This is a genomic window from Aeromonas sp. 603757 (assembly GCF_049171255.1).
In the GTDB taxonomy this organism is placed as follows: Bacteria; Pseudomonadota; Gammaproteobacteria; order Enterobacterales; family Aeromonadaceae; genus Aeromonas; species Aeromonas veronii_A.
The window spans coordinates 1-56049 of record NZ_JAAKOE010000022.1; the positions used below are offsets into that span (position 1 = coordinate 1).

At 59.4% G+C, this 56049-nt stretch carries 54 protein-coding genes and 1 riboswitch (1 of these 55 only partly in view); of the genes, 27 read left to right on the forward strand and 27 right to left on the reverse strand.

Annotated features, from left to right (window positions below; translation table 11 throughout):
• Positions 1–360: 360 nt before the first annotated feature.
• The 4 genes from G5332_RS17615 (at position 361) to G5332_RS17630 (ending at position 5457) form a co-directional block, all read left to right on the forward strand.
• The gene (locus tag G5332_RS17615) at positions 361–813 is read left to right on the forward strand and encodes a pullulanase (RefSeq protein ID WP_139405601.1); all 453 of its coding nucleotides are present in this window, start codon (positions 361–363) and stop codon (positions 811–813) included.
• A 211-nt stretch (positions 814–1024) separates the two neighbouring features.
• Complete coding sequence (locus G5332_RS17620; RefSeq protein WP_421259529.1) at positions 1025–3172, forward strand: adenosylcobalamin-dependent ribonucleoside-diphosphate reductase; 2148 nt, start codon at positions 1025–1027, stop codon at positions 3170–3172.
• Positions 3173–3182: 10 nt separating this feature from the next.
• Entirely contained in the window at positions 3183–3866 is a 684-nt protein-coding gene (locus tag G5332_RS17625) for an NrdJb (RefSeq protein WP_421173228.1), read from the forward strand.
• A gap of 220 nt (positions 3867–4086) precedes the next feature.
• Positions 4087–5457 (forward strand): PhoH family protein, encoded by a 1371-nt coding sequence (locus G5332_RS17630; protein ID WP_421173229.1) that lies wholly within the window; start codon positions 4087–4089, stop codon positions 5455–5457.
• An 82-nt stretch (positions 5458–5539) separates the two neighbouring features.
• On the opposite strand, the gene thiQ is transcribed toward G5332_RS17630, so the two are convergent.
• From thiQ to thiB, 3 genes are read right to left on the reverse strand one after another with little or no spacing between them, the layout of a single operon-like run.
• Positions 5540–6235: a thiamine ABC transporter ATP-binding protein gene (gene thiQ, locus G5332_RS17635; protein WP_421311458.1), complete on the reverse strand. Its 696-nt coding sequence runs from the start codon at positions 6233–6235 to the stop codon at positions 5540–5542.
• A complete protein-coding gene (gene thiP, locus G5332_RS17640) occupies positions 6222–7841 on the reverse strand; it encodes a thiamine/thiamine pyrophosphate ABC transporter permease (RefSeq protein ID WP_421311460.1) in 1620 nt (539 codons plus the stop codon). Before thiP ends, thiQ begins: the two co-directional genes overlap by 14 nt.
• Positions 7838–8818, reverse strand: a complete 981-nt coding sequence (gene thiB, locus G5332_RS17645) for a thiamine ABC transporter substrate binding subunit (protein WP_421311462.1) — start codon at positions 8816–8818, stop codon at positions 7838–7840. The genes thiP and thiB overlap by 4 nt, the downstream gene beginning before the upstream one ends.
• A gap of 60 nt (positions 8819–8878) precedes the next feature.
• Positions 8879–8969, reverse strand: a riboswitch (TPP riboswitch).
• A gap of 89 nt (positions 8970–9058) precedes the next feature.
• Here thiB and G5332_RS17650 point away from each other — a divergent pair.
• Positions 9059–9349 (forward strand): PilZ domain-containing protein, encoded by a 291-nt coding sequence (locus G5332_RS17650; RefSeq protein WP_421311464.1) that lies wholly within the window; start codon positions 9059–9061, stop codon positions 9347–9349.
• A gap of 30 nt (positions 9350–9379) precedes the next feature.
• Here G5332_RS17650 and G5332_RS17655 read toward each other — a convergent pair whose 3' ends face one another.
• From G5332_RS17655 to leuA, 5 genes are all read right to left on the reverse strand, one after another.
• Entirely contained in the window at positions 9380–10309 is a 930-nt protein-coding gene (locus tag G5332_RS17655) for a transglutaminase domain-containing protein (RefSeq protein WP_421311466.1), read from the reverse strand.
• A gap of 117 nt (positions 10310–10426) precedes the next feature.
• Entirely contained in the window at positions 10427–11026 is a 600-nt protein-coding gene (leuD, locus tag G5332_RS17660; RefSeq protein ID WP_421311468.1) for a 3-isopropylmalate dehydratase small subunit, read from the reverse strand.
• Positions 11027–11038: 12 nt separating this feature from the next.
• A complete protein-coding gene (gene leuC / locus G5332_RS17665; RefSeq protein ID WP_227341948.1) occupies positions 11039–12436 on the reverse strand; it encodes a 3-isopropylmalate dehydratase large subunit in 1398 nt (465 codons plus the stop codon).
• A 33-nt stretch (positions 12437–12469) separates the two neighbouring features.
• Complete coding sequence (gene leuB, locus G5332_RS17670; RefSeq protein WP_421311469.1) at positions 12470–13555, reverse strand: 3-isopropylmalate dehydrogenase; 1086 nt, start codon at positions 13553–13555, stop codon at positions 12470–12472.
• Between the two features lie 192 nt (positions 13556–13747).
• Entirely contained in the window at positions 13748–15310 is a 1563-nt protein-coding gene (gene leuA, locus G5332_RS17675; protein WP_058057212.1) for a 2-isopropylmalate synthase, read from the reverse strand.
• Between the two features lie 408 nt (positions 15311–15718).
• On the opposite strand from leuA, the gene G5332_RS17680 reads away from it, so the two are divergent.
• The 8 genes from G5332_RS17680 (at position 15719) to G5332_RS17715 (ending at position 22786) form a co-directional block, all read left to right on the forward strand.
• Positions 15719–16339, forward strand: coding sequence for a TetR/AcrR family transcriptional regulator (locus G5332_RS17680; protein ID WP_005349170.1), 621 nt, complete (start codon positions 15719–15721; stop codon positions 16337–16339).
• A 126-nt stretch (positions 16340–16465) separates the two neighbouring features.
• Positions 16466–16969, forward strand: coding sequence for a phosphatase PAP2 family protein (locus G5332_RS17685; RefSeq protein ID WP_005358196.1), 504 nt, complete (start codon positions 16466–16468; stop codon positions 16967–16969).
• Complete coding sequence (locus G5332_RS17690) at positions 16966–18075, forward strand: MJ1255/VC2487 family glycosyltransferase (RefSeq protein ID WP_111900672.1); 1110 nt, start codon at positions 16966–16968, stop codon at positions 18073–18075. The genes G5332_RS17685 and G5332_RS17690 overlap by 4 nt, the downstream gene beginning before the upstream one ends.
• A gap of 37 nt (positions 18076–18112) precedes the next feature.
• On the forward strand, positions 18113–18265 hold the full coding sequence (locus tag G5332_RS17695; protein WP_005339147.1) for a hypothetical protein: 153 nt from the start codon (positions 18113–18115) through the stop codon (positions 18263–18265).
• Positions 18266–18655: 390 nt separating this feature from the next.
• Entirely contained in the window at positions 18656–20374 is a 1719-nt protein-coding gene (locus tag G5332_RS17700) for an acetolactate synthase 3 large subunit (RefSeq protein ID WP_005339146.1), read from the forward strand.
• A gap of 91 nt (positions 20375–20465) precedes the next feature.
• Positions 20466–20960 (forward strand): acetolactate synthase small subunit, encoded by a 495-nt coding sequence (ilvN, locus tag G5332_RS17705; protein ID WP_005311605.1) that lies wholly within the window; start codon positions 20466–20468, stop codon positions 20958–20960.
• 104 nt (positions 20961–21064) lie between these two features.
• Complete coding sequence (locus tag G5332_RS17710; RefSeq protein ID WP_047436232.1) at positions 21065–21691, forward strand: LysE family translocator; 627 nt, start codon at positions 21065–21067, stop codon at positions 21689–21691.
• Between the two features lie 135 nt (positions 21692–21826).
• Positions 21827–22786 (forward strand): LysR substrate-binding domain-containing protein, encoded by a 960-nt coding sequence (locus G5332_RS17715; protein ID WP_421311470.1) that lies wholly within the window; start codon positions 21827–21829, stop codon positions 22784–22786.
• An 89-nt stretch (positions 22787–22875) separates the two neighbouring features.
• Here the strand turns inward: G5332_RS17715 and G5332_RS17720 are convergent, their stop codons facing one another.
• From G5332_RS17720 to dusB, 6 genes are all read right to left on the reverse strand, one after another.
• Positions 22876–24057: a M20 metallopeptidase family protein gene (locus tag G5332_RS17720; protein WP_421222441.1), complete on the reverse strand. Its 1182-nt coding sequence runs from the start codon at positions 24055–24057 to the stop codon at positions 22876–22878.
• Positions 24057–24506: a hypothetical protein gene (locus G5332_RS17725; protein WP_033114935.1), complete on the reverse strand. Its 450-nt coding sequence runs from the start codon at positions 24504–24506 to the stop codon at positions 24057–24059. The genes G5332_RS17720 and G5332_RS17725 overlap by 1 nt, the downstream gene beginning before the upstream one ends.
• Positions 24503–25321, reverse strand: a complete 819-nt coding sequence (locus tag G5332_RS17730) for a DUF3100 domain-containing protein (protein ID WP_421311472.1) — start codon at positions 25319–25321, stop codon at positions 24503–24505. Before G5332_RS17730 ends, G5332_RS17725 begins: the two co-directional genes overlap by 4 nt.
• A gap of 258 nt (positions 25322–25579) precedes the next feature.
• Positions 25580–26461 (reverse strand): DMT family transporter, encoded by an 882-nt coding sequence (locus tag G5332_RS17735; protein WP_421311474.1) that lies wholly within the window; start codon positions 26459–26461, stop codon positions 25580–25582.
• A 112-nt stretch (positions 26462–26573) separates the two neighbouring features.
• The gene (gene fis / locus G5332_RS17740) at positions 26574–26870 is read right to left on the reverse strand and encodes a DNA-binding transcriptional regulator Fis (protein WP_005309538.1); all 297 of its coding nucleotides are present in this window, start codon (positions 26868–26870) and stop codon (positions 26574–26576) included.
• Positions 26871–26896: 26 nt separating this feature from the next.
• Positions 26897–27862, reverse strand: coding sequence for a tRNA dihydrouridine synthase DusB (gene dusB, locus G5332_RS17745; RefSeq protein ID WP_019445016.1), 966 nt, complete (start codon positions 27860–27862; stop codon positions 26897–26899).
• A 292-nt stretch (positions 27863–28154) separates the two neighbouring features.
• Here dusB and G5332_RS17750 point away from each other — a divergent pair, with 292 nt between their 5' ends.
• The 4 genes from G5332_RS17750 to G5332_RS17765 all read left to right on the forward strand — a co-directional run bounded on the left by G5332_RS17750 (position 28155) and on the right by G5332_RS17765 (position 32980).
• The gene (locus G5332_RS17750; RefSeq protein ID WP_216952905.1) at positions 28155–29552 is read left to right on the forward strand and encodes a TolC family protein; all 1398 of its coding nucleotides are present in this window, start codon (positions 28155–28157) and stop codon (positions 29550–29552) included.
• A gap of 73 nt (positions 29553–29625) precedes the next feature.
• Positions 29626–30630 carry an HlyD family secretion protein gene (locus G5332_RS17755; RefSeq protein ID WP_421311476.1) on the forward strand — a complete coding sequence of 335 codons (1005 nt, stop codon included), beginning with the start codon at positions 29626–29628 and terminating at the stop codon, positions 30628–30630.
• Positions 30630–31784, forward strand: coding sequence for an ABC transporter permease (locus tag G5332_RS17760; protein ID WP_421311478.1), 1155 nt, complete (start codon positions 30630–30632; stop codon positions 31782–31784). Before G5332_RS17755 ends, G5332_RS17760 begins: the two co-directional genes overlap by 1 nt.
• Entirely contained in the window at positions 31784–32980 is a 1197-nt protein-coding gene (locus G5332_RS17765; RefSeq protein ID WP_421311480.1) for an ABC transporter permease, read from the forward strand. The genes G5332_RS17760 and G5332_RS17765 overlap by 1 nt, the downstream gene beginning before the upstream one ends.
• A gap of 110 nt (positions 32981–33090) precedes the next feature.
• On the opposite strand, the gene G5332_RS17770 is transcribed toward G5332_RS17765, so the two are convergent.
• The 3 genes from G5332_RS17770 to G5332_RS17780 all read right to left on the reverse strand — a co-directional run bounded on the left by G5332_RS17770 (position 33091) and on the right by G5332_RS17780 (position 35484).
• Positions 33091–33726, reverse strand: coding sequence for an SDR family oxidoreductase (locus tag G5332_RS17770; RefSeq protein ID WP_421249901.1), 636 nt, complete (start codon positions 33724–33726; stop codon positions 33091–33093).
• A 133-nt stretch (positions 33727–33859) separates the two neighbouring features.
• Positions 33860–34714 carry a DnaA ATPase domain-containing protein gene (locus G5332_RS17775; protein WP_069555874.1) on the reverse strand — a complete coding sequence of 285 codons (855 nt, stop codon included), beginning with the start codon at positions 34712–34714 and terminating at the stop codon, positions 33860–33862.
• 71 nt (positions 34715–34785) lie between these two features.
• Positions 34786–35484 carry a DnaT-like ssDNA-binding domain-containing protein gene (locus tag G5332_RS17780; RefSeq protein WP_005349201.1) on the reverse strand — a complete coding sequence of 233 codons (699 nt, stop codon included), beginning with the start codon at positions 35482–35484 and terminating at the stop codon, positions 34786–34788.
• Between the two features lie 289 nt (positions 35485–35773).
• Between G5332_RS17780 and G5332_RS17785 the strand changes: the two genes are divergently transcribed.
• Positions 35774–36745 (forward strand): response regulator, encoded by a 972-nt coding sequence (locus G5332_RS17785; RefSeq protein WP_421206036.1) that lies wholly within the window; start codon positions 35774–35776, stop codon positions 36743–36745.
• A gap of 74 nt (positions 36746–36819) precedes the next feature.
• Here the strand turns inward: G5332_RS17785 and G5332_RS17790 are convergent, their stop codons facing one another.
• From G5332_RS17790 to G5332_RS17810, 5 genes are all read right to left on the reverse strand, one after another.
• Positions 36820–38217, reverse strand: a complete 1398-nt coding sequence (locus G5332_RS17790; RefSeq protein ID WP_227341975.1) for a peptide MFS transporter — start codon at positions 38215–38217, stop codon at positions 36820–36822.
• Between the two features lie 213 nt (positions 38218–38430).
• The gene (gene galU / locus G5332_RS17795) at positions 38431–39342 is read right to left on the reverse strand and encodes a UTP--glucose-1-phosphate uridylyltransferase GalU (protein WP_227341976.1); all 912 of its coding nucleotides are present in this window, start codon (positions 39340–39342) and stop codon (positions 38431–38433) included.
• Between the two features lie 96 nt (positions 39343–39438).
• Positions 39439–39759, reverse strand: a complete 321-nt coding sequence (locus tag G5332_RS17800; protein ID WP_216952910.1) for a ComEA family DNA-binding protein — start codon at positions 39757–39759, stop codon at positions 39439–39441.
• A gap of 377 nt (positions 39760–40136) precedes the next feature.
• A complete protein-coding gene (gene pta / locus G5332_RS17805) occupies positions 40137–42317 on the reverse strand; it encodes a phosphate acetyltransferase (RefSeq protein WP_005339119.1) in 2181 nt (726 codons plus the stop codon).
• Between the two features lie 55 nt (positions 42318–42372).
• Positions 42373–43575, reverse strand: a complete 1203-nt coding sequence (locus G5332_RS17810) for an acetate kinase (protein ID WP_005349210.1) — start codon at positions 43573–43575, stop codon at positions 42373–42375.
• 304 nt (positions 43576–43879) lie between these two features.
• On the opposite strand from G5332_RS17810, the gene yfbV reads away from it, so the two are divergent.
• Positions 43880–44320: a terminus macrodomain insulation protein YfbV gene (gene yfbV / locus G5332_RS17815; RefSeq protein WP_005339116.1), complete on the forward strand. Its 441-nt coding sequence runs from the start codon at positions 43880–43882 to the stop codon at positions 44318–44320.
• A 59-nt stretch (positions 44321–44379) separates the two neighbouring features.
• Here the strand turns inward: yfbV and G5332_RS17820 are convergent, their stop codons facing one another.
• The 3 genes from G5332_RS17820 to G5332_RS17830 form a co-directional block, all read right to left on the reverse strand.
• On the reverse strand, positions 44380–44880 hold the full coding sequence (locus G5332_RS17820) for a YfbU family protein (RefSeq protein WP_005341125.1): 501 nt from the start codon (positions 44878–44880) through the stop codon (positions 44380–44382).
• A gap of 163 nt (positions 44881–45043) precedes the next feature.
• Positions 45044–45508, reverse strand: coding sequence for a thioredoxin-dependent thiol peroxidase (bcp, locus tag G5332_RS17825; RefSeq protein WP_005358255.1), 465 nt, complete (start codon positions 45506–45508; stop codon positions 45044–45046).
• Positions 45509–45532: 24 nt separating this feature from the next.
• Positions 45533–46066: a glycine cleavage system protein R gene (locus G5332_RS17830; RefSeq protein WP_421311483.1), complete on the reverse strand. Its 534-nt coding sequence runs from the start codon at positions 46064–46066 to the stop codon at positions 45533–45535.
• A gap of 205 nt (positions 46067–46271) precedes the next feature.
• Between G5332_RS17830 and dapA the strand changes: the two genes are divergently transcribed.
• The 3 genes from dapA to G5332_RS17845 all read left to right on the forward strand — a co-directional run bounded on the left by dapA (position 46272) and on the right by G5332_RS17845 (position 49550).
• A complete protein-coding gene (gene dapA, locus G5332_RS17835) occupies positions 46272–47159 on the forward strand; it encodes a 4-hydroxy-tetrahydrodipicolinate synthase (RefSeq protein WP_227341977.1) in 888 nt (295 codons plus the stop codon).
• Positions 47152–48279 carry an outer membrane protein assembly factor BamC gene (gene bamC / locus G5332_RS17840; RefSeq protein WP_421172868.1) on the forward strand — a complete coding sequence of 376 codons (1128 nt, stop codon included), beginning with the start codon at positions 47152–47154 and terminating at the stop codon, positions 48277–48279. Before dapA ends, bamC begins: the two co-directional genes overlap by 8 nt.
• A gap of 167 nt (positions 48280–48446) precedes the next feature.
• Entirely contained in the window at positions 48447–49550 is a 1104-nt protein-coding gene (locus tag G5332_RS17845; protein WP_040065098.1) for a phosphoribosylaminoimidazolesuccinocarboxamide synthase, read from the forward strand.
• A gap of 128 nt (positions 49551–49678) precedes the next feature.
• Here G5332_RS17845 and G5332_RS17850 read toward each other — a convergent pair whose 3' ends face one another.
• Entirely contained in the window at positions 49679–50281 is a 603-nt protein-coding gene (locus tag G5332_RS17850; protein WP_100646724.1) for a short chain dehydrogenase, read from the reverse strand.
• A gap of 97 nt (positions 50282–50378) precedes the next feature.
• On the opposite strand from G5332_RS17850, the gene G5332_RS17855 reads away from it, so the two are divergent.
• The 4 genes from G5332_RS17855 (at position 50379) to G5332_RS17870 (ending at position 53302) form a co-directional block, all read left to right on the forward strand.
• The gene (locus tag G5332_RS17855; RefSeq protein ID WP_421172884.1) at positions 50379–51278 is read left to right on the forward strand and encodes a LysR family transcriptional regulator; all 900 of its coding nucleotides are present in this window, start codon (positions 50379–50381) and stop codon (positions 51276–51278) included.
• A gap of 71 nt (positions 51279–51349) precedes the next feature.
• The gene (locus tag G5332_RS17860) at positions 51350–51991 is read left to right on the forward strand and encodes a DUF2057 domain-containing protein (RefSeq protein WP_421172867.1); all 642 of its coding nucleotides are present in this window, start codon (positions 51350–51352) and stop codon (positions 51989–51991) included.
• Positions 51992–52064: 73 nt separating this feature from the next.
• Positions 52065–52511, forward strand: coding sequence for an HIT domain-containing protein (locus tag G5332_RS17865; RefSeq protein ID WP_227341979.1), 447 nt, complete (start codon positions 52065–52067; stop codon positions 52509–52511).
• A gap of 89 nt (positions 52512–52600) precedes the next feature.
• Entirely contained in the window at positions 52601–53302 is a 702-nt protein-coding gene (locus G5332_RS17870; protein WP_227341980.1) for a DUF3334 family protein, read from the forward strand.
• 67 nt (positions 53303–53369) lie between these two features.
• Here G5332_RS17870 and G5332_RS17875 read toward each other — a convergent pair whose 3' ends face one another.
• Positions 53370–54365, reverse strand: a complete 996-nt coding sequence (locus tag G5332_RS17875) for a DUF2860 family protein (protein ID WP_216952915.1) — start codon at positions 54363–54365, stop codon at positions 53370–53372.
• A gap of 204 nt (positions 54366–54569) precedes the next feature.
• Here G5332_RS17875 and arcB point away from each other — a divergent pair, with 204 nt between their 5' ends.
• A protein-coding gene (gene arcB, locus G5332_RS17880) for an aerobic respiration two-component sensor histidine kinase ArcB (protein WP_216952916.1) crosses the window boundary here: on the forward strand, positions 54570–56049 show its 5' portion. The gene runs 833 nt beyond the window's last position; the window shows 1480 of its 2313 coding nt (coding positions 1–1480); its start codon is at positions 54570–54572; its stop codon lies off the right edge, out of view.

Genomic DNA, 56049 nt, shown 5'->3' on the forward strand with positions numbered 1-56049 from the left:
GCCGAACTCAGAAGTGAAACGCGGTAGCGCCGATGGTAGTGTGGCATTCGCCATGCGAGAGTAGGACACTGCCAGGCGCCCAATACAAGAAACCCCGCTCATCGAGCGGGGTTTTTATTGCCTGCAATTCAGCACGTCACCGGATTATTAGACTTTCCCCTTCTTGTCATTCATTGATTACCCTTCTAAAGCCCCAAAAAGACCTCTTTTTCTGTTCGATATTTGCTCACCAGTTCAAGGTGTTGGATACAAAAAGTACAGAATGTGATGCCTCTACCTTTCTTGTGATACCTACTCTGGTTTAATTCTTCAGTCCACATGGATGGACCAAGGAATCACAATAATTTAAGGAATAGACCCATGTTCAAAAGAACAGTAACGATGATGCTGGCGGCGGGAACCCTGGTATTAGGCGGTTGCGCATCCAATGGTGGTGCAGAGCAGGCTGGGGCAGACAACGGCGATTTCGGTGGCAAGTCCATCTACCTGCGCGGGGAGATGAACGACTGGATGGCCACTGATGAAAGCAAGGTAGTCAAGGTGGCCGACAAGCTCTATATGGCCAAAGGCACCCTCAAGAAAGAGTGGGCCCCCTACAAGTTCAAGTTTGCTGATTCAGGCTGGAGCTGCGGTACCAACTTTGGCTATAAGAGCCCGAGTGATGGTGTTGCCGTGTTGGGTGGTGAGGCGGTGCCGGTCAACCCATGCTCCAAGTATGAGGACATGAAGTTCTCACCAGATGCTGATGGCGTCTACGAGTTCTATCTGAATATGGCGGGTGAAACACCGTCCGTTTACGTCAAGAAGCCCTGATCTATCTCTGAGTGTTAAATATCTCAGCAAATTAATCAGTTAAGTGCCCTGGCCCAGAAATCTGCTGGCCGGGGCATTTTTTTAGGTTAGAATCTGCGCCCTCATGGCATCAGGTGTACTATATGTTGTGCCATTAATTTTAGATGGCACCATTAGTTGTGTTTTCTGCTGTTGTCATGATGTTGATGCATTCACATAAGGTTGATTGAAAATGGCTAAATCGAACCCGGTGCTGGAGAGTGAGCTTGGCTCCCGCCTTATCCCCATGCAGGAAACGTCCCTCGAGATCTGGGATAGCAAGTATCGCCTCAAGAGCAAGGATGGCACTCCCATCGACAGCTCTATCGATGAGACTTACCAGCGGGTAGCCCGTGCGTTGGCAGAGCAGGAGCTGGAACCGGAGGTCTGGTATGAGCCGTTCCTGTGGGGGCTGCGCAATGGGGCCATTCCGGCGGGCCGCATCACCTCCAACGCCGGGGCTTTTGAGCACAAGCCTGCCACTTCAACCATCAACTGCACTGTTTCCGGCACCATCGAAGATTCGATGGACGATATCCTCGGCAAGGTGCACGAGGCTGGCCTGACCCTGAAAGCCGGTTGTGGTATCGGCTATGACTTCTCGACTCTGCGCCCGCGCGGTGCTTTTGTCTCCGGTGCCGGTGCCTACACTTCCGGCCCGCTCTCCTTCATGGATATCTATGACAAGATGTGTTTCACCGTCTCGTCAGCCGGTGGCCGTCGTGGCGCCCAGATGGGCACTATGGATATCCGCCATCCCGATGTGATCGAGTTTATTCAGGCCAAGCGTGAAGATGGGCGCCTGCGTCAGTTCAACCTCTCCCTGCTCATCACCGAAGATTTCGTCAAGGCGGTGAAAGAGGATGCCCCCTGGTCGCTGATCTTCCCCTACACCGCCAAAGAGGTGGAGCAGGATGGCATTGCGCTGGACGATCCCGCTCAGGTGCTATGGGCCGACTGGCCCAACAAGGAAGGGGTTGTATTCAACGAGCTGGGGCAGGTCGCCTGTAAGGTCTACAAGATCATGCCAGCCCGCAAGCTGTGGAATGTCATCATGACCTCCACCTATGACTATGCAGAGCCCGGCTTCATCCTGATCGACAAGGTCAACCAGATGAACAACAACTGGTTCTGTGAAGAGATCCGCGCGACCAACCCCTGTGGTGAGCAGCCGTTGCCGCCCTACGGTGCCTGTCTGCTGGGCTCGGTCAATCTGACCAAGTTTGTGCACGACCCTTTTACTGAAAACGCGGCATTCGATTGGCAGGCGTTTCGCAAGGTGGTGGCCATCTTTACTCGCATGCTCGACAACGTGGTGGAGATCAACCAACTGCCACTGGCCAAACAGCGCGAGGAGATCACAGCCAAGCGCCGTCACGGCATGGGTTTCCTGGGTCTTGGTTCAACCCTCACCATGCTGCAGATCAAATATGGCTCTGCGGCATCCGTGGCCTTTACCGAGCAGGTATCCCAGGAGCTGGCGATGACCGGCTGGCAGGAGTCCCTGCGTCTGGCCAAGGAGAAGGGCCCGGCCCCCATCATGGAGCAGGAGTTCGAAGTAACCGGCAAGATGCTGCGTCTGCGCCCCGAGATGGCTGCTGATGGCATCAAGGTGGGTGACAAGGTGAAGGGCAAGGTGCTGCATGCGCGTTATAGCCGCTATATGCAGCAGGTTGCCGAGGTAGATCCTGCGCTGGTCGCCGAGCTGGCGGAGGTGGGTGGGCGTTTCACCCACCACAGCAGTATTGCACCCACCGGCACTATCTCGCTGTCTCTGGCCAACAACGCCAGCAACGGCATCGAGCCGAGCTTTGCCCACCACTACAGCCGCAACGTCATCAAGCCGGGCAAGAAGAGCAAGGAGAGCGTGGATGTCTACTCCTTCGAGCTGCTGGCCTATCGTGAGCTGGTGAATCCGGCCGCCATGCCCTATGCCGATGATGAGGCGAGCCGTCTGCCGGACTACTTCATTACTGCTGATGACATCACCCCGGCGCAGCATGTGGACATTCAGGCTGCGGCCCAGCGCTGGATCGACTCCTCCATCTCCAAGACTGCCAACGTGCCGACTGATTTCCCGTTCGAGCAGTTCAAGGACATCTACATGTATGCCTCGGACTCCGGTCTCAAGGGCTGCACCACCTTCCGCTTCAATCCGGAGGCCTTCCAGGGCGTGCTGGTGAAGGAGAAGGATCTGGAGAACACCCTCTATGAGTTCACTCTGGAGGATGGCTCCGTCATCTCCGTTAAGGGGAACGAAGAGATCGAATACGATGGCGAGCTGCATACGGCCGCCAACCTCTACGACGCCTTGAAAGAAGGCTATTACGGTAAATTCTGAGAACGACATTATGGTCAAGAAGATCGACAAGAAAATCGTCGCCTACAAGGTGCGTACCAAGGATGAGCCGCAAGAAGATCTCTCTGCGCAGGATGACGTGGTGCACATGCACGAAACCGTGCTGCGCCCAGAGCGGCTGATGGGCACCACCTACAAACTGAAGACGCCGGAGCATGTCTCCGAGCACTCGCTGTTCATCACCATCAACGACATCATTCTCAACGAAGGCACGGTGCACGAAACTCGCCGTCCGTTCGAGATTTTCATCAACTCCAAGAGTTTGGAGCACTACCAGTGGATCGTGGCGCTGACCCGTATCATCTCGGCGGTATTCCGCAAGGGGGGGGATGTCACCTTCCTGGTGGAGGAGCTGCGTTCCGTATTCGATCCCAAGGGTGGCTACTGGAACAAGGGCAAGTATGTGCCGTCGCTGATCGCCGAAATTGGCAACGTGATCGAGAGCCATCTCACCGAGATAGGCATGCTCAAGGCGCCGGGGTTGGACGAGCATCAGCAGGCATTTCTGGCCGAGAAGCAAGCCGAGTTGAAAGCCGCTCAGGAGGCTAAAGAGCAGCAGGTGAGCAGTGGTTTTCCGGCCAATGCCGCGCTCTGCTACAAGTGCCACACCAAGGCGCTGGTGCTGAAGGATGGCTGCATGACCTGCCTCAACTGTGGCGACTCCAAGTGCGGCTGACAGACATGCTCAAGTAGTTGAACGATAGAAAAAAGACCGGCCATAGCGTCGGTCTTTTTATTGCTGTTTTTATGCGCAATCACATCAGGCGGCCAAGTGATTTGTTGCGCGATAGTAAAATCGGGCGTAGCGTTGAGGGTAATAAAACTGTCACGGCCGTGTGGTTTCAATGACATCTGAGATTCACACACGTGGCCCTTCAGTGCCAAGGAGGATGCTTATGGACAATACGGACCGAAAGCTGTTTATCCTGGATACCAACGTTCTGCTTCACGAACCCCTCGCTATCTACTCCTTCAAAGAGCACGACGTGCTCATCCCCATGACGGTGCTGGAAGAGCTCGATAACATCAAGGATCGCAACAAGGATGTCAGCCGCGACGCGAGGGTCGCCATCCGTGCGCTGGAAGATGTGTTCCGCGATGCAACCCCGGATCAGATCACTCAGGGCGTTCCGCTGGCTGGCGAAGCGAGCGGCCATATCTGCATCTTCAGCGATCACCATCTGCCGCAGGATGCCGAGGTCTTTACCGACAAGGAGGCCGACAACCGCATCATCAACGCGGCCCTCTATCTGCAAAAGCACGAGTTGAAGCGTCAGGTGGTGCTGGTCACCAAAGACATCAACATGCGCCTCAAGGCCAAGGGGGCCGGGCTTGCTCACGTTGAAGATTACCGCAGTGACCAGCTGATCGATGATATCCGCCTGCTGGCCAAGGGCTTTCAGGTTGTGCCCGGCAGCTTCTGGGAGCTGGTTGGCGAGTGCGAGAGCGAGACCCATGGCCGCGATACCATCCATGTGATCGATGCCAATCTGCTGGAAGGGGTTCACGTAAATCAGTATCTGGTGGATGAAGAGAATTTCTTCGCCGCCCGGGTACTCAGCCACGATGGCAACAAGATCCGCATCAAGGATCTGGGCCGCGAGCGACTGATGTCCCGCAAGGCGTGGGGTGTCCATCCCAAGAATGTCTATCAGGGGATGGCGCTGGATGCACTGCTCGATCCGCACATCGATCTGGTGATCCTGACCGGCCCGGCCGGTTGCGGCAAAACCTTGCTGGCCATGGCTGCTGCGCTGGAGTTGGTGATTGAGAAGGGCATTTACGAGAAGGTGATCGTCACCCGGAATACCCCGGAAATTGCCGAGAGCATCGGCTTCCTGCCCGGCACCGAAGAGGAGAAGATGATGCCCTGGTTGGCGGCGGTGACCGACACCCTGGAGGTGCTGCACAAGCAGGACGAGAACATGAGCGGCTCGCTCAGCTACATCATGGAGAAGGCCAACATCCAGTTCAAATCGGTCAACTTCATGCGCGGGCGCAGCATCCAGAACACCTTCGTGCTGCTGGATGAGTGCCAGAACCTGACCGCGTCCCAGATCAAGACCATCATCACCCGCTGCGGCGAGGGTACCAAGATCGTCTGCTCCGGTAACCTGGCCCAGATCGACTCCAACTATCTGAGCCCTGTGACCTCGGGTCTCACCTACATCGTCGAGCGTTTCAAGGATTTTGACGGCAGTGCCAACATCTTCCTCAATGGCGTGGTGCGCAGCCGACTGGCTTCGTTCGCCGAGGAAAATCTCTGATTTAGCTGACTATCTTCATATGAAAAAGGGAAGCCACTTGGCTTCCCTTTTTTGATCCCGTCACCAGTTCAGTGTCCTTGGGTCACTGTCCAAGGTAGCGCAGCAGCCCCGGGTGGCTGCTGTTTTGTAGAATATCCGGCTTGCCTTGCAGGGCGATGCGCCCCTCGTCGACAAACAGCACCTGATCGGCGATAAGCTGGGCATCCTCCGGATTGTGGGAGACCATCAGCACGGTAATGCCCTGCTCGCAGGCGAGGCGCGCCACTTCGGCCAGCATCTCCCGGCGCAGGGCGGGATCGAGGGCAGAGAAGGGCTCATCCAGCAGCAGCAGCGGTTTGCCGCGCACCAACGCGCGAGCCAGCCCGACCCGCTGCTGCTGGCCGCCGGAGAGCTGTTCAGGCAGGCGGCTTAGCATCTCGCCAAGACCGACTCGCGCGGCTGCATCGATCACCTGTGCCCGCTGGGCTGCACTCAGGCGCAGGCCCGGGTGCAAGCCGATGGCGATATTGTCGAACACCGACAGGTGGAGGAACAGGTTGTGATCCTGAAACAGGGTGGTGACTGGTCGCTCGGCGGGGCCCAGCGGCAGCAGATCTTCGCCATCGAAGCTGAGGCGGCCTGACTCCACCGGCACGAACCCAGCGATCATCCCGAGCAGGGTCGACTTGCCTGCGCCGCTTGGGCCAATCAGCGCGGTGATCTCCCCCTTGGGCAGGGTCGCGCTGAAGCTGACGCGCCAGTCGGGGTAGCTGGTCGCAAGCATATCAATGTTCAGCATGTTTTCCTCCAAGACCCCGCTCCACCAGCCAGAACAGGGAGAAACAGAGCGTCAGCAGCAGCAGAGCGGTGGCGGCTGCCTCGGTCAATCGATAGCTGCCAAGCTGTTGGTAGAGCAGCCAGGGCAGGGTGGTGAGCTCCTGACTGCCAAACATGGCGATGGCGCCGAGATCCCCCAGCGAGAGGATCATCGACAGCGCCATCGCCAGTGCCAGCGGGCGGCGCAGCAGCGGCCACTCCACCAGTCGCAGGCGATGCAGGCCGCGTACCCCCAGGCTATCCGCCAGCCGGTCGTATTGGCGCACCACCAGCTGCATGGGGGCGGAGAGGGTGCGCAGCACGTAGGGTAGCGCCATCAGGGCGTTGACCAGCACCACCAGCCAGGGGCCGAGGGCGAACACATCGGCGAACGGCATAAACAGGATGAAGAGACCGGTGGAGAGCACCACTGCCGGGATCATCAGGATCACCGAGCCGCTGGCCTCCCACAGGGCGGCAGCCCGCCGCTGGCGGGTGCGCACCTTGAGGTGGCGACTGGTGAGCAGCAGGCCGCTGCCGAGCAGGGTCGCCAGGGTGCCTGCCGCCAGCGCAATCAGCAGCGACTGGCCGCTCGCCTGCCACAGCTTGCTTGAGGTGAGCGCTGTCAGCAGGCCGGGGTGGAGGCCTGCCACTACGATGGCAAGCAACGGTGGCAGAAAGATGGCGAGCCCGATGCTGAGCGAGAGGAGATCCACCACGGCCGTGCCTGGCTGATGGCGATCCGGCCGCAGGCAGGGACGACGGGGTGTCACCCTGCTGGCCGGGGGGCTCTGCAGCTTGTGCTGCAGGGCGAGCAGGGCGGCGGTCAGGATCAGCTGCACCAGCGCCAGTCCGCCTGCGGTGGCGAGATCGAAGTCAAAGCGCAGCGCCTGATAGACGGCCACCTCCAGCGTGGTGGATTTCGGCCCGCCTCCCAGCGCCAGCACTGTGGTGAAGCTGGTGAAGCAGAGCATAAAGATGAGGCTGGCCAGCCCCGGCAAGATGCCGCGAATAAGCGGCCACTCCAGCAGCCGGAAGATATGGGATGAGCGCATGCCGAGCTGGCTGGCGAGGCGCCAGCTCGATTCGGGGATGCTCTCTATGCTCTGCAGCATCAGGCGGGCCGCCAGCGGCATGTTGAAGAAGACGTGGGCCAGCAGGATGCCGAACAGGCCGTAGAGATAATTGCCGGGATCCAGCCCCAATGAGTGCAACAGTTGCGGCAGCCACCCCTGTTTGCCGTGTACCGCCACGATGCCGAAGATGGCGATGATGACCGGCAGTACCAGCGAGAGACCGAACATCTTGATCAGCAGGGTTCGACCGATGAAGCGGCGCCGTGCCAGCGCGCGGGCCACCGGAATGGCCAACCCGAGACTGAGCAGGGTGGAGAGCAGTGCCTGCCCCAGACTGAAGCCCAGCACATGACGCAGATAAGGATCTGCGAGCAGGGTGCGGGGTGCCAGCGAACCGGCCTGCCACAGCAGGGCCGCGAGCGGCCCGAGGGATAACAGCAGGATCAACAGGGTGGCTGCACTGCCCGGCAGCCACCAGAGGGGACGCGCCTGTGGTTTCCGATGACGGCTCACTGGGTGACGGCTTGCAGCCACTCGCGGATCCACCCTTTGCGATTGGCGGCCACCTCATCGCTGCTGAAGGCGAGCGGCTTGGCTACGGTGATCATCTGCTCGAAGCCCTTGGGCAGCGGCGTGTCGATCACCGGATACATCCAGTTGCCGGTCGGGATTTCCTGCTGGAAGGCGGGGCTCACCATAAATTGCAGGAACTGGTCAGCCAGTTTCCCCTGTTTGGCGCTCTTCAGCTTGGCGGCCACTTCTACCTGGCGGTAGTGACCCTCCTCGAAGGCGGCAGCCTGATACTGGGGCTTGCTCTCGGCAATCAGGTGATAGGCCGGAGAGGTGGTGTAGGAGAGCACCATGTCCGCTTCGCCATCGAGGAACATGCCATAGGCCTCTGACCACCCCTTGGTGACGGTGACCGTCTTTTCGGCAAGCTCGGCCCAGGCGGCAGGCGCCTTGTCGCCGTAGACAGACTTCATCCACAGCATCAGCCCCTGCCCCGGGGTGGAGGTGCGGGGATCCTGATAGATCACCTTGAGGTCGGGACGCTCCACCAGCTCTTTCAGGCTCTTGGGCGGCTGCTTGAGTTTGTCTTTGTCATAGACGAAGGCGAAGTAGCCGTAGTCGTAGGGGACGAAGGTGTCATCCTGCCAGCCACCCGGCACCTTGATGCCATCCAGCTTGGCGGGATGGGGGGCGAACAGGCCGCTCTGCTTGGCTTCGCTGATGAGAGCATCGTCGAGCCCCAGCACCAGATCGGCCTTGCTGTGGTTGCCCTCCAGCCGCAGCCGGTTGAGGATGGCGACCCCATCTTCGAGGGGAACCAGATTGAGGGTGCAGTCGCACTCTTTCTCGAAGGCCTGTTTGATCTTGGGTCCCGGACCCCACTCGGCAGTGAAGGAGCTGTAGGTGTAGACGGTGAGGGTGTCGGCGGCGAACACATTGGCCGACAGCAGGCCGGTGGTGACTAGCAGCAGGGTCTTCATGGGTGGCACTCCTTATTACTTGTTAATAACGAGGTGCCAGCGGGTGAGGGCGCAAAAAATGAGCGCCATGCCTCAAATTCCTCCGCCAGCATTATCTGGATCAGGTACACGGGTATAATCTCAGCGGTAAACCGCACCCCGTTTGAGAAACGAACCGCATTGTATTAACGTTCTTTTGGGTAGACCAGCGCAATTGTGCAATACCCATGAGATGACGCCCACCCAACAGAGGATGTTCGCGTGCTTACCAATACCAAGGAAAGGCGTGCCTTTGCGCGCATGGTCATCAATGCTCCGGTCTCCGTCTATCAGCAGCAGCTGGTGCTGGAGGGGATCTGCCGGGATCTCAGTGCCAACGGCATGGGGATTGCGGTCTCTGAACACCAGCTCGACATCAATCAGCCCATCCGGATCAGTCTTGCCACCCACAACAACCTGTTGCCTCCCTTTGAAGCCCATGCCCGTATTATCCGGGTGCTGGAGGAGGAGAGCGGGTTGCTGCTGGCGGTAGAGTTTCTGCCTCAGGGTTAATCCTTTCTCCCCATCGGCAGAGGGAGGGGATTAGCCTTTCTCCTGAACCGGCTGCACACTCAACTGCTTGCTATCGACCAGCGTTTTGCTGGTCGATGCTATTTGGCCCGCAGGCAAGATGGCGGGGCCGGTAGGTTCGAGCAGCAGGTAGTTCTGCCCCTGCCAGTTGAGGGTCACATCCCCCGGCTTGGCGGGCAGGTCAACGGCCAGCAGGGCATGGCCGGGGACGAACACCATGGCCTGTTTCAGCTCGGGAAAGAGCTGGGCTAGCATGGCGGCCATCAGGGTTACCTTGCTGTCGCAATCCCCCCGATTCTGCTCCAGCACCTGACGGGGCGGGAGAAATCCTTTGCCCTGCCTTCCATTCAGGCTGTCGAGCTGCTGGTAGGGGATGCTCTGGATAAAGGTGAGCATATGGGCCACGGTTTTCTGGCGCGCTTCTGTTTCGGTGCTGCCCTGCTGCTTGAGTTGATCCGCCAGCGGAGCCAGCCCGCTGCGACTCTCCAGCGCGATGCGCACATGATCCTGCTTCACCGCCAGCTGCCCGTCGGGGGGGGTGAAGTACTGGAAGTAGTGTTTGGTCAGCCACGCCTGCTCCTCTTTGCTCCGCTTGGACTGCAGAAAGGCCATCGCCTCGCGCGCCTTGTCCTGATTGCGGCTTTTCAGATGCAGCTCCAGCGAGGGACGGGCGAGGGTGAACTGCACCTCGGGGTAGTTCTGGCGCACCTCCCGCAGCAACACCTGCAACACCTCCTCCTGCATTCTCGCCGGACGATAGGCGATAAGGGGCGGCAACTTGCCCTGTTCGAGCCGGTAGGTGAGCTGTTGGGGTTTGCCTTCGCTATCCTGCCAGCCGACGCTGATCTGGCCGAGGCTGTTGTTGAAGCTGGTTTGGCTGGCACCCGCAGGCAGGGCAAGCAGCAGGGCACAGAGCAGAGGAATTGCCGTCGGTCTCTTCATCATCCTTTCCTGTGGCACGGGCCAGTTCCGGTGGCCCAAAGTGGGAAGCGTAGCGGACAGTAAAACAGGGAGCCGAAGCTCCCTGTTGATTCTACTCGTTTTTTTGCAACTGGCGCGTTAAATCCAGCTCGGCTGGTTCGCCTCAAAGGCGCTGATGGCGGCCTCGTGCTGCATGGTCAGACCGATGGCATCCAAGCCGTTGAGCAGGCTGTAACGGCGGAACTCGTCGATCTCGAAACCGAAGCTGAGCTCACCTGCGCGCACCTGATTGGCTTCCAGATCCACCTCGATCTCGATGCCCGGCTTGGCGGCGACCAGCTGGAACAGGGCGTCAACCTCCTCCTCCTTCAGGCGCACCGGCACCATGCCATTGTTGATGGCGTTGCCGTAGAAGATGTCGGCAAAGCTCGGCGCTATGATGGTCTTGAAGCCGTAGTCGGCCAGCGCCCAGGGGGCGTGCTCGCGGCTCGAGCCGCAGCCGAAGTTCTCGCGGGCCAGCAGAATGCTGGCACCGGCGAATTGCGGCTGGTTCAGTACAAACTCGGGGTTGGGCTGCTGGCCGGCATCGTCGAGGAAGCGCCAGTCATGGAACAGGTGCTTGCCAAAACCGATGCGGTTGACCTTCTGCAGAAATTGCTTGGGAATGATGGCGTCGGTGTCGACGTTGGCGCTGTCGAGGGGGACGACGATCCCTTTATGCTGTTTGAATCCTGTCATCTAAATGTCCTCTTACAGTGCGCGAATGTCGGCGAAGCGGCCGGTGACGGCAGCGGCGGCGGCCATGGCCGGGCTCACCAGGTGAGTGCGGCCGGCGCGGCCCTGACGTCCTTCGAAGTTGCGGTTGCTGGTGGAGGCGCAGCGCTCTCCCGGTTGCAGCCGGTCGTTGTTCATGGCCAGACACATGGAGCAGCCCGGCAGGCGCCACTCAAAGCCGGCCTCGATGAAGATCTTGTCCAGCCCCTCGGCTTCGGCCTGCGCCTTCACCTGCTCGGAACCCGGCACCACCAGCGCCTGCACGCCAGCGGCTACCTTGCGACCGCGAGCGATGGCGGCGGCGGCGCGCAGATCCTCGATGCGGCTGTTGGTGCACGACCCGATAAATACTTTGTCGATGGCAACGTCGGAGAGCTTCTGACCCGGTTGCAAGTCCATGTAGGCGAGCGCCTTGCGGGCTGACTGCTGCTCCATCAGATCGCTGAAGGATTCCGGCGCCGGAATGGGTTCATTAACGGCAATCACCTGCCCCGGGTTGGTGCCCCAGGTGACCTGTGGGGCGATATCGGCGGCATCGAGCATCACTTCGGCATCGAAACGGGCACCTTCATCGCTCTTGAGGCTCTGCCAGTAGGCGATGGCCTGCTCCAGCACCTCGCCCTTGGGGGCGAATTCCTTGCCGCGAATGTAGTCGATGGTGGTCTGGTCGGGGGCGATCATGCCCGCCTTGGCGCCCAGCTCGATGGCCATGTTGCACACCGTCATCCTCCCTTCCATGGAGAGGTTCGCAATGGCATCGCCAGCGAATTCCACCACGTAGCCGGTACCACCGGCATGGCCGACCTTGCCGATAATGGCCAGTACCACGTCCTTGGCGCTGATGCCCTCGGCCAGCTTGCCGTTGACCGAAATGCGCATGGTCTTGGCGCGGCCCTGTTTCAGGGTCTGGGTGGCCATCACATGCTCCACTTCGGAAGTGCCGATGCCGAACGCCAGCGAGCCGAAGGCACCATGGGTGGCGGTGTGGGAGTCGCCGCAGACGATGGTGGTACCGGGCAGGGTAATGCCGAGCTCGGGGCCCATCACATGGACGATCCCCTGATATTTGTGGTTGAGATCGTAGAGGCGAACCCCGAACTCCTTGCAGTTGTCCGCCAGCGTCTCCATCTGGATGCGAGCCATCTCGCCGGAGGCCGCGATGTCCTTGGTAGTGGTGGAGACGTTGTGATCCATGGTAGCCCAGGTCAGGTCCGGGCGGCGCAGCTGGCGATTCATGGCGCGCAGGCCGTCGAATGCCTGCGGGCTGGTCACTTCATGCACCAGATGGCGGTCGATGTAGATGAGAGGGGTCTCCCCTTCCACTTCCCGTACCACGTGGGCGTCGAATACTTTCTGATAGAGGGTCTTGGCCATTGCTTCTCTCTTCCTTGTTCTCTGTTATGCGGCTCAGATCCGGGCGGCGATCTGGCTACCCATCTCGGACGTGCTCTGCACCGGGTGGCGGGCGCTGGCCTGATGCAGGTCGGCGGTGAAGTAACCCTCGGCCAGGGTCTGGGCCACGGCCTGCTCAATGGCTTGGGCGGCAGCCTCCATTCCTAAGCTGTAACGCAGCATCAGGGCGGCGGAGAGGATCTGGGCGATGGGGTTGGCAATCCCTTTGCCGGCGATATCCGGGGCCGAACCACCGGCCGGTTCGAACAGGCCGAAACCTGATTCGTTGAGGCTGGCGGAGGGGAGCAGCCCCATGGAGCCGGTGATCATGGCGCATTCGTCGGAGAGGATGTCGCCAAACAGGTTGGAGCAGAGCAGCACATCGAACTGGGACGGATCCTTGATGAGCTGCATGGTGGCGTTATCGATGTACATATGGTTGAGGGTTACGTCCGGATAGGACTTGGCGACTTGCGTCACCACCTCGCGCCACAGAATGGAAGAGGCGAGTACGTTGGCCTTGTCGATGGAGGTGACCTTGCCACGGCGCACGCGAGCCGACTCAAAGGCAATCTTGGCGATGCGCTCAATCTCGAAGCGATGGTACACCTCGGTGTCGAATGCCTTCTCGTTCGCCCCCTCTCCCTCGCGCCCCTTGGGTTGGCCGAAGTAGATGCCGCCGGTCAGCTCGCGCACGCAGGCGATGTCAAAACCGCGATCCGAGATGTCGGCGCGCAGCGGGGAGAACTGCTCCAGACCGGTATAGATACGAGCCGGACGCAGGTTGCAGAACAGTTTGAAGTGGGCACGCAGGGGCAGCAAGGCGCCACGCTCAGGCTGATTGTTGGGGGGCAGATGTTCCCATTTCGGGCCGCCCACCGAGCCAAACAGCACGGCATCGGCCGCTTCACAACCCGCGATGGTGCTTTGCGGCAGCGGGGTGCCGTGGTTGTCGATGGCGATGCCGCCCACGTCATGGCGATCATACTCGAAGGCGAGGCCGAACCTGGCCTGCACCTTCTCCAGTACCTTGACGGCCTCGGCCATCACTTCCGGGCCAATGCCGTCACCCGGCAATACTGCGATCCGATAACTGCTCATACACTCTCCATCCTGATATTGTCTTTGAGATCCCTCTGTCCGGTTTCCCCGACGTTGCGCGCGGTTGCCGGTTCAGACGTTCCCCGTCCCGATGTTGTCATTCCATGCCGTCTGTGTGGCAGCGAGTCCTGCTCAGACGGTTTCCGATTTGATGCTGTCATTCCATTCCGTCTATTTGGTACCGAGCCCTGTTCAGACGGTTTCTGATTTGATGCTGTTATTGCGTTCCATCTGCTCGGCCACCTGATCGGCGCGCCAGATGCTGTTGATCACATGGAGCAGGGCGTGGGCCGAGGATTCGATGATGTCGGTGGCCAGCCCCATACCGTGAAATTTGCGCCCCTTGTACTCGGCGACGATATCGACCTGACCGAGGGCATCTTCCCCTTCGCCCTTGCTCTTGAGGGCATATTTGTCGATGCGGATCTCATAGCCGGTGATGCGGTTGATGCACTGGTAGACCGCATCCACCGGGCCATTGCCGGTGGCCGCTTCGCAGATCAGATCCTGTCCCACCTTCAATTTGACCGAGGCGGTGGCCAGTACCGAGCTGCCGCTCTGCACCCCGAGGTACTCCAGTTTGAAGTGCTCGGGCTCTTCGTGGATCTGGCTGAAGAAGGCCAGTGCTTCGAGGTCGTAGTCGAACACCTGCCCCTTCTTGTCGGCCAGGGTCAGGAACTTGCCGTAGAGGTGGTCGAGGTCGTAGCTGCTCTCGGCGTAGCCCATAGACTCCATCCGGTGCTTGATGACGTGACGGCCGGAGCGGGAGGTCATGTTGAGGTTGTTCTGGGTCAGGCCAATGCTCTCGGGAGTTATGATTTCGTAGGTATTTTTCGCCTTGAGCACCCCATCCTGATGGATGCCGGAGCTGTGGGAGAAGGCGTTGGCACCGACGATCGCCTTGTTGGGTTGCACCGGCATGTTGCAGAGCTGGCTGACCAGCGTGCTGGTGCGATGAATTTCGCTGTGGCGGATATTGGTTTGTACCCCGAGCAGGTCGGCGCGGGTTTTGAGGATCATCGCCACCTCTTCCAGCGAGCAGTTGCCCGCCCGTTCGCCGATGCCGTTGATGGTGCACTCGATCTGGCGTGCCCCCATCTGCACCGCGCCGATGGAGTTGGCCACCGAGAGCCCCAGATCGTCGTGGCAGTGGACCGAGATGATGGCCTTGTCGATGTTGGGCACCCGGTTGAACAGGGTGTGGATGATGCCGGAGAACTCGGTCGGTACCGTGTAGCCCACGGTATCCGGGATATTGATGGTGCGGGCGCCCGCCTTGATGGCGGCTTCCACCATGCGGCACAGGTTGTCTATCGGGGTGCGGCCGGCATCCTCGCAGGAGAACTCCACGTCATCGGTGTAGCGCAAGGCGTGCTTGATGGCGCCGACCCCCATCTCCAGCACATCCTCGAAGCTCTTTTTCAGCTTGCTCTCCACATGGATGGAGGAGGTGGAGATAAAGGTGTGGATGCGAAACGCTTCGGCGACCCGCAAGGCTTCGCCGGCGGCGTCGATATCCTTGGGCAGGGCGCGGGCGAGGGCGCAGACCCGGCTGTTTTTGATGTGGCGGGCTATGGTCTGCACCGATTGAAAATCGCCGGGAGAAGAGACCGGGAAGCCCACCTCCATGACGTCGACACCGAGCCGCTCCAGTGCCTGGGCGATCTGCAGCTTCTCCTTGACTGTCAAACTGGCCGCCAGGGCCTGCTCACCATCACGCAAGGTGGTGTCGAATATGATGACCCGATCTGACATGTGACTTCCCTCTTCCTAAGTTCGGTAACGTGCATCCTGCGGCGGCATAAAAAAACCCGTGCAGGGTGCACGGGTTTTTGTAAATTCCGGCTATGCCTTAGCCCGGCTACAAGGATCCCGCGCGAGTTAACGCGATTAGGGAGATTAGTAGTAGCGGGGTGGCGATACGCATGACGTTGTTATTCCTTCCAGTCGATAACGCTTTTACCAATATCGAGATTTTTATGCTGTGTCAACACGGAAGGTCAGGGGCAATCTGCTGACGTATTTAATCGGATTGTAAAGGATTGCAAATTTCCTTGTCCCATATTCGGCCCATGACCGATTATCTGGTCATTCCTGCTGTGCTCTATTCTCTGCACAACCAGATCGACTTATCAGCATTGGCTGAATTATCTGAGGTGTTAAATGGAAAAACGTAGACCTGGTCGTCCGGTCGGACGTTCTGACATTCGTGACAAGTTGCTTGCTGCCGCCCGTGAGCGTTTTCTCAATACTCCCTATAGCAAGGTGACTACACGCGAAATCGCGGAGCTGGCTGGCTCCAATCTGGCAATGATCCACTACTACTTCGGCAGTAAAGAGGGTCTTTACAAAGCGGTGCTGGGCGATGTCGCCGAGCCCCTCGACCATGCCTGGCAAGATGAACACAGCAATCACAGCCTCAACGAGCTGCTCAACACCTACTATCAGGTGATGGCGCCCAACAGCGAGCTGACCTCGGCCATCTCCAGCGCATTGTCAACCGAGAAGAGCCCGGGCCGGGATTTTGTGCTGAACCGCCTGCTGGAACGTCAGCTGCCGCAGTTCGATGCCCTGCTGGAAACCATGAAGTCCAACGGCGAGCTGGGTGACAACCTGGATCCCGACATGCTGAAGATCTCCTTCCTCAGCATGATGTGGCAGCCATTCGTGATGAAAGATCTCTACGAGCAGGTGTTTGGCCTGAAAGTGGATGAGCACTTCATGGCCCGTCTGGCTGACCACAACTGCCGTCTGATGGAGACCGGTCTGCGCGGCAGCCACTGATTTTGCCGAAACATCGAGATTAAAAAGGGCCATTCGGCCCTTTTTTCATAAATCTGTTATCCCTTGTTCAACGTAACGTCATCCCGCTTTCTTACTCTGCAAGCAGAATTCAGGGAAGGAGGGGATATGAACAAGATCCAGCAATGGGACCTGCAGGTGTGCCGGGTCTGCCTGCTTCACGGCTACAACCGGCAGCAGGCGAGGGTGAGTCGTCTCATTTCCCGCACCGGCGATGGCCCGCTTTACGCTGTGCTGGCCGCCCTGCTCTGGTGGCAGGGGGAGGCAGAGCGGGAGCTGGTGCGACTGGCGCTGCTAGCCTTCGCCATCGAACTGCCCCTCTATCTGCTGCTGAAAAACAGCCTGAAACGGCAACGGCCGGTCGGCTTGCCGGTCTTTATCACTCCTTCCGATCGTTACAGTCTCCCCTCCGGCCACACCGCCGCCGCTTTTCTGATGGCCACCATACTGGCCACCGGCTTTCCGCTCTGGGCGCCCCTGCTGTTTGGCTGGGCGGCGCTGGTGGGGGCATCCCGGTTGCTGCTCGGGGTACACTACCTGAGCGATCTGGTAGCCGGTGCCCTGCTGGGTGGCGGTTGCGCCGTGCTGGCGCTCAGCTGGAGCCACTCATGAGGATACTGTTCGGGGTGCAAGGCACCGGCAACGGCCATATCAGTCGCAGTCGCACCCTGGCGCGGGCGCTGCGCACGGCAGGGGTCGAGGTGGATTATCTCTTTAGCGGCCGCCCTGCCGACCGCTACTTCGACATGGAGGAGTTCGGCGCCTACCGCGCCTTTCCCGGCCTCACTTTTGTCAGCCACGAGGGGCGAGTTTCTCCGTGGCGCACCCTGCAGGCCGCCTCGCCGCTCACTTTCTGGCGGGATCTGCGGTCTCTCGATTGCAGCGAATACGATCTGGTGGTGAGCGATTTTGAGCCGCTGACCGCCCACGCCGCCCGCCGCTATGGCAAGCCGAGCCTCACCGTCAGCCATCAGGCCAGCTTCAACTGGCCCATCCCGCGCTGGGGGGAGGATGGGGTCAGCCGCCAGCTGATGCGCCACTTTGCTCCTGTGGATCAGCCGCTCGGGCTGCACTGGTTTCACTTCGGCCACCCCTTGCTGCCGCCGGTAATCGACCCTATCGCCGCTGCGTCGGATAACTGCGAGATCCTGGTCTATCTGCCGTTCGAGCAGACCGAGGCGATCGCCGCCCTGTTGTCGCGCTTTGGTCAGCAGCGCTTCGTCTGCTTTCACCCCGCCATTCGCACCCCGAGCCAATGGCGCAATCTGCGCTTCGAGCCGCCGTCGCGACACGGGTTTATCGCCGTGCTGGCCGGTTGTCGCGGCGTCATCTCCAACGCAGGTTTCGAGCTGGCTTCCGAGGCGCTCACCCTCGGCAAGAAACTGCTGGTCAAACCCCTCGGCGGCCAGTTCGAGCAGCTGACCAATGGCAAGACCCTCGAGATGATGGGGCTGGCGACCCTGATGGATGTGCTCGATGCCAATCTGGTGCGTACCTGGCTCGACAGCGCCTCGCCCGGGGCAGTCTGTTACCCCGATGTAGCAGGGGAGCTGGCCCGCTGGCTGGCGGCGGGCGCTGACGAGAGCGTGGCCTCTCTGTCGCGGCGGCTCTGGGCGCGCACTCTGTTTCCGGAGGAGGTAAGTGATCGCCTGAGCGAGCTGGATGGGGGCGACTGTTTATCCAGTTGCTGGTTATCGCAAGTGAGCGTTGTTGACTAGACTGAAAGGCGATCCCACCAAGGAGAGGACGGAGCAAATGCGCTTTACCAATGAAAACGGCGAAGTCATGAACCTGGCTGACAATCTCACCCTGCACGAGTTGCTCGATATGGGTGTCAGCATTTCGGTCAGTGAAGAGACCGATCCGGATCAGCAGATCTGGCTAGCGGAGCCGGACCAGGAGAACTGAGTCATCATTCGGCATCAAGCCCACCGCTGAGCGGTGGGCTTTTTTGTGGCTGTTTTCCCCCTCTGCGGAATGATCCGCTGGCCATTCCCCGACTTCCTTCCCTTTTGTCTCATGGTCGCTGCGGCAAGTCATTGAATGTTAATAGCCGGTTGAAATGTATGACTGTTCTGGTCAGATAAAGCCGTGGACAAGCGTTATGAAGCGGGTTAAGTTGGTTTTTCACCCTATTTTCGGGTGAATGACGGAAAAATCCTTTTTTTCTACTGTCGACGGGGCTGAATTGGGCCGATCTGCATTCAGATAACAACAAGAAACGGATCGGGCCGTGCCGGGAAGCACGGCATCGTCGGCGGGATTCGCTAAACGGAGCAAAGCCTGGAGGGCTTTATCATGGAGATGTTATCAGGCGCCCAGATGGTGGTTAGAGCGCTGGAAGATCAGGGAGTTGAGCACGTCTTCGGCTACCCTGGTGGCTCAGTGCTCGACATCTATGACGCTCTCTTCGAAAACGGCAAGATGGAGCATGTCTTGGTGCGGCACGAGCAAGCCGCGGTTCACATGGCTGACGGTTACGCCCGTTCCACCGGCAAGGTGGGGACTGTGCTGGTAACGTCGGGCCCGGGAGCGACCAACTGCATTACCGGTATTGCCACTGCCTATATGGATTCCATCCCGCTGGTGATCCTCTCCGGCCAGGTGCCGACCAGCATGATCGGTGAGGATGCGTTCCAGGAGACCGACATGATCGGTATCTCCCGCCCGGTGGTGAAGCACAGCTTCCTGTGCAAGAAGGCGAGCGATATTCCCGAGGCCATCAAGAAGGCCTACTACATTGCCGCCAGCGGCCGCCCGGGGCCGGTGGTGGTGGATCTGCCCAAAGATGTGCAGAACCCGAAAGAGAAATTCCCCTACCAGTATCCCGAGACGGTCTCCCTGCGCTCCTACAACCCGACCAAGTCTGGCCATAAAGGGCAGATCAAGCGGGCAGCCAAGCTGCTGGTAGAAGCCCAGCGCCCGGTGATGTACGTGGGCGGTGGCGCCATCAACGCCAATGCGGACCATCTGGTGACCAAGCTGGCGGAGCTGCTGAATCTGCCGGTGACCACCACCCTGATGGGACTGGGGGCTTTCTCCGGTGTCCATCCGCAATTTATCGGCATGCTGGGGATGCACGGCACCTTCGAAGCCAACAAGACCATGCACAACGCGGATCTCATCTTCGCCGTCGGTGCCCGCTTCGATGACCGCGTCACCAACAACGTGGCCAAGTTCTGCCCCAATGCGACCGTGGTTCATATCGATATCGACCCCACCTCCATCTCCAAGACGGTGCAGGCCCATGTGCCCATCGTCGGCTCGGTGGAAACCGTGCTGGAGCAGATGCTGGAAGTGATCCGCGAGTGTGGCTTCGATAACGACAAGGAGGCGCTGGCGGACTGGTGGAGCCAGATCAACCAGTGGCGCTCCCGTCACTGTCTGGCCTACGAAAAGTCGGCTACCCAGATCAAGCCGCAACAGGTGATTGAGACCCTCTACAAGGTGACCCAAGGTCAGGCGTTCGTCGCCTCTGACGTGGGTCAGCACCAGATGTTTGCCGCCCTCTACTACCCGTTTGCCAAGCCGCGCCAGTGGATCAACTCTGGTGGCCTCGGCACCATGGGCTTCGGTATTCCGGCCGCCATGGGGGCCCAGTTTGCCAACCCGGATGCGGTGGTCTGCTGCGTCACCGGCGATGGCTCGGTGCAGATGAACATTCAGGAGCTCTCCACCTGCATGCAGTACGGGGTGCCCATCAAGATCATCTCCATCAACAACCGTGCGCTGGGCATGGTCAAGCAGTGGCAGAAGATGTTCTACGGCGGTCGTCACAGCCACTCCTACATGGAGTCCCTGCCGGACTTCGTCAAACTGGCGGAAGCCTACGGCCATGTCGGCATCGCGGTGAGTGATCCGGCCGAGCTGGAGAGCGCCATGGAGAAGGCCTTCGCCATGAAGGATCGGCTGGTGTTCATGGATATCTCGGTAGACCCGGATGAGCACGTCTATCCGATGCAGATCAAGTTTGGCGCCATGGATGAGATGTGGCTGAGCAAGACGGAGAGAACCTGACGATGGAACATATTATTTCGGTCGTGCTCAAGGAGCTCAAGTTTGGTTCCATCAAGGACGAGATGTGGCTGAGCAAGGCGGGGGAAATATCATGAGACACATCATTTCAGTACTGCTGGAGAACGAATCCGGCGCCCTGAGCCGCGTGGTGGGCCTCTTCTCCCAGCGCGGCTACAACATCGAGACCCTGACGGTGGCACCGACCGAGGATCCCACCCTGTCACGCATGACCATAGTCACCATGGGTGACGAGCGGGTGCTGGAGCAGATCCAGAAGCAACTGCACAAGCTGGTGGATGTGCTCAAGGTGTGCGACCTGAGCGAAGGGGAGCATATCGAGCGGGAGATCGCGCTGGTCAAGGCGCGCGCCGCCGGTGGAGCCCGTGACGAGCTGAAACGGCTGGCGGATATCTTCCGTGGCCAGATCGTCGACGTCACCCCGGAGCAGTACACGGTACAGCTGGTGGGTACCAGCGAGAAGCTGGATGCCTTTATCAAGACTGCCGCCCAGACCAACGAGATCATCGAAGTAGTGCGCTCCGGCGTCTGCGGCATCTCGCGGGCGGACAAGGCACTGCGGCCCTGATGGCTGGCGGGACAGCTGATAATGCGTCAGCTGCCGCAGAGTGAAAGAAAAGAGGGCTCTGTGGAGCCCTTTTTGTTTGGTTTTTCTTTACGAGGGGAGGGGGGATGTTCGGTATTCATGATCTTGCACTGTTTATGGTCTCGGGGTTGCTGCTCAATATCATGCCGGGGCCGGACTCCCTGCTGGTCATGCTGCGCAGCGGCTCGCAAGGGTGGCGTGCCGGTTCGGTTGCGACGTTGGGCATTGGCACCGGTGTCATGGTGCATGTGCTGGCGGCGGCCCTCGGTCTGTCGGCCCTGCTAAGCGCGTCGGCCGAACTGTTTGCCCTTATCAAGCTGGCTGGCGCCATCTACCTGATCTATCTGGGGTTCTCCCTGCTGCGCCAGCAGGCTACGGGGTCAATGGAGAGAGGGGCCACCCTGCCAGCCCTCTCCTATGGCCAGATTTACCGGCAGGGAGTGCTGACCAATGTGCTCAACCCCAAGGTGGCGCTCTTTTTTCTCGCCTTCGTGCCCCAGTTCATCGCGCCGGATGCCCCCGACAAGGCGCTCGCTTTTATCCTGCTCGGCTGCATCTTCAATCTGGGCGGCATCATCTGGTGTCACCTGCTGGTCTTTACCACCGTCTATGCCAGCCACAGGGTACGCTTGTCACAGCGTCTCGGCCGCTGGCTCAACCGGGGCATCGGCACCCTGTTTGTCGGGCTCGGGATCAAGCTCGCCAGCGACTAGCTCGCCGCTTTCTGACCTGAGGCAGATTATCGTGCACCGCGCTGTGGTATGGTCGGCAGTCAGCTGCGGGGCCAGCCCCGCTCTCTCTTTTTCAGGTCAGCCCCACTGGCCGCAGCAGCGAGATCCCTTGCCCAGATGAACATCGCCCGGCTCAAGAACTTTACCGAGATCGTGAAGAACAACTTCAACATCTCGGCGACGGCGGAGAAGCTCTATACCTCCCAGCCGACCCTCAGCAAGCAGATGAAGATGCTGGAAGATGAGCTGGGATTCGCCCTCTTTACCCGCAAGGGGAAGAATCTGGTCGGCTTGACCAGCGCAGGCGAGCAGGTGATGGAGCTGGCCAAGGGGGTAGTGGCGCAGGTGGAGCAGATCAACCAGCTGTCGCTCGGGGAGCAACTGGCTACCAGCGGGGTGCTGCGTATCGCCACCACCCACACCCAGGCGCGCTACAAGCTGCCAACGGTGATCACCGAGTTCAGCCGTCGTTATCCCGATGTGGCGATCCAGCTCCATCAGGGGGCACCTGCCCAACTGGCTCAGATGGTGCAAAGCGGCGATGTGGATATGGCGATCGCCACCGAGTCCATGTATTTGTTCGACGAGCTGGCCGCCGTCCCCTGTTATCGCTGGGGGCGCAGCGTGGTGGTGCCGCACGGTCATCCGCTGATCGACTGCCAGCCGCTGTCGATGGCAGATCTGGCCCGCTATCCCCTCATCACCTATGTGTTCGGTTTCACCGGACGCTCCAAGATGGACAAGGCCTTCAGCCGCCACGGTCTCTCGCCGAAAACAGTGCTGACCGCCACCGATACCGATGTGATCAAGCACTACGTCCGGCTCGGGATGGGGGTCGGGGTGATCGCCAGTGTGGCCTTCGACGAGGGGGAGCGGGAGGATCTGGTGAGTTTCAACATCGACCACCTGATCGCCTCGAGCGCCACCCACATCTGCCTGCGCAAGCATGCCCATCTGCGTGACTACATGTACGACTTTATCCACCTCTACGCCCCCCATATCAGCCGGGAGACGGTGCAACTGCACCTTATCAACCAGCCGCCGACTGCCAATATGGCGGAGTTGCCGTGGCTCTAGCCGCGGGTTGTTTGTCGTACACAGAGCAAGAATGCAGAGACAAAAAAGAGAGGCTGTTGCCTCTCTTCTGGTTTTATCGGGATGCGAGATTAAGCGCTGCGGGTCGCTAGGTTGATAAAGATCTGGGCTCCGACCAGCAGGCAGTCGTCATCGAGGTAGTAGGGGTTTGCATGCAGATAGTTGCAGATCCCCTTGGCCTGACAGCCGCTGCCGAGGAAGAACATGGCCCCCTTGCGGCCACGGCAGGCGTTGACCATGTAGCTGAAATCCTCGCTGCCGGTCATCGGCTGACCCTGAGCGTTGATCCCCTCGGAGGGCAATACGTCGGCGGCCGCTTGCAACAGGCGGGCACAGGCATCGGCGTGGTTCTCGACCGCCGGATACCCGGCATAGACCATCTTGGTCTTGAAGCCGCGCAGCTCGCTCTGGGCCACGATCTCCTTGAAGCTGTTCTTCAGGATCTGGTCTGTCTCGGCATCCATGGCACGGATGGTGCCGCGCGCCTGCACATGGTCGGCGATGGCGTTGGGGATGGTGCCGCCGTTGATCATGCCGCAGCCAAACACCGCCGGGCTGAACGGGCTGGTGCGCTTGGCGACGATGTAGTCCATGTCTTCGATGATCCGCACCGCTTCGCGGATGGCATCCAGCCCCTTGTGGGGGGTGGATCCGTGGGCGGATATACCGTGCACATCCAACGTCCAGGCGGAGCCCCAGGAGGACATGACACCGTGGTTGAACTTGATGGTGCCGGTCTCCATGGCGCCGTCGTTATGGAGGGCATAGATCTCGTCCACCCCCTTCATGCAGCCCAGTTCGACCATCTTCTCGGCGCCCGGCACCCGCATATCCTCTTCCGCCATCTGGAAGATAAAGCGGACGTTGTACTGCAGGCGATCGCGGTTGGCGGCCAGAAACTTGGCTGCGGTCAGGGCGATCGCCATATGGGAGTCGTGACCGCAGTTGTGGGCCATTCCCTCGTGGGTCGACTTGAACGCAACCTCGCTCATGTCGTGCATCTCGAGGCCATCCATGTCGGCACGGAAGGCGATGGTCGGCAGCACAGGATCAACTACCAGATCGCCGTGGAAACCGGTGAAGCCCGGGTAGTCGGTGAGACGGTAGCCAAAGCCTGCCATCAGCTCGCGGCAGTAGGCCGAGGTCTTGAACTCGACGCCGGAGGCTTCCGGAATGGTGTGCAGATGGTGGCGCACTTCCTGACTGAAGTCGCGCAGGGCCAGCAGGGCCGGTTCAATGTGGATGTTGTTCATCAGATGATCCCTTGAATGGAGAAGCCGAGCTGGGCCACCAGCGAGGCGCCGAAGAAGCAGCAGGTGGAGACGATCATGAAGATCAGGATCACTTTCCAGGACATCTTCTTCAGCTCTTCCAGCTGACCGCCCACCGAGAGACCGGCAAAGGCCAGCAGCGGTACGCAGCAGGAGAGGAAGGAGATCTTGGCTACGGCGTCAATGAAGAGGCCGCGCACCGGGGTTTCCGGCAGGCAGATGAGAATGCCGATGATGGTGGCATAGGCAAATGCCGGCAGGGAGGAGGGCAGGTAGCGCTTGGCAATCAGCGAGGCGAACACCACCAGCGACATGGCGATAAAGCTGTCACCCATCAGCCAGAGCGGGGTGCCGGTGGTCAGGGTCTGGGTAAACATAGCCAGCAGGATCGCCAGAAAGACGAATCGCATATCCATTACGATGCTTTTCATGCTTTCTCTCCTTTGGCAGTCAGGGCATAGATTTTTTCAGCGAGCGGCAGACCCAGATAGGTGAGGGAGAGGGCGCCGAGGGCAGACGAGAGCAGGTTCGAGGCTGCCGCGATACTCAGCACCTGCTGAGCCAGTGCTTCGTCGAGACCGTTGATCAGGGCGCCGGAAGCGGCACTCAGCATGGAGCCTGAGCCCACACCGGAGCCGGCAGCCAGCGCCAGCGGGTGCAGACCGGTGAGCGGGGCGATACTGCCCAGCACGCTGAACCAGAGGGTACCGATGACGGAGCCGCACAGGTAGATGGCCAGCACGCCGATGTACTCCTGGGAGCCGGTGCCGAACTTGCCCTGAATTACCGCAACGGACGGCTCACGGCTGATGGAGGAGCAGGCCCCGATGGCGCGGCGGCCAAAGCCGAACTTCACCGCCAGCGGAATGGCGATCAGGATCGGCAGCAGGTTGCCAATCTCCTGCAAGAACAGCGGCACGCCGACGCTCAGGATCATCTTCAGGTTGGGGATGATCATCCCCGCGTACTGGGTACCCAGGATCAGCAGGCTGAAGCCCACCATCTTGCCGCAGAAGCCCTCTTCTTTTTCGGTGAAGAGCTGCTTCCAGCCGGGGATGCGATCCTTGACCGGTTTGGCGGAGACAATCATGCCGATGATGACGGCAAAGAGCATCGGCAGGATCGGGATGATGGCGATGCCGATCCTGATCTCCTGTTTGCCTATCAGGTACTGGGCCACAAAGATCAGCATGGCGGTTGCAAATATGCTGACTGTGACTGTCTTGAGGGGGCTGGTTTGCTGCATAGTTTTTTCTCTTGTTATTCCCATGTGTGGCCATCGTCAGGATTGTCCAGACCGATGATGGGGGCATCATAAGGAGCGAAGAGGGGCAGGAATGTGACCTTCATCAAGCTGGCCATATGGCATTTTTTCATGGGGTATGCCCTTTAACCCTCTGGATACCAAGGGCTAAATGTCGTTAACAGAACGTCAGCATTGGCAGGACAAGATAAGCAAACAGGAGGGAAATGGCGACACCGCCCCGCAGGGCGGTGACGCGTATCAGGCTGGCGTTTTGAGCCGCGCACTGCGCAGCAGCAGGGGTAGTTGGTAAAGCACCAGGGCGCCGAGTACCAGTCCGGCACCGGCCAGTTTGGTGCCGCCGAGGGGTTCGCTATAGAAGAGGGTGCTCAGGATCAGCGTCCAGACCGGTTCCAGCAGCATCATCAGGGCTGCGTGAGCGGTAGTCATCTTGCTCAGTGCATGGGTGAGCAGCCAGTAGCGCAATGTGGTGGCGATCAAGACGCTCGCCGCAAACCAGCCCCAGATGCCGTGGCTGACTCCAGCCTCGGGCCACTGCTCGGTCAGCAGGGAGAGCAGGGTGCCGAGCAGGCCGGTCATCGCCAGCTGGATGCAGGTGAGCCAGGTGGGGGCGATGGATTGGGCGAAGTGGCGATGGACGGCAAGCTGGATGCCGAGGGTGGTGGCCGCCGCCAGAAACCAGAACAGCGAGAGCGACACGCCCCAGTGGGTGCTGCTGGAGAGTAGCAGTAAACCGGCGATAGCGATCGGCAGAGTGAGCCAGTAGTGGCGGCCGGGTTTGGCCCGAAAGGCTGCCCAGGCGGCCAGCGGGGCCATCAGGGTGGCGACGCTCATGATAAAGGCGCCGCTGCCCAGCGCATCGCTCTGGCTGATGGCGGTGACCCACAGCAACAGGCTGGCGCCGAGCAATGTGCCACAACCGGCGGCGCGCACCATCTGGGGTCGGCTCGGCGGTGGCTCGCGCAGCCAGGCCAGGGGGAGCAAAAGCAGGGCGGCCAGCAGAAAGCGGCTGCCGATAAAGGCGGCGGGCGGCAGTTCGCGGATCGCCTCTTTCGAGAAGAGCCAGCCAGCAGCGGCCAGCAGGGTGACCAGTACCATCAGCAGCAGGGGAGTGCGGTTCATCGGGGTCGCCATGGTGAAATGGAGGGGAGAGCATAAAGGAAAGGCGCCAGGTATTGCTACCTGGCGCCTTTCGCATCTGCCTTGAACCGCCGTCGCGGCTCGCGGCCAGCAATCAGTTCATGCCGTAACGCTTGAGCTTCTTGCGCAGGGTGCCACGGTTGATACCCATCATCACGGCAGCGCGAGTCTGGTTACCACGGGTGTACTGCATGATCACGTCCAGCATCGGCGCTTCGACTTCGGAGAGAACCATATCGTACAGATCAATCACTTCCTGACCGTTCAACTGGGCCAGGTAGTTACGCAGGGCCTGTTGCACAGAGTCACGCAGGGGGCGCTGGGTCGGCTCGGCAGCGTGATTGTGAGTAGTTGTTACCAATGCATCAGAAGTCAGGGTTTGTTCGAACATATTCGGTCGGCTCTTTAGTTATCTTGTTAACCTAATCCATCGAAATACGCTTCGAGTGCCTCAAGTTGCGCGTCTGCGCAATCCAGGGCATTGAAGTGCTTACGGAATTCTCGGCCCGTCTCTTCTTCATCCAGATACCAGCCCACGTGTTTACGGGCTATGCGCGCTCCCAGATATGCACCATAAAACCGGTGCAGGTTGGTTACATGCTCGTTCATCAGGGTGCGAACCTCTTCCCTCTCGGGAGGCGGCAGCTTGGTGCCCGTCTCAAGAAAATGACGGATTTCCCGGAAAATCCAGGGTCGTCCTTGCGCAGCTCGGCCGATCATCACGGCGTCAACACCGGTATAGTCGAGGACATACCGGGCTTTCTCCGGGCTGTTGATGTCACCATTGGCGACAACAGGAATCGATACGGCCTGCTTAATCGCCCTGATCGTGTCGTACTCCGCTTCGCCCTTGTAGAGGCAGGCACGGGTACGACCATGCACGGCAAGGGCCGCGATACCGCAATCTTCGGCGATTCGGGCGATCTCCACGCCATTGCGGTTATCCGGATCCCATCCTGTGCGGATCTTCAAGGTGACAGGCACCTCCACTGCATCCACCACGGCCCGGCAAATTGCTTTGACCTGATCGGGGGCGCGCAGCAGGGCAGAGCCTGCCAACTTCTTATTCACTTTTTTTGCCGGACATCCCATGTTGATGTCGACGATCTGTGCGCCCTGCTCCACGTTGTAGCGGGCAGCAAACGCCATCATCTCGGGGTCGGCTCCGGCAATCTGGACCGATCGCAATCCGCCTTCTGCAGAGTGATCCATCCTCATCCTGGTTTTCTGGGTATCCCAGACATCCGGGTTGGCCAGCAGCATCTCGGAAACGGCCATGCCAGCCCCCAATCGCAAACAAAGTTCACGGAATGGTCGGTCAGTTACACCGGCCATGGGAGCCACAATCAAGGGAGTTTCAAGCGTGTGGGGACCTATCTGCATTCCACGGTTACCATCGGCTTAGGGCGGCGTATATTACGCATTTTTTAGGCAGGAGAAAAGGTTAGTATTTGAGCGTCAGCCATTTTTTTCTGAAAAAAACGTCGCGCCAAGGCTTGCAAATTCTGGAGTTATTGAAAAACGGCCAGATTGCCGGAGACTGATCGCTGTACCATTCGGGTCGGACGCCTGCATAATTGTCAGTCCACTTGCAGGCCCGCTTTGCGTTATGATGGCGGGCTTAAGTCGAGCAAATGCTCCAAACATTTATGCAACAAAAGCGGATTGGGGATCTATGACGTCAAGGTTCATTAAATCACTCTGGCCGTGTCTGCTGGGGGCCGTGCTGGGGTCGGCGCAGGCGCAAACCATCAGTTTCGGCGAAGCCTGGACCCGGGTCATCCAGCAGGATGAAGGGCTGGCTGCCGAGCAGGCCGGGGTCGATCGGGCCAAGCAGTTGCGCGAGGCGGCCAAGGACATGTATCTGCCCAAGGTGGATCTGGGGGCCAGCTATACCCATCTTGATCAGCCGATTGAACTTGATGCCCTCGATCTCAATCCGCTGGCCAAGCAGAAAGATCTGATCCTGGCACTCGGCAGCCTGTTCGGGGTCGGGGCCAACGCATTTGTCACCCCCCTGACCAAACAGAATGTGGTGACCAGCTCGGTCAAGATGCTCTGGCCGCTGTTTGCCGGTGGTCGCATCGATGCGGCGCAGGAGATCCGCCAAGCGCAGGTGAGCGAGGCGCAGCAGCTGCTGGTGCTCAAGCAGCAATCCACCTTCGAGAGCCTCTCCCAGACCTATTTCGGCGTGGTGCTGGCTGCTCAGGTGGTGCAGACCAAACAGGAGATCGAAGAGGGGCTGGCCCACCATCTGGATCACGCCAAGAAGCTCGAAGCGCAGGGCCAGATCGCCAGGGTGGAGCGCCTCTCCGCCCAGTCGGCCTATGACAGAGCGCGCATCGATACCCAGAAGGCGCGTCGCAGCCTCGAGATCGCCGAGCTGGCCCTCGGCCGCATGCTGAAGTTGCCAAATGCCCAGCCGGGCAGCGGCCTGTTCGTCAACAAGGATCTGCCGCGCCTCGAGGGGTTGGTGAGCCAGACCCTGGAGGTGCACCCCGGTCTCAAGTTGCTCAGTGCCAAGAAGGAGCAGGCCAAGGGGATGATCCGGGTCGAGCAGGGCAAATATGCCCCCGAGGTGTTCCTGTTCGGTAACTACAACCTCTATGAAGATGATTCGATAGCTTCCAAGACCGCGCCGGACTGGCTGGTGGGGGTGGGTGTCAGCATGCCGTTGGTGAGCCGCGATGGCCGCTCCGAGACGGTGCAGGCAGCCAAGAGTGCCGAGCTGCAAGTCAATCTGCTGCAGGCCAAGACCCGTCAGGATCTGGAGTTGCTGGTAGAGAAGACCTGGCGCGAAGCGGCGCAGGGGCTGGAGGAGTATCAATCCCTCTCTTCCACTCAGGCGCTGGCAGAGGAGAACGTGCTACTGCGGGACAAAGCCTTCGGGCAGGGACTCTCTACCTCCCTCGATGTGGTGGATGCCCAGAACCAGCTGGCGGGGGTCAAGACCCAGCGCGCGGCGGCGGCTTATCAATATGTGGTGTCGCTGGCTCGTCTGCTGGCGCTCTCCGGCCAGATGAACAGTTTCAATCAATATCAGCATGGTCAGGTGATCGAGGTGAACTCATGATCGCCATCCGATTCGTGCCTTTTTCTATCTTTGTTTCGACCGCCAAGGGTCGCCCGTTTGTCGAGGTGAAGTGATGAGCCATCCCCCCATCAAAAAGAAGATGAGCCAGGGTAAACCGCTGTTGTTGCCGCTGGCGCTGGTGATCCTGGTGGTCTGGCTCGGCTGGCGTTTCTGGCTGGCCTATCAGCCGGAGCCGGTGCATCTGCAAGGGCAGATTGAAGCGCAGCAATATTCGGTCTCCTCCAAGGTGCCGGGTCGTATCGACGAAGTGTTGGTGAAAAAGGGTGATCAGCTGGTCAAGGATCAGCTGGTCTTTACCCTGGCGAGCCCCGAGATTGAAGCCAAGCTGAGCCAGGCCAAGGCCGGTGAGGCCGCAGCGGGTGCGCTGGCGCAAGAGGCGGAGAAGGGCGCCCGTGCCCAACAGATCGCTGCCGCCAAGGATCAGTGGCAAAAAGCCAAGGCTGCCGCCCAGCTGCGTGGCAAGACCTATGAGCGGGTTGCCAGCCTGCACCGAGATGGCGTGATGCCGCTGCAAAAACGCGACGAGGCCTGGACTGCCTGGCAAGCTGCACGCTACAGCGAAGGGATGGCGTGGCAACAGTACCAGATGGCGTTGGAAGGGGCGCGGGAAGAGACCAAGATCGCCGCCCGCGAGAAGGCCAAGATGGCGGCGGGTTCGGTTGCTGAGGTAGAGGCCTATCTGGCCGATACCCGCATCACCAGCCCCCACAATGGTGAAGTGAGTCAGGTACTGCTGCGTAGCGGCGAGCTGGCGCCACAAGGCTTCCCGGTGGTGACCCTGCTCGACATGAGCGATGCCTGGGCCCAGTTCCACGTTCGCGAGGATCTGCTGCCCCGCTTCCCGGTCGGTACCGAGTTTGATGCCCGCATCCCCGGCCTTGGCGATCAGACCGTGCGCTTCAAGGTGACCCATGTGGCCGTGATGGGGGATTTCGCCACCTGGCGTGCCACCGATACCCGTCAGGGCTTCGATATGAAGAGCTTCCAGGTGGAGGCTCGCCCGCTGCAACCGGTTGAGGGGTTGCGGGTTGGCATGAGTGTGCTGGTTGAACTCTGATGGGACGTGAATTTCGGCTGCTGTGGCAGGATCCCTTCAGTCGTGCCCTGATGAGCTGGGTGCCGCTGCTGCTGATGGGGATCCTCTGCTGGATCTTCTCGGCAGGGCTGGCCCGCGACCTCAAGGTAGGGCTGGTGGATCTCGACCACAGCGTGCTCTCGCGCCAGCTCGCTTTCTCGCTGGATGGCTCGGCCGGGCTCAAGGTGGCGCAACAGTTTGACTCCATCGATGCCGGTGCCCGAGCCCTGCGCGGTGGTGATATCTATGCGCTGGTGGTGATCCCCAACCATCTGGAGCGGGATGCCCGTCAGGGCACCCAGCCGCAGGTGACGGTGTTCAACAACGGCCAGTTCATCCTGATCGCCAAGCTGGTCAACTCGGCGCTGGCGCAGGTGGTCGGGACTCTCAATGGTCAGGTTGGCGTGCTGGAGGCGATGGCTGACGGCAAGGCGCTGCCCGGCGCACTCGGGCAGTCGGTGCCCATCAGCAGTCAGGTGACTGCGCTCTATAACCTCAACTCCAGCTACGCCCAGTTTCTGCTGAGTGCCATTCTGCCCGCGGTGTGGCAGATCCTGGTGGTGCTGTTCGGCCTCAATGCGCTGGCCCGTACCGATCGGCTGGGACTGGACTGGACCACTCGCGGTGTCTGGTTTGGCCTCTGGCGCAGCCTGCTGCCCCACGTGTTGATTGGCTGGGGTTGGGGGATAGTCTGGACGCTGCTGCTGTTCAAAGGCTTCTCCTACCCCATGCACGGTAGCTGGCTGGTATTGCTGGTGGGGCTGGGGCTCGCCTCGGCAGCCTGCGTCACCATGGGGGCTTTTTTCTACGGCATCATTCGGGATCCGGCCCGCGCCCTGTCGCTGGCGGGGGCTTACACTGCGCCCGGTTTTGCCTTTATGGGGGTCACCTTTCCGGTGAGTGCCATGGGGGATTTCGCCCGCTTCTGGCGCAGCCTGTTGCCGGTCTCTCACTATGTCGAGTTGCAGATTGGTCAGAGCAATTATGGTCTGCCCCTCGCATCCGCCCTGCCGCAACTGGGGGCGCTGCTGCTGTTTCTGCTCCCCCTGCTGCTGGTGGTACGTCGTTACAAGCAGCAGGCCGAGCTGGCCCGTCAATCAGCCGCAGTGGCAGTCGCCGAAAAGGAGCCTGAGTGATGCTGGGATTTGTCGATCTGTTGCGCCTCGAGTTGCGCACCCTGCTGGCGGATCGCGCCATCATGCTGACCCTGTTTGGCGGGGTGAGCTTCTACTCGTTTCTCTATCCCCAGCCCTATCTGCATCAGCTGCCGCGGGAAGAGGCGGTGGTGATGGTCAACGAGGATGGCAGTCAGTTGTCCCGTCAGCTGGAGTTTATGGCCGATGCCACGCCGCAGGTGAAGCTGGTGGCGCGGGCCAATTCACTGGATGAAGCGCGGCAGCTGATGATGGCCGGGAAGGCGAGCGGGATCCTGCATATCCCCAACCACTTCTATCGGGATCTGATGCTGGGCAAGAGCGTCACCCTGAGCTATGCCGGTGATGCCTCCTACTTTCTGGTCTACGGTACCATTGCCGAGGGATTGGCGCAGGCTGGCGGCACTCTCGCCGCGCAGGTGAAGGTGGCGCGGCTGTTGAGCCACGGCGAGGCACTGCCACAAGCGGCCATGGGCTGGAATGCGGTGGCCCTCAACGTGGTGCCGGTGTTCAACCCCACCATGGGCTACGTCAACTACGTGGTGCCGGCGGTGTTCGTGCTGATCCTCCATCAGGTGTTGCTGATGGGGGCGGGGATCCTGGGTGCGACCCAGAACCAGCGCAGTTGCCGCGGCGAGCACGGTTACTGGCAAAGCGCGCCGGTGTTGCCGCTGCTGCTGGCCAGAACCCTGGTGCTGGCGGGGTTGTTTCTGTTACCGGTGAGCTACTTCCTCGGCTTCTGCTTCGATCACTACAATATCGCTCGTCATGCAGACCCTGTGCAGCTATGGCTGTTCGCCCTGCCGTTCCTGCTGGCGACCTGCTGGTTCGGTATTGTGCTGGGGGCGATCTTTACCCGGCGCGATCTGCCCACTCAGGTGGTGTTGATCTCCTCCCTGCCGCTGGTCTTTCTGGCGGGCTTTATCTGGCCGCTCGAGCTGATCCCGGCGCCCCTCAACTGGCTGGCTCAGTGGGTGCCCACTATCCCGGCCATCGAGGGTTTTCTGCGCCTTAACCAGATGGGGGCCGACTTCGCGCAGGTTTCCCGTTACTGGTGGCAGCTGTGGGGACTGGCGCTGCTCTACGGCGTGCTGGCTTGCCTGCTGCTGCGTTGGCGGCAGCAGTCGCTGCCGGTTGCTCGCCCGTCAGTCGTGCAGGGTGAAACGACCGCCGGTTAAGCGGGATAGGGCAAGCACTCGTGAGATGGCGTGTGCGGTAAAGTGAAAACGGTCAGCCCTTGGGTTGACCGTTTTGTTATGTGGTGGGTATGAGCAGTTTTACTGCTGCGTTAGCCGCGCTGGAGCGTAGGATCGCCGATGGCGTAGATCTGCCCCACCGCCGCATCATCCGCCAGCAGGCGCAGCCCTTGGGCGGCCACATCGGCGCGGCGTACCAGTCCGTGCACCTCCTTGCCCTGACTCAGTTCGGCACGGCCGGTGGCGTCGCCATCCTGCAGGCCCGCAGGGCGTAGAATGGTCCATGCAAGGGAGCTGGTCTGCAGCCAGCTCTCCGCCAGACTCTTGAGACGTACCTCGTGACCAAAGGCGGCGCGGGCACGTTCAGGCAGATACTGCCAGCTGTCGCCGCAGCCGAGAGAGGTGACCAGCAGCAGCCGTTTCAGGCCAGCCTGCTCCATGGCATCGATCACATGACGGTTGCCCTGATAGTCCACCGGCGCGGCCTGACGGAAGCTGCCGAGGGTGGAGACGACCAGTGCATCTTGTCCCGCTCGGGCACACGCCTGCTGTACCGCAGCCGGATCCAGCGCATCCCCCTCGATCACCTCAACTCCCAGCGCCTCCATTTCCGTAGCCATCTCGGGGCTGCGCACCAGCGCAACGACCCGGTGACCCTTGTTCAGGGCGTGGTGAGTAAAGGCACGGCCCAGCCCGCGGCTGGCTCCGAAAATCAGTGTGGTTGGCATAGCTGAGCTCCCTTGGCAAAAGGGGCTAGCCTAGTGGCTTGTTCGTCTGCTGTAAATGAGAGTTGTTTCTATTTGTGAGCTGGCAGTGAGGAGAGAGTGCGAGCCGCCAGCGACTCGCACTCTTTGAGAAGCATCAGCCGCTGTAGTTGCCGATGCTGGGGCGACGGCTTGGGCCGCTCAGGTGGATATCCACCGGATTGAACGCCTTGATCGCCTCATAGCTGAAATCACCGATCGCCTGATGCAGGCTCTGTGGTGTGTGGTTGGTGATGATGATGACGCTCTTTGACAGGTTGCGACGGCGGCGCAGCAGGTGGCCGAGGAAGCTGGACTGGCTCTCCGCCATTTTGGCGCGGTTGGCCGATACCTCGTCGATGATCAGCAGATCCACCTCTTCCAGTGCGCGGCGGTACTGGTTGCGCTCATCCTGGTCGGGGATGACGTTGAAGAACAGCCGATCGACGATGGAGGCCCACTGCTGGAAGATCACCGATTTCTGGTGACGGGCGATCAGCTCATGCGCCACCGCTCCCGCCAGCGTTGACTTGCCGGTGCCGTAGTCGCCGTAGATCAGCATGCAGCCGCCACCGCTCTTCTCCCAGTGCTCGAAGCCGCTGATAAAGTAACGGGCTGTTTCGATGGGGTATTGCAGCGCCGGGTCACCGGCATCCATCTTGTCAAATACCCAGTCAGGGTTGAGGTCGGCCTGGGCGATCAGCTTCTGGATCCGCTCCTGACGGGCCGCCTTCTGCAGCTCGCGCACCTCGGCGTTGGCCTTGGCGTCGTACTCCTTGCGCAGGGTCTCGTAGTCATACTGGCCGCCACCGGTCTCTTGTTGCAGGCGACGAATGCGCTCCAGCAGGCCACCCACATGGCGGCTCAATTCCGGGTCGTGAATGCGGTGATCCTGCTTGGCCTTGGCGATCTTCTGGCGCTTGGCTTCGATCTCTTCCAGCTCCTGGCGCAGGGGATCTTGCGGGTCAGTCATGGAATGCTCCTTCTGCTCGATCAGGGATGGGTAGACAAGGGGTTGATTCTGCCTGCAGGCGGGGGCCGCTATCAATCATTATCCGGCTCCTGCTGCGCTGCGGGTTCTTGCGTCTGCTGTTGGGCCAGTCGCTTGGCCTCTTCAATCATCTGTTGGGCCCGTTTGCTGGGGCCCGACTCTGCCGGGGCCGGCGTCACCTGCTGGTAGCCCTGCACCTCCATCGGTTTGCGACGGGTATAGCGGCGGGTCTTGAGGGCGCGAATGAACTTGAGCATCCATTGATGCTGGGAGTCGAACACCTCGGGGCGCCCCAGCCAGTAGGCGATAAACTCCCCCAGATCTTCTTCGCTATAGCTGGCATCGATCACCCCGCACAGACGGGCGAGGGCGGGCAGCTCCTCGTCCGGTCGCCATTGCAGATGCATCTGGAAGGGGCGCTCCGGCAGCGGGCTGCGCAATTTCTGGGTCAGCAGTGGCAACTGAAACGGGCACTGATGGTAGTGCTCACTCTCGGGCTGAGCCTCGACCTGCAGCAGGCCCGCCTCCATCAGTTCATCGAACAGCTCGGTGAGCTGACGGGCATTGACCTGAAACGAGAAGCCGCAGGGATCACCCGGATCGACCACTGCCAGTGCCCGACCCAGCTCGGGATAGTTGAGCCGGGCCGCCTGATTTTCCAGCACCAGTCGGCGCAGCTGCAGGGTATAGAGGCTGCGAGCCGGATGGGACAATCTGGGGTGGGCAAGGGCACTGTATTCGGCTGGGGTCATGGTCTTCTTCACGAGCTGGAGTGGGGGGCATTATCCCCTATGGTGCTCTCCTGCACAATTCGTCACACTGCAAGTGAGTGCCCTGCATGGTCGGGTGGTGAAAATTGATCGTACCGCGGAGCGTTGAGCAGGGAGAGCGGGATTGTGTCGATAATCCAGCAGCTTGCACTATTTTGGTATGCAGATTAGCCAATCCGGCTATTTGTGACGCAAGGCACGCGGCATTTCTGCTGATTTAGACTAGTCTTATTACTTAAATAAACAATTGACTCATAAGGTTTTTGTCAACATGCCAAAACCCGGACTGCGGATCCTGGTGGTGGAAGACGAAGCAGTTTTTCGCCATTCGTTAGTGAGTTACCTCGCGCGGGACGGGGCAACGGTGTTTCAGGCTGAGGATGGAATTGAAGGGTTGTCAGCTGCAGCGATTTATCATCCCGACGTGGTACTGTGCGATCTCAATATGCCCAATATGGATGGCCGCGAGGTAATCGCCTGTCTCTCTGCGCGCTATCCCCATATTCCGGTTATCGTCATTTCGGCCCAGAGCTCCATGGAGGCGGTCGCCAGTGCCTTGCGTGCCGGTGCTCGGGACTACCTGCTCAAGCCCCTCGAGAACTTCGCACTGGTCGATCGCAGTATCGACCAGTGCCTGAATGGGAGTTCCACGCGAGCTCAGCAGCTCGAATTGATGGCGCATATGGATTACTTCAGTGCGCATGATCGGGCTGCCAGCCGTTTGCTCGCCGGGCTGAAGCCACCGGGATTGCAGGAGTGGGGCCCCTGGCAGGTCACGTTCAAGGGGCTTGGGCACCTCTTCATTCCCGATACCTTCAAGGTGGAAGACAAGCTGCTGGTGCTGGTGATGGAGATGCCCATCATGGGGACGGATGCAGGATTTTGCGGGGCGCTGGTGCGCTCTCTGATGAACGTGCCCTATCGCCAGTTTCAGCAGAACGAGAGCCGTTTGCTGAGCCAACCGCACCGGTTGCTCGACTACCTAAACCATCAGTTGATGGAGTCCGGGTTGCGCCACGCTTTTGCCATGGCTGCTCTGCTGTTTGATCAGCACGATGGGCTGGTATTTGCCAATGCCGGGCTCACTTCCCCCCACTGGTTGATGCGCTCGGGTGGATTACCGCTTGGTCTGATGCGCAACAGCCACTACGCTCTGCACAAACGCAGCTGGCATGAACCATTCGATCTGCAGTTTCGCAGCGACAGCGGTAGTGCGCTCAATGTGCAGGTGCGTCATCACTGAGGCTGCTTGACTAGAGACCAAAACAGACAAGGCGCCCGATGGGCGCCCTGTCTGTTGTCTACAATCCTGACCGTTTAGACGGTGGCGGAGTGTAGTTTCTTCTCTTGAGCTTGCGGCTCTTTGGCTGGGCCTTCGGCACCGTGCATCCAGTAAACCAGACGATTAGCCATGGTCAGCAGCAACAGGGCGCTCAGCACCGCAGCCAGGGCGATGCCACCGAAGATGGCGATCGGGCCGGCTTCACCAACAATGGAGCCGATAAAGCCCGCAGCATAGTTGGCGATGGCGATAAAGCCCATCCAGGCACCCATCATGAGGGAAGCCAGACGCAGCGGAGCCAGTTTGGTCACCATGGAGAGGCCGATCGGGGAGAGGCAGAGCTCGCCCAGGGTGTGGAACAGGTATGCGCCAACCAGCCAGAACATGGAGGTCTTGACGGTGTTGTCACCACCCTGCTGTAGCACGGCACCCACCATGAACAGGAAGCCGATAGCCAGGAACAGCAGACCCATGGCGAATTTCACCGGAGAGTTCGGCTCTTTCTTGCCGAGCTTGATCCAGATGGCCGCAACGACCGGTGCCAGAGTGATGATGAAGAAGGGGTTCAGGGACTGGAACCAGGCAGTCGGCACTTCGAAGCTGCCGATCATGCGGTCGGTATACTCCTGGGTGTAGAGGTTCATCAGACCACCGGCCTGCTCGAAGCCGGCCCAGAAGATGATGGTGAACAGACCCAGTACCAGAATAACCTTGATGCGATCCACTTCCTGCTTGGTCAGCGGTGCTTTCTGCTCGGTAGTACGCAGGGCGGCTGCGCGCTGGGCGGCAGTGACACGACCGATGTCACCCAGGAAACGTTGGGCCATGGTGGCCTGGATCACCAGAGAGAGCAGCATGCCGATACCGGCGCCGACGAAGGCTGCTTGCCAGCCGTAGGCGGTGGCGGCAGCACCACAGATCACACCTGCCAGCAGGGAACCCAGGTTGATGCCCATGTAGAAGATGGTGAAAGCACCATCACGGCGGTGATCGCCCTCTTCATAGAGGTCACCCACCATGGTGGAGATGTTCGGTTTGAACAGGCCGTTACCCACGATCAGCAACGCGAGGCCCGTGTAGAACATGGTGTTGACCATATCCGGGAACATGGCGTGGGGCAGTGCCAGAGTGAACTGACCTGCGGCCATCAGCACGGCACCGATCAGGATGGCGCGACGTTGACCCAGGAAGGTGTCAGCCAGCCAGCCGCCGATCAGCGGAGTGATATAAACCAGACCGGTATAGATACCGTAGAGTTTGAGGGCATCTGCCTGACTCCAGCCCAGACCGCCGTTGGCAGTCAGGTCGGTCAGATAGAGCACCAGTACGGCACGCATGCCGTAATAGGAGAATCTCTCCCACAGTTCGGTACTAAAGAGCAAAAAAAGCCCTTTAGGGTGACCTAAAAAGGTCCCTTTTGACGGGTTATTCATTGGAACTTCCACCTGTGTCTTATATTTTTTTGAGTTTTTTATGCAAGGGCGAGAAACACGCCTCAACCCTTATAGAACATGTGTGAATAAATTACAACATTATGATTTGCTGAGAGTTTATTTACTCTTGATTGATTTTTTGTTGCGTAAATGAAAAAGGAGCATCATTTGATGCTCCTCGAATACCTCTACAAAAAACAGATTTTTTAGCGATTACAACTGTTTGACGAACTGCTTCAGCCAACCGATGAACTCGCCGTTCAGCTCACGATGGCGTACGGCATATTCCACATTGGCTTTCATATAGCCGAGTTTGCTGCCGCAATCGTGGCTCTTGCCCTTCATGAAGTAGGCGTTGACCTGCTCCTGCTCCATCAGCATGGCGATGGCGTCAGTCAGCTGGATCTCGTCACCGGCACCGGCCGGGGTCTTCTCCAGCAGCGGCCAGATATTGGAGGAGAGGACGTAACGACCCACCACCGCCAGATTGGAGGGGGCTTCGTCACGGGGCGGCTTCTCGACAATGGCCTGCATCGGCAGGGACATCCCCTCGCTCAGGGCCTCGCCCTTGATGTCGGCGATGCCGTACTTGTCCACTTCGCTTTCGGGAACCGCTTCCACCATGATCTGGCTGATCTGGTTCTCTTCGAACATATGCACCATCTCGGCTAGGTTGTCTTTTTTCGGGTCGCTGGCCACTTCATCAATCAGCACATCAGGCAGCAGCACGGCAAACGGGTTGTCACCGATCAGCGGGCGGGCACAGAGGACAGCGTGGCCCAGCCCTTTGGCCTCCCCTTGGCGGACGTGCATAATGGTGACGTCTTTCGGGCAGATCTGTTGCACCTCTTCCAGCAGCTGACGCTTGACTCGCTTCTCGAGGGTCGCTTCCAGCTCGAAACTCTTGTCGAAGTGGTTTTCGATGGAGTTCTTGCTCGAGTGGGTGACCAGCACGATCTCTTTGATACCGGCGGCGATGGCTTCGCGCACTACGTACTGGATCAGCGGTTTGTCGACCACCGGCAGCATCTCTTTCGGGATGGCCTTGGTGGCTGGCAGCATACGGGTACCCAGACCGGCTACCGGGAGCACGGCCTTGCGAACTGTCAGAGGAGTCTTTTTCATGGAAAACTATCCAGCGGGATTAAAGTGCGGCCATGATACTCCAAGAAAAATGGGGCAGCCACAGGCTACCCCATTTGTATATGCAGAGCTCGGACGTTATTTGACGATGATCATGTCACGGTTGGCTTCCAGCGTGGCCGGGCCAATGCCATTGACATCTGCCAGCTGATCGACCGAGGTGAACTTTCCCTGTTTTTCCCGATAGTCGACGATGGCTTGTGCCTTCTTGTCACCAATCCCTTTCAGGCTGGTGAGTTCGGCAAGGGTGGCGGTATTGATATTTACCTTCCCGCTCTCAACAGCTGCGGGCGCCGCAGTTGTCTGTTTGGGAACGGTTTTATCGGCCGCCAGCACGGGTTGGTTCAACAGGGGCAAGCAGGCCAGCAACATCACTGCAGAGAGCTTCTTCATCAGCATTTCCATTCCTCCATGATGTGGATATTGCCGAGTGGCACATTGATGAATAGCGTATCGAGTGGGTCTTTTTCACTGCAATTATTGACAGGCTTGTTCCTCCTCCCAATGACTGAAAATTTGCTATAAGCAGTCAGCCTGCGCCGTTATCTATTACCAACCATATGATATTGCATGTCTTTTAAACTCTGTTTCGATCGGGCGTCACGCTGGTTTCCTAGTGTTCTGTCAGCTCCGAACTCCGATAGAATGGATAACATTATTCTATTAAATGCCAGATTGGCGGAGTTTTTCTCTGGTTGGCAAAAGAGTACCAATAAAAAAAGCTGCTCACCTTGGGTGAGCAGCCTTTGTGATCGGTTTTTTCAGACAGGCACTGATTAGGCTTGTTCGTCAGCCTGGGCAGCCTGGATACCGGTCAGGGCGATGGTATAGACGATGTCGTCAACCAGGGCGCCACGGGAGAGGTCGTTGACCGGCTTGCGCATGCCTTGCAGCATCGGGCCGATGGAGACCAGGTCAGCGGAGCGCTGCACCGCTTTGTAAGTGGTGTTACCTGTGTTCAGGTCAGGGAAGACGAACACGGTGGCTTTACCGGCAACCGGTGAGTTCGGTGCCTTGGACTTGGCCACGTTCTCCATGATGGCCGCGTCGTACTGCAGGGGGCCGTCGATGATGAGGTCGGGGCGCTTGGCCTTGGCCAGCTCGGTCGCTTCACGCACTTTCTCTACATCGGCACCGGCGCCAGAGGTACCGGTGGAGTAGGAGATCATGGCTACGCGCGGCTCGATGCCGAACGCGGCAGCGGAGTCGGCGGACTGGATGGCGATCTCGGCCAGCTGCTCGGCAGTCGGATCCGGGTTGATCGCGCAGTCACCGTAGACCAGAACCTGGTCAGGCAGCAGCATGAAGAAGATGGAGGAGATCAGGGAAGAGCCCGGCGCGGTCTTGATGATCTGCATCGGCGGACGGATGGTGTTGGCAGTGGTGTGCACCGCGCCGGATACCAGGCCGTCAACTTCATTGCGCTCCAGCATCATGGTACCCAGTACCACGTTGTCTTCCAGCTGCTCGCGGGCAACCACTTCGGTCATGCCCTTGTTCTTGCGCAGCTCGACCAGACGCGGCACATAGCGCTCGCGCACAACGGCCGGATCGATGATCTCGACGCGATCGGTCAGAACTACACCCTGCTGCTCGGCAACACGACGGATCTCTTCCGGGTTACCCAGCAGTACCGGACGGGCAATGCCACGCTCGGCACAGATGGCGGCAGCCTTGATGGTGCGCGGCTCGTCGCCTTCCGGCAGCACGACACGCTTGTTGGCCTGACGGGCCAGCTCGGTCAGCTGATAACGGAACGCCGGCGGGCTCAGGCGACGGGAACGGGTAGAGCTGACGGTCAGCGACTCGATCCAGTGCTTGTCGATGTGGCCAGCGACGTAGTCCTGTACCAGCTCGATACGCTCGCGGTCATCTTCCGGAATATCGACGTTGAAGTTCTGCAGGCTGACGGCGGTCTGCCAGGTGTTGGTACCGGTCATCATGATCGGCAGGCCGGTGGCCATAGCCTGTTGGCACAGCGCCATGACCTGCGGCTCCGGATGATAGTTACCGGTCAGCAGCAGGGCGCCCAGCTTGACGCCGTTCATGGCTGAGAGGCAGGCAGAGACGATGACGTCGGAGCGGTCGCCGGAGGTCACCAGCAGGCTGCCCGGACGGAAGTGCTCGACCATGTTGTGGATGGAGCGGGCGCAGAAGGTCACGGTCTGCAGGCGACGGCTGTCCAGCTCACCCTTGTGCAGGATCTTGGCGGCCAGATGCTTGGCGAGATCCTTGGCGCGCGGGGCGATCAGCTGGGTGTTCCAGGGGATGCAACCCAGGATGCGCAGCGGGCTCTTGCCGAACACTTGCAGCACTTCCAGGTTGTGAGCCGCGTCAGAAGCGTGGTGATGGGCTTCGAACATCTCGGTCAGATCAGGGCGGGTTACGCCATGCTCGTCAACCGGCGCGCCAACCTTGTTGATCACGCAACCAACGATGCGGGGGTTGTTGACACCACCGAAGTTGGAGCAGGCCAGCTCGATGCGCTCTTTCAGCTTCTGGCTGGAGTCATGGCCCGGGTGGGTCACGAATACCATGTCAGCGTCCAGCGCCTTGGCAACGTCGTAGTTCAGCTTGTTGGCAAAGGGCTGCTTGTCGGTCGGCACCATACCTTCGACAACCAGCACTTCGGCACCACTGGATTTCACGTGCTCTTCGAAGCGGGCAACGATCTCTTCCAGCAGGATGTCGGTGTTGCTTGAGCTGATCATGTTCTCGGCGTAGGAGAGGGTGAACGGCTCGGGCGGGTTGATGTTGGCAGCAGCGCGGATAACTGCGGTTGAGCGCTCGGCACCGGTTTCACCCGGACGCGGCTGGGCAACCGGTTTGAAGAAGCTGACATTGACACCGTGACGCTCCATGGCGCGAACAACGCCCAGACTCACGGAAGTTACGCCGACACCAGTGCCGACCGGGATAAGCATAATAGTGCGTGCCACTTTATACCCCTTGTTCATTTTTTGGGATCAGGAAAAGGCCGCCCTGGTGGGCGGCCTCGAGTTACTGCGTCAATTAAGCGCCGACCAGTTCCAGCGCGTCGTGGGCGATAACCCACTCTTCGTTGGTCGGGATTACCAGAGCCTTGGTAGAACCAGCCTTGGTGATCTCGCCACCCTTGCCGAAACGAGCCTTCAGGTTGGCGTCGTGATCGACGTCAAAGCCCAGCAGACCCAGCTTGTTCAGGGTGATTTCACGGATCGGGGCGGAGTTTTCACCGATACCACCGGTGAAAACAACGGCGTCCAGACGACCGTCCATGGCGGCAGCGTAGGCGCCGATGTACTTGGCCAGGCGATAGCAGTAAACGTCCATAGCACGCTTGGCTTCTTCTTTGCTGTCGTAGTTGTCTTCAACAAAACGGCAGTCGGAGGTTACTTCGGTCAGACCCTGCAGGCCGGACTCTTTGGTCAGCATGGTGTTGATATCGGCCACGCTCATGCCCAGCTTGTCGTGCAGGAAGAAGATGATGGCCGGGTCCAGATCGCCGGAGCGGGTACCCATCACCAGACCTTCCAGCGGGGTCAGACCCATGGAGGTATCAACGGATTTGCCGTTCTTGATGGCGCAGACGGAACCGCCGTTGCCCAGGTGGCAGTTGATGATGTTCAGCTCTTCAACCGGCTTGTTCAGCTGCTTGGCAGCTTCCAGGCTGATGTAGTAGTGGCTGGTTCCGTGAGCGCCGTAGCGACGGATGCCGTTCTCTTTGTAGAGTTTGTACGGCAGGGCGTACAGGAAGGCTTCTTCTGGCATGGTCTGGTGGAACGCGGTATCGAATACGGCCACGTTCTTGTCAGCCAGCGCCGGGAATACGCGGCGAGCTTCACGGATACCGATCAGGTGAGCCGGGTTGTGCAGCGGTGCGTACGGAACAGCAGCTTCGATGCCGGCGATCACGTCTTCGCAGATGACCACGGAAGAGGTGAAACGCTCGCCACCGTGAACAACACGGTGACCGATGGCGATCAGGTTCTTGGACAGTTCCGGATTGAGCGGCAGGATCTTGTTGACGATGAAGTCCAGCGCTTCCTGGTGAGCGGCACCCGCGCCCAGATCGGCACTGCCTTTCTCGCCATTCAGTTTCCACTTGATGCGGGCGTCGTCGAGGTTGAAGCACTCGGCCAGGCCGGACAGCAGGTCATCACCGGTGGTTGCGTCAATGACGGCAAACTTCAGGGAAGAGCTGCCACAGTTAAGAACAAGAACCAGCTTACTCATGAATAAATCCTATCGCAGATTGGGTTGTGTAGGCGGATGCGTTGGACGCGGTGCGGCCAAAAACTTTCAACTTATCCTTATGAGGGTTGGCAATCTGTTGCTTGCCCCTTGTATAGTGATACAAGACCCGAAATCCAGACGTCCCTGACAGGTCAATAGCAAGAAGCTTTTGACGCAAAAATGGGCGTACAAAGGATAACCCGATTGTTGAAAAATAACAAAGTCATCCTCAACCTTTGTTACTTTGCATCAAATTTTGTCGAGGTTTTGCCGTTAGTACGTTCAAAAAGCGCTCGGAGGTAGTATGAGCATGAACATTTTTGGAACTAAGTTACAGCAAGGCCGCCATTATATGACGCTTTGGCCGCGCCGTCCCGAGCTCAATTCGATGTTTCCTGAAAATCGGGTGATCAAGGCAACCGAGTTCGCCCTCAAGGTGATCCCCGCGCTGGCGGTGCTGAGCGTGATGCTGCAGTTCCAGTTTGGCGAGCTGCACTACTGGCCCTCCGTTATCACCTCCGTGCTGTTTCTGCTCAGTTTGCCGCTGCAGGGTTACTACTGGCTCGGCCAGCGTGCCGACACCCGCTTGCCCCCGTCGCTGGCGAGCTGGTATCGGGAGATCAACGGCAAGATGAACGAGCAGGGGGGCCGCCGCCAGCTGGTTTCCCAGCCGCGCTATGAAGAGCTGGCCGATACCCTCAAGGCCGCCTTCCAGCAGCTCGATAAATCCTTTCTCTACGAATAACCCGTTTCAGATGCAAAAAGGCGCCAGTGGCGCCTTTTTTGTTGCGGTTGGTATGCGGATCAGGCCGCCAGCACCTTGCGGATCTCCTGGATGGAGAGCTTGTACTGACGTGGACACTGACGCCACACCTGCAGCATCCGCTGGTATTTGTCGCGCATGGCGATGTCGCTGGAGAGCTCGTCGCACGGGCACTTGAGCTCGGGGAAGCGCTTGTCCACCTCCAGCAGGAAGCAGACGTAGTCAGCCAGCTCACGCTCCTGGCTGCGGCTGTAGCCGTTGAACTCCAGCCGACTGGCGTTGATCTCGCCCTGATCGGCTGCATCCAGATTGCCCCATGAGATGGCCAGTGCGTGGTGCAGCTCCAGGGTGTCGATCACCTCTTGGCAGGTTGCCAGATCCAGATGGCCGAAGCTCTTCTCCAGCTCGAGGATCTGCAGGCAGTAGCCGCGCTCGATGATGGTGCTGGCGCGCTGGTAGACGTCCGCTTTCTCCGGATTGAGTTTCGCCAGAATTTCGTACTGGTTGCTCAGGATCAAACGTTCTGTGTTGCTCATGTTCATGGGATATCTCGCTGGAAGATGATTCTGGGGTCACGTTAACCCATATATAAAATGAATTTTTTGATCTGGGCGGGGGAGTTGGTGAGAAAAATCCGCTGGCAAGGGGCGGCTGACCAGACAAAAAAGGCCTGCATGGCAGGCCTTTCAATGACGCAGGGGAGGATTATCCCTTGAGGAAATCCAGTACCACCTGATGGTGATCGCTGGTTTTGAACTTGTCGAAGTGGTGGGCAATCTTGCCCTCTTCATCGATCAGGAAGCTCTGACGGTGAATGCCGTCATACTCCTTGCCCATGAACTTCTTCGGGCCCCAGACGCCAAAGGCATCGGCGACGGCGTGGTCTTCATCGGCCAGCAGGGTGAAGTTGAGCTGGTCCCGCTCTTCGAACTTTTTCAGCCGTTTGGCCGGATCCGGGCTGATGCCAAGCACCACCACATTGAGGGCGGCCAACTCGGCGTTCACATCGCGCAGGCTGCAGGCCTGGGTAGTGCAGCCGGGGGTCATCGCCTTGGGGTAGAAATAGACCAGCACCTTCTTGCCGCGCAGGCCAGCGAGGCTGACCTGATTGCCATTCTGGTCGGGCAGGGAGAAATCGGGGGCGGGGCTGCCAGCTTGTAGTGGTTGCATGGTGTCTCCTCGGGTAAAACGCCCTCAGGCGTGTTTGCGATTGACGGTAAACTCGAACGATTCGGCACCCAGTTGACGACAGAATTCGGCGAAGGCGGTTTGCGAACCTTCCACTTCACCCTCTCTGGCCAGATTGAGCTGAAAACTGATCTTCAGCAGGTTGAACGGCTGCTGCTCCAGGGTCATGGATTGCATCGCCTGAATGTTCCAGCCATGTTCGCTGAAGAACTGGGTGCACTGGCTTACGATGCCGGGCTCGTCGCGGATCAACAGGTCGGCGCTGGCGCGGACGTCATACTGCAGGGACTGGTGGCGCTCGGTGCGTTTCATCATGGTGATGAGATCCCACTCCTGGCTACGCAGGGGCAGGCTGATTTCGAGTTGCATCATGCTGTTCCAGTCGCCCGAGAGCAGCATGATAAAGGTAAATTCATTGCCGAAGATGCCAAGGCGGCTGTCTACAATGTTGCAACCACAGCTACTGACGTGGCGGGTCACTTCATTGACGATGCCAGGCCTGTCCGTGCCGATGGCCGTTACGACCAGGTAGTGAGTCATAAATCTTCTCTCGTCCGTTATTTCGTTGCGAAAGCCGCGCTGGCAAGCCAACCCTCCGGCCCTGATGACCACTCCCTGAGGGACGCTGCCGACTTTCGTCCATTACTTTTTGTTCCGGATGGTATCACGGCTTGCCCCCTCTCTCCCTTGTTTTTCAAAGGGGTCAGCTTTACCATTACGCCCCTGAAAATCGGGAGAAAAGTCCATGTTACGCGGTAGTATTGTTGCGCTCGTTACCCCCATGCTGGCTTCAGGTGAAGTCGATTGGGCCAGTCTGGCCAAACTGGTCGACTATCATGTCAGCGCCGGGACCTGCGCCATTGTTGCGGTTGGGACCACAGGGGAATCGGTGACCCTGAGCGAGCAGGAGCATATCGCCGTCGTTGAAAAGACCGTTGAGTATGCCGCCGGACGCATTCCCGTCATCGCCGGTTGCGGCTCCAACAATACTGCCCATGCCATTGAATTGACCAAGCGACTGGCCAAAACCGGCGTGGTGGCGGGCCTCTCGGTGACTCCTTACTACAACAAGCCCACTCAGGAAGGTCTCTATCGCCACTATTGTGCGATCGCCGAGGCTAGTGGTCTGCCCCAAATTCTTTATAATGTGCCCGGTCGCACCTGTTGCGATCTCAAACCGGAGACCGTGGCCCGTCTGGCCAAGGTTCCCGGCATTATCGGTTTGAAAGAGGCAACCGGCGATTTGAGCCGCACCCCGCGGCTGCGCGAGCTGTGCGGGCCGGAGTTTGCTCTCTACAGTGGCGACGATGCCACTGGTTGTGATTTTATGCTGCAAGGTGGCGATGGCGTGATTTCGGTCACCACCAACATTGCAGCGGCCCAGATGGCCGACATGTGTCGTGCTGCGCTGGCCGGTGATGCCGGACAGGCGCATGACATCAACAATCTCTTGATGCCGTTGCACAAGACTCTGTTCTGCGAACCGAGCCCCACCCCGGTGAAATGGGCCTGTGCCCAACTGGGGTTGATTGCAACAGCCACCTTGCGCCTGCCGCTGGTTGACCTCACTCCCGAGGGCGAACAGCTGATGGCGCGAGCACTGACCACAGCGGAGTTGATGGCGAGTGTTTAAATCTAATGGAAAGGGAAATAGAGCCCGTCTGGTGCTGAGCGTTGCGACTGTGGCCGTCTTGGCCGGTTGCAGCACCCCCCAGGATCGCAAAATGGCCAACCGCGACTTCGGTTATGAAGATGCCCGCCTCGAGGGCCGCGCGTTCTTGATCCCCGCAGGATTGAGTGCCCCCACCTTCAACAGCCAGTACGATATTCCGCCGCTTCCTGAGAGCAGCCGTGAAGGTGCCCTCGGCGCCCAGGTCGATGTGCGCCCACCCGCTCAGCTGCTGACCGTGGTACCGGGCAGTCAGGTGGTGCAGAGCGCAACCGAACCGACCGTTGCTTTCTATGCCCTCAGCACCAGCCAGAGCGTGGAGCGCGATACCTGGTCGTTCCTGATGAACTTCCTGGCCAAATACAAGGTCACCACCGAGAAGCTGGATCAGCAGGATGGCGTATTGCAGACCGGCTGGTTTGACAACACGGTCGCTCTCGATGGCTGGGGTGAAGATGACGAAGACTTCAAAATCCGTCAGCGTTACCAGTTCACCGTGCGCAACGATGCCCAGCGCCACGCTGTCAATATGTCGGTCCGGGTACTGGATCACGAAGAGACCATCGACGGCGAGACCAGCAACAAGCTGACCCCTGCCGATGCCCAGCGCTATGCCGCGCGAGTGCTGAACCAGTTCTCTCTCTATTACGACAGCCAGCTGAAAGCCCGCGAGCAGCACAAGTCCAACGATGGCATGGGTCTGCAACTGGGTCTGGACAACAACGAACTGAGCGCCTGGATTGCCGAAGGCTCCTTTGATCAGGTGTGGCGTCGCCTCAACCAGGTACTGCCTGCTTACGGTTTCACCATCAAGGATACCCAGCAGTCACTGGGCTGGATCGACGTCGAGTACGAAGAGCCGGGTGCCGAGTTCTGGAAGGCGAAAGGGAGCGAGCCGTTCAAACTGGAGGAGGAGAAATACCGCTTCCAGCTTGGCGAAATGGCGGGAGGCAAGACCTCCATCACCCTGTTCGACAAGGACAAGAAGCCGGTATCGTCCGGGGTTATTTCCCAGATGTATATCAGCCTGTCCGAGGCGTTCGCCAAGGGGCTGGCCGATCAGGTAGCAGCAAAAGCAGAATAAATACAGGGGCCTTGTGCCCCTGTTTTGTTATCAAAATCCCCCTGAAAACGCGGGGATTCCGAGCGGTTTTCGATGATGCGAGCCCCCTTGCCAGCCCGTTACAAACAGAGCGTGCAGGTGAGGAACTCGCGATGTTTACCCCCCACAAACAGGAAGTGTTATTAGCCATGAGTCTTGCAGATCAAGTATTGGCGGTGAATGACGATTTGCCGATCCGTACCGATAAACCTGTCCATTCCGGCAAAGTGCGTAGCGTCTACTGGTTGACCCCCGAAGACAGTGCCCGGCTCATAAAAGAGAAAGGCTATGATGTGCCGGCCGATGCGCCCCTCGCCCTCATGGTGATCAGCGATCGCATTTCGGCTTTCGATTGCATCTGGCAAGGTGTGGATGGCCTGAACGGCGTACCGGGCAAAGGGGCGGCGCTCAACGCCATCTCCAGCCACTGGTTCAAGCTGTTCAAGGAGAAGGGACTGGCTGACAGCCACATTCTGGATATTCCGCACCCCTTCGTCTGGATCGTGCAAAAAGCCCGTCCGGTGATGATCGAGGCGATTGCCCGCCAGTACATCACCGGCTCCATGTGGCGTGCCTACAAGGATGGCGAGCGCGAGTTCTGCGGCATCACCCTGCCGGAAGGGCTCAAAAAAGATCAGAAGCTGCCGGAGATCCTCATCACTCCGTCCACCAAGGGCGTGCTGAAAGGGCTGGATGGCGTGCCGGAAGCCGATGACGTCAACGTCTCCCGTGCCGATATCGAGCGCCATTATAAGGGCTTCAACTTCAGCAAGCCGGCCGACATCGACCGCTACGAAGTGCTGCTCAAAGAGGGCTTCAACGTCATCAGCGACGCGCTGGCCGGGCTGGATCAGATCTTCGTCGATACCAAGTTCGAGTTTGGTTATGTCCACGATGCGGCAGGCAACGAGAAGCTGATCTACATGGACGAAGTGGGCACCCCCGACAGCTCCCGTATCTGGGATGGCGCCGCCCTGCGCGACGGCCAGATTGTCGAGAAGTCTAAAGAGGGTTTCCGTCAGTGGCTGCTCAACCACTTCCCGGATCCGGACATCCTGCTCAACAAGAACCGCATGCCGGAACGTTTTGCCCTGGCCCGCGACAACAAGCTGCCGACCGAAGTGATGATGGATATCTCCAACACCTATGTCGGGATCGCCGAGAAGATTATCGGCCACAAGCTGGCGCGTTCTGCCAATCCCAAGCAGGAGATCATCGAGGTGCTGCGCGATCAGTACGGTCTGATCGACTAAGGGTTGCGCTCTTTTTTTGTCGCCAACAAACAAACGTTTGCTGATGGTGAAGGAGAGAGGCAGATAAACAGACGGGCCCCGCTATGGGGCCCATTTTTATTGCTGGTCTGGCGGCAAGCGAGCGGCGATTAGCCGTTGACCCTGAACACCTGGCCGGTCTGGATGCCCAGCACCGACTTCTTGTAGGCCTGCGCTACCTTGGCGGCGGGTACCGGTACGAAGCCCGGGAAGAAGTCAGCGTATTTGTCCATCGACTCCTCCAGCACGGTGGGGCTCACCACATTGATGCGCAGGCCGCGGGGTAACTCGCAGGCGGCCGCTTTCACAAAGTGATCGATAGCGCCGTTGACTGTGCTGGCGCTCACGCCCCAGTTGATCGGCTCCTCGCTCAGAATACCGCTGATCAAAGTGATGGAGCCCTTGTCAGTCAGATAGGGAATGGCGGCGCGGGTCAGGTTGATCTGGCCCATCAGCTTGCTCTCCAGTCCCACCTGCCACTGTTCGTCGGTCATCTCGGTCAGGCCGTTGAAGGCCACGCTGCCGCTGGCGACAACCAGTGCATCAAACTGGCCCAGCTTGGCGAACAGCGCCTTGATGGAGGCGGGATCGCGCATGTCGACCGTGGCATCGCCACGACTGTGGCCGACCCGGATCACCTGATGATCTTTGGCAAGCAGTTCACTGACTGCAGAACCGACGGTGCCGGAGGCACCCACAATCACAATTTTCATCTGCATCACTCCTGGTTGGGATGTATCGATTCTAGCGCAACAGAAAATGCGAAAAAGCGCGTAAAATAAACCCATTGTTTCCATATTGGAGCTAATGATGGATATCGCCCATCTGGCCAGCTTTTACGAGGTGGTGCTGCGCGGCAGTTTCTCGGCTGCTGCCGATACGCTGGGAGTGAGCAAGGGGATGCTGAGCCGCCACGTCAGCGCGCTGGAGTCCTCCCTCAATGCGCAACTGTTGCAGCGCACCACCCGCCGCCTCAGCCTGACCGAGGCGGGCAAGACCCTCTACCAGCAGGCGGGGGAGATCTTCGCGCTGGCGCGGCAAGCGGAGCAGGATATTCAGGCGCTGACCGAAGAGGATGGCGGTCGGCTGCGTTTTACCTGCCCGGTCAGTACCGGTGATCGCATGGTGAGCGAGCTGCTGACCAGCTTTGCCGCGCTTTGCCCGGGAGTGGAGGTGGAGCTCAACTTCACCAACCAGATGGTCGACATGAGCCAGGGGGAGAACGACATCGCCCTGCGCGCCATGAGCGAAGTGCCGGATAATCTGGTGGCCCTGCCGCTGGGGCGGCTCAAGGATGTGGTGGTGGCGAGCCCCGCACTGGTGGCGCGAGAGGGGCGTCCCGCCACTCCCTATGAGCTGAGCGGGCGCAGCTGCCTGTTGCAGGGGCACAATCCGGCCTGGGAGCAGTGGCACTTTATCCGTGAAGGGGAAGAGGCTCACATTCTGGTGCAGGGCAAGGTGCGAGCCAACCACTACAGTACCGTGTTACAACTGGCGCGTGCCGGTGTGGGCTATGCCAAGTGCCCGCTGATGCTGGTGGAATCGCTGCTGACGGCGGGAGAGCTGGTGACCGTGCTCGACGAGTGGCAGAGTGGTCTGCATCAGCTTCATGTGCTGCATGCCCAGCAGCGGCGGGTGCCGCGCAAGATCCGGCTGTTCAAGCAGGTGCTGGCCCAGTGGTTTGCCGAGCGACCCCACTACCTGCTCTGAGCGGCGTTATTTTTCTGTCATCTTCGGCTGCTACCCTGCGCCCATCATCGGCATCAGGAAGATCAGCGGGAATGAAGAGTAATAGAGGGTTGACCGGTTTTGTGCTGCTCTGTGCAGTGTTGGGGGCAGGCAGTGTGCAGGCCATGGTGGACGTGAAGGTGCCGGAGAATTTCCGCATCCTCGCGGTGAGCAACGGCACCTTGCAAGATGAGCAGCATGCCACCCTGGCGGATGGCGAGCAGCAACTGCTGGTGCGCTTCGAGGGGGTGATCCCCAGTCGCAGCAGCAGCGAGAATGATCGGCAGGTACGCTCCGAGCCGCAGGTGGTGCGCTATCAGGGCAGCAATCAGCATTTGCAGCTGACGGCCAGCGTACCGGGAGACGAGCGGGGGATGCAGGCGTATGCCAAGGCTCCTGTGGTAGCGCTGCAGGAGAATGGCCGCGCGCTTGCTATCCAGCAGGATGCGCTGGTGACCAGCGGCATGCTGCTCGGGGTGGATTGGAACGGCAAACTGGCTGAATACAACCGCAGCGGCGGCAAGGCGGCGCTGACGGCCGTCGCTGTGACTACACAACCAACGGCTACGCTCTCCGGTGGGGCTCAACCCGTTGTGGCAGCCAGCGAGCTGGAAGGGCAGTTGCAGCAGCTGTTCCTCCAGGCCGACCCGGCCCTTCGCAAGCGCTTTATCGGTTGGGCCGTGCCACAGCTTTAAGTTTTCTGCCCGTTGCAGTAACGTGGACACTCCTTTCTCAGGCGCTCTGTTCATCGTACTCAACGAGGTTTTCATGTTTGAATTGCATTCACGCCTGCAGGCAGATACCCGGTGGCTCGGGGATCTGCCCCTCTGCCGGGTCTTGCTGGCCAAAGACAGCCAGTATCCCTGGCTCATCCTGGTACCGCGAGTAGCCAACCTGCGGGAAATTCACCATCTGGCGCCGGAGCAGCAGCAACAGCTGATGCAGGAGTCCTGCGCCGTCGCCGCCCTGATGGAGCAGGCCCTCAGCCCGGACAAGATCAACATAGGGGCGCTGGGCAATCTGGTGCCACAGCTGCACATTCACCATGTCGCACGTTTCGCCACCGATGCTGCCTGGCCAGGCCCCATCTGGGGGGCTCATCCGATCGTGCCTTATGAGCCACAGGTGCTGGCGCAGCAGGCCGACAGATGGCGTGCCCGGCTCGCCAAGCTGAGCGGTTTTACCCCTGCGGCTGCTGATAACGGCGTCAACTGAGAGGCGTGTCGCTATTTCAGTCTTCGGGCCGCGCCATCTGTTAGAGTTATGGTATAGATAAGCCCATTCTCGATGTTCAGGAAGGTCCCATGATAGTGACAAGAGCCGATGATGACGTCGTGTTGACGACTGAGGATGTACTGCTCAGCCTGTGCAACTCGGTGACCGATGTGTTGAGTGCCGCGACCATGAGTCAGGTGCGGTTTTCCGGCATGGTGCAGCGGATCAGCAAGACCTGCCTCAAGCCGGATATCGGCTGCTTCGTGCTGTTCGATGGCGGTTTTTCCGGTCTGGTGGTGATCAACTTCTCCGCCGCTGCCGCCATGGAGTTGTACGAGAGCTACATGCTGAGCATGGGGCTCTCCAAGGAGGATCTCGCCATCTCCCATACCTCTGACGAGGTGAGCAACGTGATGGGCGAACTGATGAACCAGATCGTCGGTAGCTTTACCGTCAAGGTGGGCCGGGATTTGCAGACTCACATTACCCAGAACCAGCCGAAGATGCTGGCCCTCAACAAGCAGGTGATGCTGAGCGTCGATACCAATCTTGACAGTCCGGAGTCCCGCCGCGTCACTTTCTTCACCGCCCGTAACAACATCTTTTATCTGGAGCTGGCGATGGACAAGACCGAGTTCATCCGCATTCACAATGAGGGGATGGAGCACGAGGAGCTGGATCCTGACGCCCTGATCGCCCAAGCCAAGCAGGATGCCGCCAAGCCGGCCCCGGCAGCCGCTGCGCCAGCCAGTAATGATCACGATGATCTGCTCGACTCTTTGGGTATTTGAGGCAAATGCCGGATAGCAACAAGGCCACCTTCGGGTGGCCTTGTTGTATCGGTGCGCACAGCCGTTATTAGAAGTTGTAGAGCAGGCCGGTGTTGAACATCACCGATTCAGAATCGTAGAAGTTGATGTCGGAATCGGACTTGGCGTAGCCAGCGGTAAAGGTTGCCGAGAGCGGTGCAATACCGAACAGGCGGTGCCAGAAGAAGGTACCGGTCAGGGCAAACTCGTCGGAGTCGGCTTTTTTGTTACCAAAGTCAGGGATTGGGTTGGCTTCATCATATTTGGTCTGACCCAGATAGAGGTTGCTGACGAAGGACCACTGGGATGCCCGCTTGCCGTAGGTCAACTGGAGGCCGTTGCTCTTGTAGCTCTGGGCGCTGCCGTCCAGGTCAGCCTGACGGTGGATGAAAGCCGGCTCCAGCACCTGACCGGCTGCCAGCTGCCATTTGTAGGAGAGGTCGAGGGCGTGGATCTTGCCGTTGCGATCCAGCTTGGCCGCCGTGTCGGCACCATACTGGCTGCCACTGCGCTCTTCATCGACTTCGATGTTGCGGGTGGTCAGGCTGCCGAAGAAGTTGCTGCCCCAGATATTGTCCCAGGCGAAGCGCACCCCTTTTGACTTGATATCGGTCGACTGGCGATCGACGCTTACGGCGAAGGGATCGCTCCACTGCTCGGTTGGCATGGCATTGAAGACCACGGAGCCGGCCACTGTGCCCTTGTTGCTCATCTCCTGGCGGATACCGAGTTGCTGGGTGAAGTCGAAACGGATGGCATCCTGGATCAGGTTACCGAGGAAGACCTGGGTGCGGGTATCGGCAAAGGTGTAACGGATATCTGCGTTGAGCAGCGGGGCGACGGCGGAGCTGCTCTCTGCACTGCCCAGTCCGCTCAGTCGACGATTTTCGTCGTCACCGCTGTAAAAGTTGGATTCGTAATTGATGACGTTGACGCCGCCAAGCAGGAAACCGGACCAGCCCGATTCGTTGGGAATGGTTCCCAAATCCGCATATGCACTATTTGCGACCAGCAGGCCCAGACCAAGCAGGGTAGTGTTGCGCATCAGATAACTCCTAAATTAAACGCGTTTAAATTACCAGGTGGGCGATTATAGGGGGCCACCCTTAATGGCAACTGACAGAATTTCATCAAATATCCTAACTCACTCATTTCACTAGGCGAATCGTTAATTAATTGTGCGAGATAAGAAGAGTTCAATTCTCTGTGCTGGTATTCTGTTCGCGGATATGGGGGAGAAAATAACAAGATGAAGCAGATTAAATCCTGGGCACAATATTACGTCGATCTGATGACCAAGCTGGGACTGGTGCGCTTCAGCATGTTTCTGGCGGCTGGCATCATAGTGCTGGCTGTCGCCATCCAGATGGGGGTGACCCTGTTCCTGCGCGGCAATATTGATGTGATCGACTTCGTGCGCTCGGTCTTCTTTGGCCTGCTGGTGACCCCCTGGGCGGTCTATTTCCTCTCCATCGTGGTGGATCAGCTGGAGGATTCCCGTCAGCGATTGAGCCGGATGGTGCGCAAGCTGCAGGATATGCGCGAGCGGGATCTGGAGCTCAACAGTCAGTTGCAGGAGAACATCAGTCGCCTCAATGCCCAGATTGCCGAGACCAACCGGGCCGAGGCACTGCGTCTGCAGGCCATCGAGGATCTCGAGAACGAGGTGTTCCAGCGGGAGAAAGCCCAGCTTCATCTGGGGGAGCGTACCGCTCTGCTGCGCTCTTTTATCGACTGTTCCCCGGATCTGGTCTACTACCGCAATGAGGATGAGCAGTTCTCCGGTTGCAACCGCGCCATGGAGGAGCTGACCGGCAAGGCGGAGAGCGAGCTGATTGGCCTCACACCTTTCGATGTCTACAAGCAGGAGATTGCCAACAAGGTGGTGGAGACCGACAAGCAGGTCTTTGCCAGCAATGAGCCCCTCACCTATGAACAGTGGCTGGAGTATCCCGATGGCCGCAAGGCCTACTTCGAGCTGCGCAAAGTGCCCTTCTTCGATCGCTTCGGCAAGCGGCTGGGCCTGCTCGGCTTTGGCCGCGACATCACCGAGCGCAAGCAGTATCAGGACAAACTGGAGAAGGCGAGCCGCGACAAGACTACCTTTATCTCCACCATCAGCCACGAGCTGCGCACCCCGCTCAACGGCATCGTGGGCTTAAGCCGGATGCTGATGGATACCCCCCTCGATCCCAAGCAGCACCAGCAGCTCAAGACCATTCACCTGAGTGCGGTGACCCTTGGCAATATCTTCAACGACATCATCGATTTGGACAAACTCGATCGGCGTCGCCTCGAAATTGCGCCGACCCGCATCGATCTGCCTGCCTTCCTCGACGAGCTGGAGACCCTGTCGCGCATTCAGGCGGAGCAGAAGGGGCTATATCTGCATTTCGATCGCGATGGCGACATGCCGCAATTCGTGATAGCCGACGGTACCCGTCTGCGTCAGGTGCTGTGGAATCTGGTGGGCAATGCGGTCAAGTTTACCGACGAGGGGGGCGTCACCGTGCGCTGCCTCTCTCATCCTGCCGACGAGCCGGGCAAGCTGGCCCTGCACTTCGAGGTGGAGGATACCGGCATCGGCATCCCGCGCGCCCAGCAGGAGAAGATCTTCGCCATGTACTATCAGGTGCAGGGCAAGAAACACGCCACCGGCACCGGTATTGGCCTCGCGGTCTCCCGTCAGCTGGTGCAGGCGATGGGCGGCCAGCTCTATGTGGACAGTG

Excerpts from the sequence above, each read along its gene's own strand:
- G5332_RS17770 (WP_421249901.1), bottom strand. The coding sequence starts at position 33,726 with ATGCCAACCACACTGATTTTCGGAGCCAGCCGCGGGCTGGGCCGTGCC.
- G5332_RS17750 (WP_216952905.1), top strand. The coding sequence starts at position 28,155 with ATGACGTCAAGGTTCATTAAATCACTCTGGCCGTGTCTGCTGGGGGCC.
- leuD (WP_421311468.1), bottom strand. The coding sequence starts at position 11,026 with ATGACAGGATTCAAACAGCATAAAGGGATCGTCGTCCCCCTCGACAGC.
- G5332_RS17685 (WP_005358196.1), top strand. The coding sequence starts at position 16,466 with ATGAACAAGATCCAGCAATGGGACCTGCAGGTGTGCCGGGTCTGCCTG.
- G5332_RS17730 (WP_421311472.1), bottom strand. The coding sequence starts at position 25,321 with ATGCAGCAAACCAGCCCCCTCAAGACAGTCACAGTCAGCATATTTGCA.
- G5332_RS17680 (WP_005349170.1), top strand. The coding sequence starts at position 15,719 with ATGGAAAAACGTAGACCTGGTCGTCCGGTCGGACGTTCTGACATTCGT.
- G5332_RS17630 (WP_421173229.1), top strand. The coding sequence starts at position 4,087 with ATGGACAATACGGACCGAAAGCTGTTTATCCTGGATACCAACGTTCTG.
- G5332_RS17800 (WP_216952910.1), bottom strand. The coding sequence starts at position 39,759 with ATGCTGATGAAGAAGCTCTCTGCAGTGATGTTGCTGGCCTGCTTGCCC.
- G5332_RS17735 (WP_421311474.1), bottom strand. The coding sequence starts at position 26,461 with ATGAACCGCACTCCCCTGCTGCTGATGGTACTGGTCACCCTGCTGGCC.
- G5332_RS17820 (WP_005341125.1), bottom strand. The coding sequence starts at position 44,880 with ATGAACATGAGCAACACAGAACGTTTGATCCTGAGCAACCAGTACGAA.
- leuB (WP_421311469.1), bottom strand. The coding sequence starts at position 13,555 with ATGAGCAGTTATCGGATCGCAGTATTGCCGGGTGACGGCATTGGCCCG.
- G5332_RS17775 (WP_069555874.1), bottom strand. The coding sequence starts at position 34,714 with ATGACTGACCCGCAAGATCCCCTGCGCCAGGAGCTGGAAGAGATCGAA.
- G5332_RS17760 (WP_421311478.1), top strand. The coding sequence starts at position 30,630 with ATGGGACGTGAATTTCGGCTGCTGTGGCAGGATCCCTTCAGTCGTGCC.
- G5332_RS17700 (WP_005339146.1), top strand. The coding sequence starts at position 18,656 with ATGGAGATGTTATCAGGCGCCCAGATGGTGGTTAGAGCGCTGGAAGAT.
- G5332_RS17695 (WP_005339147.1), top strand. The coding sequence starts at position 18,113 with ATGCGCTTTACCAATGAAAACGGCGAAGTCATGAACCTGGCTGACAAT.
- G5332_RS17870 (WP_227341980.1), top strand. The coding sequence starts at position 52,601 with ATGATAGTGACAAGAGCCGATGATGACGTCGTGTTGACGACTGAGGAT.
- thiQ (WP_421311458.1), bottom strand. The coding sequence starts at position 6,235 with ATGCTGAACATTGATATGCTTGCGACCAGCTACCCCGACTGGCGCGTC.
- yfbV (WP_005339116.1), top strand. The coding sequence starts at position 43,880 with ATGAGCATGAACATTTTTGGAACTAAGTTACAGCAAGGCCGCCATTAT.
- G5332_RS17615 (WP_139405601.1), top strand. The coding sequence starts at position 361 with ATGTTCAAAAGAACAGTAACGATGATGCTGGCGGCGGGAACCCTGGTA.
- G5332_RS17865 (WP_227341979.1), top strand. The coding sequence starts at position 52,065 with ATGTTTGAATTGCATTCACGCCTGCAGGCAGATACCCGGTGGCTCGGG.
- G5332_RS17810 (WP_005349210.1), bottom strand. The coding sequence starts at position 43,575 with ATGAGTAAGCTGGTTCTTGTTCTTAACTGTGGCAGCTCTTCCCTGAAG.
- G5332_RS17655 (WP_421311466.1), bottom strand. The coding sequence starts at position 10,309 with ATGAAGAGACCGACGGCAATTCCTCTGCTCTGTGCCCTGCTGCTTGCC.
- G5332_RS17725 (WP_033114935.1), bottom strand. The coding sequence starts at position 24,506 with ATGAAAAGCATCGTAATGGATATGCGATTCGTCTTTCTGGCGATCCTG.
- G5332_RS17785 (WP_421206036.1), top strand. The coding sequence starts at position 35,774 with ATGCCAAAACCCGGACTGCGGATCCTGGTGGTGGAAGACGAAGCAGTT.
- G5332_RS17855 (WP_421172884.1), top strand. The coding sequence starts at position 50,379 with ATGGATATCGCCCATCTGGCCAGCTTTTACGAGGTGGTGCTGCGCGGC.
- G5332_RS17625 (WP_421173228.1), top strand. The coding sequence starts at position 3,183 with ATGGTCAAGAAGATCGACAAGAAAATCGTCGCCTACAAGGTGCGTACC.
- leuA (WP_058057212.1), bottom strand. The coding sequence starts at position 15,310 with ATGTCAGATCGGGTCATCATATTCGACACCACCTTGCGTGATGGTGAG.
- G5332_RS17845 (WP_040065098.1), top strand. The coding sequence starts at position 48,447 with ATGAGTCTTGCAGATCAAGTATTGGCGGTGAATGACGATTTGCCGATC.
- G5332_RS17620 (WP_421259529.1), top strand. The coding sequence starts at position 1,025 with ATGGCTAAATCGAACCCGGTGCTGGAGAGTGAGCTTGGCTCCCGCCTT.
- thiB (WP_421311462.1), bottom strand. The coding sequence starts at position 8,818 with ATGAAGACCCTGCTGCTAGTCACCACCGGCCTGCTGTCGGCCAATGTG.
- galU (WP_227341976.1), bottom strand. The coding sequence starts at position 39,342 with ATGAAAAAGACTCCTCTGACAGTTCGCAAGGCCGTGCTCCCGGTAGCC.
- G5332_RS17715 (WP_421311470.1), top strand. The coding sequence starts at position 21,827 with ATGAACATCGCCCGGCTCAAGAACTTTACCGAGATCGTGAAGAACAAC.
- G5332_RS17780 (WP_005349201.1), bottom strand. The coding sequence starts at position 35,484 with ATGACCCCAGCCGAATACAGTGCCCTTGCCCACCCCAGATTGTCCCAT.
- pta (WP_005339119.1), bottom strand. The coding sequence starts at position 42,317 with ATGAACAAGGGGTATAAAGTGGCACGCACTATTATGCTTATCCCGGTC.
- G5332_RS17860 (WP_421172867.1), top strand. The coding sequence starts at position 51,350 with ATGAAGAGTAATAGAGGGTTGACCGGTTTTGTGCTGCTCTGTGCAGTG.
- G5332_RS17790 (WP_227341975.1), bottom strand. The coding sequence starts at position 38,217 with ATGAATAACCCGTCAAAAGGGACCTTTTTAGGTCACCCTAAAGGGCTT.
- ilvN (WP_005311605.1), top strand. The coding sequence starts at position 20,466 with ATGAGACACATCATTTCAGTACTGCTGGAGAACGAATCCGGCGCCCTG.
- G5332_RS17720 (WP_421222441.1), bottom strand. The coding sequence starts at position 24,057 with ATGAACAACATCCACATTGAACCGGCCCTGCTGGCCCTGCGCGACTTC.
- dapA (WP_227341977.1), top strand. The coding sequence starts at position 46,272 with ATGTTACGCGGTAGTATTGTTGCGCTCGTTACCCCCATGCTGGCTTCA.
- fis (WP_005309538.1), bottom strand. The coding sequence starts at position 26,870 with ATGTTCGAACAAACCCTGACTTCTGATGCATTGGTAACAACTACTCAC.
- G5332_RS17830 (WP_421311483.1), bottom strand. The coding sequence starts at position 46,066 with ATGACTCACTACCTGGTCGTAACGGCCATCGGCACGGACAGGCCTGGC.
- bcp (WP_005358255.1), bottom strand. The coding sequence starts at position 45,508 with ATGCAACCACTACAAGCTGGCAGCCCCGCCCCCGATTTCTCCCTGCCC.
- dusB (WP_019445016.1), bottom strand. The coding sequence starts at position 27,862 with ATGCAGATAGGTCCCCACACGCTTGAAACTCCCTTGATTGTGGCTCCC.
- leuC (WP_227341948.1), bottom strand. The coding sequence starts at position 12,436 with ATGGCCAAGACCCTCTATCAGAAAGTATTCGACGCCCACGTGGTACGG.
- G5332_RS17850 (WP_100646724.1), bottom strand. The coding sequence starts at position 50,281 with ATGAAAATTGTGATTGTGGGTGCCTCCGGCACCGTCGGTTCTGCAGTC.
- G5332_RS17765 (WP_421311480.1), top strand. The coding sequence starts at position 31,784 with ATGCTGGGATTTGTCGATCTGTTGCGCCTCGAGTTGCGCACCCTGCTG.
- G5332_RS17710 (WP_047436232.1), top strand. The coding sequence starts at position 21,065 with ATGTTCGGTATTCATGATCTTGCACTGTTTATGGTCTCGGGGTTGCTG.
- G5332_RS17875 (WP_216952915.1), bottom strand. The coding sequence starts at position 54,365 with ATGCGCAACACTACCCTGCTTGGTCTGGGCCTGCTGGTCGCAAATAGT.
- G5332_RS17690 (WP_111900672.1), top strand. The coding sequence starts at position 16,966 with ATGAGGATACTGTTCGGGGTGCAAGGCACCGGCAACGGCCATATCAGT.
- G5332_RS17755 (WP_421311476.1), top strand. The coding sequence starts at position 29,626 with ATGAGCCATCCCCCCATCAAAAAGAAGATGAGCCAGGGTAAACCGCTG.